This window comes from Methylorubrum podarium, from assembly GCF_040270385.1.
Taxonomy (GTDB): domain Bacteria; phylum Pseudomonadota; class Alphaproteobacteria; order Rhizobiales; family Beijerinckiaceae; genus Methylobacterium; species Methylobacterium podarium.
In genome coordinates, this window is the sequence record NZ_JBELQE010000010.1 from 1 (window position 1) to 53,729 (window position 53,729).

54 protein-coding genes are annotated in these 53,729 nt (G+C 70.9%); 36 read left to right on the forward strand and 18 right to left on the reverse strand.

Going from position 1 to position 53,729, the window contains the following annotated elements:
* Positions 1-2,002 (forward strand): TonB-dependent receptor (locus ABS772_RS00945; protein ID WP_350391705.1); only part of this gene is annotated, 2,002 nt, incomplete at its 5' end.
* 10 nt (positions 2,003-2,012) lie between these two features.
* Here ABS772_RS00945 and ABS772_RS00950 read toward each other — a convergent pair.
* Both ABS772_RS00950 and ABS772_RS00955 read right to left on the reverse strand, forming a co-directional pair.
* Positions 2,013-2,468 carry a hypothetical protein gene (locus tag ABS772_RS00950; RefSeq protein WP_350391706.1) on the reverse strand — a complete coding sequence of 152 codons (456 nt, stop codon included), beginning with the start codon at positions 2,466-2,468 and terminating at the stop codon, positions 2,013-2,015.
* A 131-nt stretch (positions 2,469-2,599) separates the two neighbouring features.
* Entirely contained in the window at positions 2,600-3,106 is a 507-nt protein-coding gene (locus tag ABS772_RS00955; RefSeq protein WP_350391707.1) for a peptide deformylase, read from the reverse strand.
* Between the two features lie 330 nt (positions 3,107-3,436).
* Here ABS772_RS00955 and ABS772_RS00960 point away from each other — a divergent pair, with 330 nt between their 5' ends.
* The 27 genes from ABS772_RS00960 (at position 3,437) to ABS772_RS01090 (ending at position 27,363) form a co-directional block, all read left to right on the forward strand.
* A complete protein-coding gene (locus ABS772_RS00960; protein ID WP_238255078.1) occupies positions 3,437-3,694 on the forward strand; it encodes a hypothetical protein in 258 nt (85 codons plus the stop codon).
* A gap of 531 nt (positions 3,695-4,225) precedes the next feature.
* Positions 4,226-4,435 (forward strand): cold-shock protein, encoded by a 210-nt coding sequence (locus ABS772_RS00965; RefSeq protein WP_108941692.1) that lies wholly within the window; start codon positions 4,226-4,228, stop codon positions 4,433-4,435.
* Between the two features lie 220 nt (positions 4,436-4,655).
* Positions 4,656-5,036, forward strand: a complete 381-nt coding sequence (locus tag ABS772_RS00970; RefSeq protein ID WP_350391743.1) for a DUF6481 family protein — start codon at positions 4,656-4,658, stop codon at positions 5,034-5,036.
* Between the two features lie 382 nt (positions 5,037-5,418).
* Positions 5,419-5,745, forward strand: coding sequence for a hypothetical protein (locus tag ABS772_RS00975; RefSeq protein ID WP_238255077.1), 327 nt, complete (start codon positions 5,419-5,421; stop codon positions 5,743-5,745).
* 68 nt (positions 5,746-5,813) lie between these two features.
* Entirely contained in the window at positions 5,814-6,188 is a 375-nt protein-coding gene (locus tag ABS772_RS00980; protein WP_238255076.1) for a PH domain-containing protein, read from the forward strand.
* A gap of 10 nt (positions 6,189-6,198) precedes the next feature.
* On the forward strand, positions 6,199-6,729 hold the full coding sequence (locus tag ABS772_RS00985) for an AAC(3)-I family aminoglycoside N-acetyltransferase (RefSeq protein WP_350391708.1): 531 nt from the start codon (positions 6,199-6,201) through the stop codon (positions 6,727-6,729).
* Between the two features lie 223 nt (positions 6,730-6,952).
* On the forward strand, positions 6,953-7,396 hold the full coding sequence (gene rpsF / locus ABS772_RS00990; protein WP_238255074.1) for a 30S ribosomal protein S6: 444 nt from the start codon (positions 6,953-6,955) through the stop codon (positions 7,394-7,396).
* Positions 7,397-7,398: 2 nt separating this feature from the next.
* Complete coding sequence (rpsR, locus tag ABS772_RS00995; RefSeq protein WP_004446294.1) at positions 7,399-7,653, forward strand: 30S ribosomal protein S18; 255 nt, start codon at positions 7,399-7,401, stop codon at positions 7,651-7,653.
* Between the two features lie 140 nt (positions 7,654-7,793).
* Positions 7,794-8,909, forward strand: coding sequence for a DUF2232 domain-containing protein (locus tag ABS772_RS01000; RefSeq protein WP_350391709.1), 1,116 nt, complete (start codon positions 7,794-7,796; stop codon positions 8,907-8,909).
* 38 nt (positions 8,910-8,947) lie between these two features.
* The gene (gene rplI / locus ABS772_RS01005) at positions 8,948-9,520 is read left to right on the forward strand and encodes a 50S ribosomal protein L9 (protein ID WP_350391710.1); all 573 of its coding nucleotides are present in this window, start codon (positions 8,948-8,950) and stop codon (positions 9,518-9,520) included.
* 368 nt (positions 9,521-9,888) lie between these two features.
* Complete coding sequence (locus tag ABS772_RS01010; protein ID WP_350391711.1) at positions 9,889-11,376, forward strand: replicative DNA helicase; 1,488 nt, start codon at positions 9,889-9,891, stop codon at positions 11,374-11,376.
* Between the two features lie 25 nt (positions 11,377-11,401).
* A complete protein-coding gene (locus tag ABS772_RS01015) occupies positions 11,402-12,301 on the forward strand; it encodes an ATP-grasp domain-containing protein (RefSeq protein ID WP_350391712.1) in 900 nt (299 codons plus the stop codon).
* A 94-nt stretch (positions 12,302-12,395) separates the two neighbouring features.
* Complete coding sequence (locus ABS772_RS01020; RefSeq protein ID WP_350391713.1) at positions 12,396-13,208, forward strand: DUF29 family protein; 813 nt, start codon at positions 12,396-12,398, stop codon at positions 13,206-13,208.
* A 2-nt stretch (positions 13,209-13,210) separates the two neighbouring features.
* A complete protein-coding gene (alr, locus tag ABS772_RS01025) occupies positions 13,211-14,317 on the forward strand; it encodes an alanine racemase (RefSeq protein ID WP_350391744.1) in 1,107 nt (368 codons plus the stop codon).
* A 187-nt stretch (positions 14,318-14,504) separates the two neighbouring features.
* The gene (gene radA, locus ABS772_RS01030) at positions 14,505-15,932 is read left to right on the forward strand and encodes a DNA repair protein RadA (protein ID WP_350391714.1); all 1,428 of its coding nucleotides are present in this window, start codon (positions 14,505-14,507) and stop codon (positions 15,930-15,932) included.
* A gap of 305 nt (positions 15,933-16,237) precedes the next feature.
* Positions 16,238-16,987 (forward strand): hypothetical protein, encoded by a 750-nt coding sequence (locus ABS772_RS01035; protein WP_350391715.1) that lies wholly within the window; start codon positions 16,238-16,240, stop codon positions 16,985-16,987.
* Between the two features lie 364 nt (positions 16,988-17,351).
* On the forward strand, positions 17,352-17,948 hold the full coding sequence (locus ABS772_RS01040) for a CvpA family protein (RefSeq protein WP_012456115.1): 597 nt from the start codon (positions 17,352-17,354) through the stop codon (positions 17,946-17,948).
* A gap of 337 nt (positions 17,949-18,285) precedes the next feature.
* Complete coding sequence (gene purF / locus ABS772_RS01045) at positions 18,286-19,761, forward strand: amidophosphoribosyltransferase (protein WP_350391716.1); 1,476 nt, start codon at positions 18,286-18,288, stop codon at positions 19,759-19,761.
* A gap of 4 nt (positions 19,762-19,765) precedes the next feature.
* Positions 19,766-20,509: an SDR family NAD(P)-dependent oxidoreductase gene (locus tag ABS772_RS01050; protein WP_350391717.1), complete on the forward strand. Its 744-nt coding sequence runs from the start codon at positions 19,766-19,768 to the stop codon at positions 20,507-20,509.
* Positions 20,510-20,579: 70 nt separating this feature from the next.
* On the forward strand, positions 20,580-20,990 hold the full coding sequence (locus tag ABS772_RS01055; protein WP_238255064.1) for a dihydrofolate reductase: 411 nt from the start codon (positions 20,580-20,582) through the stop codon (positions 20,988-20,990).
* 46 nt (positions 20,991-21,036) lie between these two features.
* Positions 21,037-22,407: a glycosyltransferase family 61 protein gene (locus tag ABS772_RS01060; protein WP_350391718.1), complete on the forward strand. Its 1,371-nt coding sequence runs from the start codon at positions 21,037-21,039 to the stop codon at positions 22,405-22,407.
* A gap of 148 nt (positions 22,408-22,555) precedes the next feature.
* A complete protein-coding gene (gene ubiE, locus ABS772_RS01065) occupies positions 22,556-23,335 on the forward strand; it encodes a bifunctional demethylmenaquinone methyltransferase/2-methoxy-6-polyprenyl-1,4-benzoquinol methylase UbiE (RefSeq protein ID WP_350391719.1) in 780 nt (259 codons plus the stop codon).
* Between the two features lie 67 nt (positions 23,336-23,402).
* Positions 23,403-24,965, forward strand: a complete 1,563-nt coding sequence (gene ubiB / locus ABS772_RS01070) for a 2-polyprenylphenol 6-hydroxylase (RefSeq protein WP_350391720.1) — start codon at positions 23,403-23,405, stop codon at positions 24,963-24,965.
* 41 nt (positions 24,966-25,006) lie between these two features.
* The gene (locus ABS772_RS01075) at positions 25,007-25,234 is read left to right on the forward strand and encodes a hypothetical protein (RefSeq protein WP_238255433.1); all 228 of its coding nucleotides are present in this window, start codon (positions 25,007-25,009) and stop codon (positions 25,232-25,234) included.
* 12 nt (positions 25,235-25,246) lie between these two features.
* Positions 25,247-25,525, forward strand: a complete 279-nt coding sequence (locus ABS772_RS01080; RefSeq protein WP_350391721.1) for a type II toxin-antitoxin system RelE/ParE family toxin — start codon at positions 25,247-25,249, stop codon at positions 25,523-25,525.
* A gap of 61 nt (positions 25,526-25,586) precedes the next feature.
* A complete protein-coding gene (coaBC, locus tag ABS772_RS01085) occupies positions 25,587-26,879 on the forward strand; it encodes a bifunctional phosphopantothenoylcysteine decarboxylase/phosphopantothenate--cysteine ligase CoaBC (protein WP_350391722.1) in 1,293 nt (430 codons plus the stop codon).
* Between the two features lie 169 nt (positions 26,880-27,048).
* A complete protein-coding gene (locus ABS772_RS01090) occupies positions 27,049-27,363 on the forward strand; it encodes a hypothetical protein (protein WP_350391723.1) in 315 nt (104 codons plus the stop codon).
* Between the two features lie 48 nt (positions 27,364-27,411).
* On the opposite strand, the gene ABS772_RS01095 is transcribed toward ABS772_RS01090, so the two are convergent.
* Positions 27,412-28,416 carry a lipid II:glycine glycyltransferase FemX gene (locus tag ABS772_RS01095; protein WP_350391724.1) on the reverse strand — a complete coding sequence of 335 codons (1,005 nt, stop codon included), beginning with the start codon at positions 28,414-28,416 and terminating at the stop codon, positions 27,412-27,414.
* A 328-nt stretch (positions 28,417-28,744) separates the two neighbouring features.
* Here ABS772_RS01095 and speB point away from each other — a divergent pair, with 328 nt between their 5' ends.
* On the forward strand, positions 28,745-29,752 hold the full coding sequence (speB, locus tag ABS772_RS01100; protein WP_350391725.1) for an agmatinase: 1,008 nt from the start codon (positions 28,745-28,747) through the stop codon (positions 29,750-29,752).
* A gap of 97 nt (positions 29,753-29,849) precedes the next feature.
* Here the strand turns inward: speB and ABS772_RS01105 are convergent, their stop codons facing one another.
* The 3 genes from ABS772_RS01105 to ABS772_RS01115 form a co-directional block, all read right to left on the reverse strand.
* Positions 29,850-31,034 (reverse strand): HD-GYP domain-containing protein, encoded by a 1,185-nt coding sequence (locus tag ABS772_RS01105; RefSeq protein ID WP_350391726.1) that lies wholly within the window; start codon positions 31,032-31,034, stop codon positions 29,850-29,852.
* A 359-nt stretch (positions 31,035-31,393) separates the two neighbouring features.
* Positions 31,394-34,537, reverse strand: a complete 3,144-nt coding sequence (locus ABS772_RS01110) for an efflux RND transporter permease subunit (protein ID WP_350391727.1) — start codon at positions 34,535-34,537, stop codon at positions 31,394-31,396.
* Positions 34,538-34,549: 12 nt separating this feature from the next.
* A complete protein-coding gene (locus ABS772_RS01115) occupies positions 34,550-35,767 on the reverse strand; it encodes an efflux RND transporter periplasmic adaptor subunit (RefSeq protein ID WP_350391728.1) in 1,218 nt (405 codons plus the stop codon).
* 281 nt (positions 35,768-36,048) lie between these two features.
* On the opposite strand from ABS772_RS01115, the gene ABS772_RS01120 reads away from it, so the two are divergent.
* Entirely contained in the window at positions 36,049-36,231 is a 183-nt protein-coding gene (locus ABS772_RS01120) for a hypothetical protein (RefSeq protein WP_350391729.1), read from the forward strand.
* Between the two features lie 111 nt (positions 36,232-36,342).
* Here ABS772_RS01120 and ABS772_RS01125 read toward each other — a convergent pair whose 3' ends face one another.
* The 3 genes from ABS772_RS01125 to ABS772_RS01135 form a co-directional block, all read right to left on the reverse strand.
* Complete coding sequence (locus tag ABS772_RS01125; RefSeq protein ID WP_350391730.1) at positions 36,343-37,572, reverse strand: GGDEF domain-containing protein; 1,230 nt, start codon at positions 37,570-37,572, stop codon at positions 36,343-36,345.
* Between the two features lie 281 nt (positions 37,573-37,853).
* The gene (gene hspQ, locus ABS772_RS01130; protein ID WP_231344020.1) at positions 37,854-38,192 is read right to left on the reverse strand and encodes a heat shock protein HspQ; all 339 of its coding nucleotides are present in this window, start codon (positions 38,190-38,192) and stop codon (positions 37,854-37,856) included.
* A 59-nt stretch (positions 38,193-38,251) separates the two neighbouring features.
* Positions 38,252-39,301 carry an HpcH/HpaI aldolase/citrate lyase family protein gene (locus tag ABS772_RS01135; RefSeq protein WP_238255114.1) on the reverse strand — a complete coding sequence of 350 codons (1,050 nt, stop codon included), beginning with the start codon at positions 39,299-39,301 and terminating at the stop codon, positions 38,252-38,254.
* Between the two features lie 516 nt (positions 39,302-39,817).
* On the opposite strand from ABS772_RS01135, the gene ABS772_RS01140 reads away from it, so the two are divergent.
* The gene (locus ABS772_RS01140) at positions 39,818-41,107 is read left to right on the forward strand and encodes a patatin-like phospholipase family protein (RefSeq protein ID WP_350391731.1); all 1,290 of its coding nucleotides are present in this window, start codon (positions 39,818-39,820) and stop codon (positions 41,105-41,107) included.
* Positions 41,108-41,473: 366 nt separating this feature from the next.
* Here the strand turns inward: ABS772_RS01140 and ABS772_RS01145 are convergent, their stop codons facing one another.
* Positions 41,474-42,034 carry a winged helix-turn-helix domain-containing protein gene (locus tag ABS772_RS01145; protein WP_350391732.1) on the reverse strand — a complete coding sequence of 187 codons (561 nt, stop codon included), beginning with the start codon at positions 42,032-42,034 and terminating at the stop codon, positions 41,474-41,476.
* A gap of 298 nt (positions 42,035-42,332) precedes the next feature.
* Positions 42,333-43,421, reverse strand: coding sequence for a replication protein RepA (locus tag ABS772_RS01150; protein WP_238255117.1), 1,089 nt, complete (start codon positions 43,419-43,421; stop codon positions 42,333-42,335).
* Positions 43,422-44,187: 766 nt separating this feature from the next.
* Between ABS772_RS01150 and mazG the strand changes: the two genes are divergently transcribed.
* Positions 44,188-45,018, forward strand: coding sequence for a nucleoside triphosphate pyrophosphohydrolase (gene mazG, locus ABS772_RS01155; protein WP_350391733.1), 831 nt, complete (start codon positions 44,188-44,190; stop codon positions 45,016-45,018).
* Between the two features lie 146 nt (positions 45,019-45,164).
* On the opposite strand, the gene ABS772_RS01160 is transcribed toward mazG, so the two are convergent.
* The 4 genes from ABS772_RS01160 to rimO form a co-directional block, all read right to left on the reverse strand.
* Positions 45,165-45,332, reverse strand: a complete 168-nt coding sequence (locus tag ABS772_RS01160) for a hypothetical protein (protein ID WP_238255119.1) — start codon at positions 45,330-45,332, stop codon at positions 45,165-45,167.
* Positions 45,333-45,443: 111 nt separating this feature from the next.
* Positions 45,444-45,881, reverse strand: coding sequence for a DoxX family protein (locus ABS772_RS01165; protein WP_350391734.1), 438 nt, complete (start codon positions 45,879-45,881; stop codon positions 45,444-45,446).
* Positions 45,882-45,891: 10 nt separating this feature from the next.
* Positions 45,892-46,074 carry a hypothetical protein gene (locus ABS772_RS01170; RefSeq protein ID WP_350391735.1) on the reverse strand — a complete coding sequence of 61 codons (183 nt, stop codon included), beginning with the start codon at positions 46,072-46,074 and terminating at the stop codon, positions 45,892-45,894.
* Positions 46,075-46,134: 60 nt separating this feature from the next.
* Positions 46,135-47,481 (reverse strand): 30S ribosomal protein S12 methylthiotransferase RimO, encoded by a 1,347-nt coding sequence (gene rimO, locus ABS772_RS01175; RefSeq protein WP_350391736.1) that lies wholly within the window; start codon positions 47,479-47,481, stop codon positions 46,135-46,137.
* A 131-nt stretch (positions 47,482-47,612) separates the two neighbouring features.
* On the opposite strand from rimO, the gene ABS772_RS01180 reads away from it, so the two are divergent.
* From ABS772_RS01180 to ABS772_RS01195, 4 genes are all read left to right on the forward strand, one after another.
* Positions 47,613-48,035 carry a hypothetical protein gene (locus ABS772_RS01180; RefSeq protein ID WP_350391737.1) on the forward strand — a complete coding sequence of 141 codons (423 nt, stop codon included), beginning with the start codon at positions 47,613-47,615 and terminating at the stop codon, positions 48,033-48,035.
* A 187-nt stretch (positions 48,036-48,222) separates the two neighbouring features.
* Positions 48,223-49,647 (forward strand): aminodeoxychorismate synthase component I, encoded by a 1,425-nt coding sequence (gene pabB / locus ABS772_RS01185; protein WP_350391738.1) that lies wholly within the window; start codon positions 48,223-48,225, stop codon positions 49,645-49,647.
* Entirely contained in the window at positions 49,644-50,285 is a 642-nt protein-coding gene (locus ABS772_RS01190) for an anthranilate synthase component II (RefSeq protein WP_350391739.1), read from the forward strand. Before pabB ends, ABS772_RS01190 begins: the two co-directional genes overlap by 4 nt.
* Positions 50,272-51,129 (forward strand): aminotransferase class IV, encoded by an 858-nt coding sequence (locus ABS772_RS01195; RefSeq protein ID WP_350391740.1) that lies wholly within the window; start codon positions 50,272-50,274, stop codon positions 51,127-51,129. Before ABS772_RS01190 ends, ABS772_RS01195 begins: the two co-directional genes overlap by 14 nt.
* 18 nt (positions 51,130-51,147) lie before the next feature.
* Here the strand turns inward: ABS772_RS01195 and pncA are convergent, their stop codons facing one another.
* From pncA to ABS772_RS01210, 3 genes are all read right to left on the reverse strand, one after another.
* Positions 51,148-51,774, reverse strand: coding sequence for a bifunctional nicotinamidase/pyrazinamidase (pncA, locus tag ABS772_RS01200; protein WP_350391741.1), 627 nt, complete (start codon positions 51,772-51,774; stop codon positions 51,148-51,150).
* Positions 51,775-51,884: 110 nt separating this feature from the next.
* Positions 51,885-52,856 (reverse strand): quinone oxidoreductase family protein, encoded by a 972-nt coding sequence (locus ABS772_RS01205; protein WP_350391742.1) that lies wholly within the window; start codon positions 52,854-52,856, stop codon positions 51,885-51,887.
* A gap of 128 nt (positions 52,857-52,984) precedes the next feature.
* Positions 52,985-53,212, reverse strand: a complete 228-nt coding sequence (locus ABS772_RS01210; RefSeq protein WP_238257359.1) for a hypothetical protein — start codon at positions 53,210-53,212, stop codon at positions 52,985-52,987.
* Between the last annotated feature and the right edge of the window lie 517 nt (positions 53,213-53,729).

Below are 53,729 nucleotides of genomic sequence, written 5' to 3' on the forward strand. Positions count from 1 at the left end.
GCCCTCCGCCCAGCCCTCCGCGCCCGCCGCCGTCTCCGCGCGCACGACCGGTGTGCTGCCGGTGGTGACGAACACCTTCTCGCCGGTCACCGTGATCCCGCAGGAGCGGATCGCCCGCGACCAGCCGCGCACCCTCGGCGACGCGCTGTTCGACCAGCCCGGCATCTCGTCCTCGACCTACGCGCCGGGGGCGGCCTCGCGGCCGATCATCCGCGGCCTCGACAACGCCCGGGTGCGCATCCAGGAGAACGGCATCGTCAACGGCGGCGTGTCGGATCTCGGCGAGGACCACGCGGTGCCGGTCAACCCGCTCAATGCCGGCCGGATCGAGGTGATCCGCGGCCCCGCGACGCTGCGCTACGGCTCGGGCGCGATCGGCGGCGTGGTCTCGGCCGAGAACAACCAGGTGCCGACCTTCATCCCGGCCCGCGGCGTCACCGGCCAGGTCACCACCGGCTACACCACCGTCGACAACGGCCGGCTCGGGGCGGCCAGCGTCGATGCGGGTGCGGACGGCATCGCGGTCCACGCCGACGGCTTCAAGACCGCGACCGATTCCTACGCCATTCCCGGCGGGATCCAGCGCAACTCGGCCACCGAGTCGCAGGGCGGCTCGGTCGGCATCTCGGCGATCGGCGACCGCGGCTTCGTCGGCCTGTCCTTCAGCCATTACGACGCGATCTACCAGATTCCCGGCGGCGAGGCCGAGGAGGCGCGCACCCGGCTCACCCCGAACCAGGACCGCCTGCTCGCCCGCGGCGAATACCGGCCGCTGAACGGTCCGTTCGAGGTGCTGCGCTTCTGGGCCGGCGGCTCGGTCTACCGCCACGAGGAGATCGGCATCGGCGAGGACGGGATCGACGGGGTCCAGGCGATCTTCAAGAACCGCGAGGTCGAGGCCCGCTTCGAGGCGCAGCACGTCCCGGTCGTCACCGCGCTCGGCACGCTGACCGGCGCGGTCGGCGTCCAGGCGGGCCGGCGCGTGCTGAACTCGCAGCTCGAGAGCTTCCTGCCGCCGACCGAGTCGCGGATGCTGGCCGGCTACCTGTTCGAGGAGCTGGCGGTGGGGGGCGGCCTGCGCTTCCAGGCGGCGGGCCGGATCGAGGGCGACCGCCTCAACAGCATCGCGACGCAGTTTCCCGGCACCTACCTGCCCGACGACACCGATCCGGCGCGCTACGCCCTGACCCGCCGCTTCGCCCCGAAGAGCGCCAGCATCGGCGCCCTGCAGGATCTGCCCTACGGCTTCGTGGCGAGCCTCAACGGCTCCTATGTCGAGCGCGCGCCCACCGGCTACGAGCTGTTCTCGCAAGGGCCGCACGACGCCACCGCGACCTTCGAGATCGGCGACCCGACCCTGCGCCTGGAGCGCGCCCGCACGGTCGAGATCTCCCTGCGCCGGGCGGAAGGCCCCCTACGCCTCGACGCCACCGGCTACTACACGCGCTACACCGGCTTCATCTACAAGCGCGACACCGGCAACCGCTGCGACGACGACTTCGCCTCCTGCGGCAGCGGCGACGAGCTGCGCCAGGTCGTCTACTCGCAGGCCAACGCCACCTTCTACGGCGCCGAGATCGGGGCGCAGCTCGACCTCCTGCCCGTCGGCGACGGCTGGGCGGGGCTCGAGGCGCAGTACGATTTCGTCCGCGCCCAGTTCGACGACGGCTCCTACGTGCCGCGCATCCCGCCGCACCGGCTCGGCGGCGGCGCCTACCTCCGCGCCGACGGCTGGTTCGCGCGGATCAACCTCCTGCACGCCTTCGACCACACCGAGATCGCCCCGTTCGAGACGGTGACGCCGGGCTGGAACGACCTGCGCGCCGAACTCGCCTACACCCAGGCCCTCGACCCGGCGGTCTACGGCGCCACCGAGGTGACGCTCGGGCTGCAGGGCCGCAACCTGCTCGACGACGACATCCGCAACTCGGCCTCGTTCAAGAAGGACGAGATCCTGCTGCCGGGCCGCAATCTCCGCCTGTTCCTGACGGCGCGGTTCTGAAGGCGCCGTCCTACGGGCTGCCCGCGCCGCCGCCGGACTTGCGGGTCGGCTTCGCCGCCGGCCGCTCGGGCGGCGCGACGGCGCCCGCCACCGTCCAGTGGCACACCGCCGTGCCCTTGAGGGTGAGGCAGTCGTAGGCGCGGCCGTTGAGGCTGACGTGGTCGACGAGCCCCGTGACCGCGGCGCGATCCACGGGTCTGCAGCCGAGATCGGATTTCGGGTCGGTCGCGAGGGCGAGCGCGGCGGCCCTATCCTCCCCCGCGCTGCGCAGGACGCTGCGCAGATTGGCCAGCGAGGTGCACCCGATCACGGAAGCGGGGCGGGCCGCCGCCTTCGGATCGCCCGCCCTCGCCCCCGGCGCGGCGTCCGGCGCCGACCGGGCGGGGCCGGTGAGCGTCATGACGGCCAGGGCGAAGGCGGCCGGGACGGCGAGGGACCGGAGGACGAGGGGCGGCGGGCGGGACATGGATCGGCCTCGGATGTCGGAGCCTCGTCCCGAGCGGCCGGCTTCCGGGATGAGACGCCGGCTCCCGCATACCATGCCCGGCGCCGCGGACCGAGCACGGCTCCCTCCCGACCCCCTCCCCGCGCGAGACCTCACGCATCCGCGCGCGCCCGCAGCTTGGCGTAGCGCTTGAGGACCCGGTCGCGGCGCAGCCGGCTCAGCCGGTCGATCCAGAAGATGCCGTCGAGCTGGTCGATCTCGTGCTGCAGGCAGGCGGCGCGCAGGCCCTCGGCCGCCTCCTCCCGCTCGGCGCCGTCGAGGTCGCGGTAGCGCACCCGGATCCGGGCCGGCCGCTCCACCGGCTCGACCACGCCCGGCATCGAGACGCTCCCCTCCGGATGCGTGGCCCGCTCGGGCGAGGCCCAGGTGAGGACGGGATCGACGTAGACCGCGTGCGGCTCGTCCGGCTGGAGGCGGATCACCACCACCCGCTCCGGCTGCCCGATATGGATCGCGGTCAGCCCCATGGCCGAGACAGCGCCGAGGGTGTCGAGCACGTCCGCCGCGAGCGCGCGGAGCGTCTCGCCGGGGGCGGCGGCCGGACCGGCGGGCCGGTGCAGGCGCGCATCGGGATAGAGGATCAGCGGGCGGACGGTCATGCGAGCGGGTTCCGGCGTCGGACAGCAGGGCCGTGGCCCCGGGCGATGCACGCCCGAGGTCGCGCAATCGTGTCAAGCGGGAAGGCGCCGAGGCCGGGAGGCGTCATCCGCACCGCCTTTCGGGTGGCGCTCCCAATTCCCGATCCCCTGCCCTTCCCCTGCAAGGTGATGGGGGGCTTTGGGCGGTCTCCCGCGGCCCGAACATTGATGTTCCGCGGCCGTCACAGCCCGTCCGACCAGCAGAGCCGATCCCGATTCGCGATCTCAACGATCTTGGAACCGCTCCGGGGGCGATGCATTGTCGTCTCAACCTATGACGGAGCGATTTTTATGAAGACCATGACGACCCTGCTCGCCGGCGCCGTCGTCGCGGCGACGATGGCCGCCGCGGCACCGGCTTCCGCCCAGTCGATCACGATCGGCCCGAACGGCCCGGGCTTCGATCTGCGGTCCCGGGGCCAGCGTGAGCGCGACTACCGCCGCGAGATGCGTTCGCGCGACCGGGACGACTACTATCGCGAGCAGCGCTTCCGGGACCGCGACCGGTTCGACCGGGGCGGCTACAACCGTCGCGGCTACGATTACTGATCGAGGGCCGATCCCACATCATCGGGGGTGCGCCGCAATGGACTGCGGTCACTGCGCCGCCTCCGGACGACACGATGCGAAGGGCCGGGAAACCGGCCCTTCGCGCGTGGCGCCGGGCGCGGCCTCTCTGCCGCACGGGCGACGGCGGGCAGGCCGAGCGAATCGGACCGTGACCCCGGTCACCCCCGCAACAAATGTTGTGATCACGACAATGTTAGGTGAGCCAACCGGGTCGAAAGACCGACTCATCCAACGTACTCGTCCCGAATGGCCAAGTTTCTGCCACGAAATTTCATCTTGAATGACGAGCCGTGTCGGAGGGAAACCTTTGCGCCGCTTGCAGGGTTGCCTCACCGAACATAACTTTGCCTCGTCGATCGGTGGCCGTCCCTGACCAGGCCCTCGATGCCCCCGGAAGGGACGCGGCACCGGCTTGTTTCCTCGGTCGCTTTGACGAACGGGACGGCCTTTTCGGCCGATGGCGGGACGCATGTCACACGGGGTGCCGCGGCGCGCGCAGGAGGAACCCGCATGCATACTGGTACCGTGAAATGGTTCGATGAGATCAAGGGCTACGGGTTCATCCAGCCCGACACCGGTGGCAAGGACGTGTTCGTCCACATCTCCGCCGTCCAGCAGGCGGGCCTGCGCGGCCTCGTCGAGGGTCAGAAGGTGACCTTCGACGTCGAGAACGACCGCCGCAGCGGCAAGCCGGCCGCCGTCAACCTGCAAGCCTCCTGAGGCGCGATCCTCGGGACCGCCATCCCTCCCAGCTGCTTCCGTATCGCAACAGGCCCGAAAATGTTATCGGAGCCGCCGCGAACAGGGGCGACCTGTGTTGCGTGTTGCGGCGCACTCGTGCATCGACTGCGCCGGTCTATCTTACCCAGCGCCGAGTCCCGACCGTCCGGAGACAGGATTGATCCGGCAGTCGGCCGTGTCACCGCATGAGAAAGGTCATATGAGCGCATTCGACTTCAGGAACTTCGAAGACCGTCGTCAGAACTCCCAGGCCGCCAAGGCGGCATTGCTTGAGAAGTTCAAGGCCCGTCCGCCTCTCGACGACCCGGAAATGCGCGCCAAGGCCCAGGCCCGTGCCGAGGTCTCCCGCGCCCGCGACGAGCGCGCCCGCGAGCGTGAGCGCATCCGCATCGAGACCGAGCGCAAGGCCGCCGAGGAGAAGCGCCTGCGCGAGGAGGCGGAGCTCGCCGCCCAGATCGCCCGTGAGGCGGCCGAGGCTGCGGCCCTTGCCGAGCGCAAGGCCGCCGAAGCCGCGGAGAAGAAGGCGGCCCGCGACGCGCGCTACGCCGCCCGCAAGGCCAATGTGAAGATCCGCCGCTGAGCCTCCGGCGCCGCTCCCGGCTTCCGGGAACCGCGCCGAACGCTCACACCGAAGCGGGTCCGTTTCGAGAGCAATCCACGCGCCGGACGCTTCGAGCCCGGCGCGTTTTCTTTTGCCCGAAGCCTGGCCGAGAGAACCCATCGAGAGAAGCCTTCGAGAGAAGCCACCGAGACTTGCCGTGCGGCGGCGCAAGGTCCGGATGCGCGCGTGCGGCTACAGGTTCGGCCCGGCAGCGCATCCTGCGGCGATCTCTGTGGGCAGACTACGCAGTTCCTGGCCGGGACGGATCGGCACCGCTTGGCAAGCCCCGTCCCCCCGACGTTAGATCGCAGGACGCTTCGACGATGCGCGCCGCACCGGGGTGAACGGGGAGAGCCAGATCTTGCGTATCCTTGGCAACCATCGCGATCCGTCGGCCCGGCACCGCCGCGGCCTGACCGCGGCCGGCCTGTGTCTCGGCACGCTTCTCGGTCTTGGTCTCGGAGCCGGCCTCGGGCCGTCGCCGGCCGCGGCGCAGAGCGAGCCGCCGATCCGCAGCGCGGAGGATGCGTTCTGCCGCAGCGAGGCGCGGGCGCAGGTCTTCTCCGCCCCGGACCCGCTCAATCTGGGCCTGCGCGAGATCGGCCGCCGCATCTGGGCGAGCTGCATGGAGCGGACGCAGCGCAAGGGCAAGGCGCCGAAGAAGCCGCGCAAGCGCCGCCACCGCTGAGCGCCGGGCTCTCGCGCGCGAGCGGGACCGTCCCCACATCCCTGGCCGAGACAGGCAGGAGGCGACGGATGGGCTTTCTCGACGGACTGCTCGGGCATGGCAGCGACCTCTCCGCGGACGAGGTCGACCGGCAGCTCGCCGGGGTGCTGGCGCCGGGCGAGAGCGTGCGCGTCGCCTTCAAGGTAATCCGCGACCTGATGGTCTTCACCGACCGGCGCCTGATCCTGATCGATCGCCAGGGCATGACCGGCCGCAAGGTCGAGTACCTGACCGTGCCCTACCGGGCGATCACCTCGTTCTCGGTCGAGACCGCGGGCAGCTTCGACATGGATTCGGAGCTCAAGATCTGGATCTCGGGCCGGCCCGAGCCGATCCAGCGCACCCTCCGGCGCGGCGCCGACATCTTGGGAATTCAGCAGGCCATCGCCGGCTCGCTGAAATAGGGTTTTGGCCATGGCGCCGCAGGACAGGGCCGAGCCCGCCGTCACGGTCCGGCGGCTCGGACCCGGCGACATCCCGGCGATGCGGGCGCTCAACGCCCTGTTCGGGCGCGCCTTCGCCGAGCCCGAGACCTACGGCGCGGCCCCGCCCGGCGACGCCTATCTCGCCGACCTGCTGGCCAAGGCGCATGTCGCGGTGCTGGTGGCGGAGACGGGCGGCGAAGGCGGCGAAGACGGCGGCACCGTGCTCGGCGGGCTCGTCGCCTACGAACTCGACAAGGTCGAGCGCGCCCGGCGCGAGATCTACCTCTACGACCTCGCCGTCGAGGCCGGGCACCGCCGCCGCGGCATCGCTACGGCGCTGATCCGGCACCTGCAGGCGCATGCCGCGCAGCGGGGCGCCTGGGTGATCTTCGTTCAGGGCGATCCCGGCGACGGTCCGGCGCTGGCGCTCTACGACCGCCTCGGCAGCCGCGAAGCCGTGCTGCATTTCGACCTGCCGGTCGACATACCCACCCTTGCCATCGCGGGCGAATCCCTCTAAAGGCGCGGCCTTCGCGTTCGCTCCGGCCGGGGGCTGAACGGACGGTGCCGTCCGCGGCACAGGGTTCCTCAAAAAACCCGTCGTCCGGTGTCTCCGCCTTCGATCAACCGCTCGGGCCATCATCACGGCTCGAAGGGCTTGGCGCCGAGAGAATGCGAGAGAACCGGCCCGACGAACCCGCGCTCCGCGGGCGGGCTTCCTTATGGCAAGGAAAGGCCCAAAAATGCCTCTCTACGAGCACGTCTTCCTGGCGCGCCAGGACGTGACGTCGCAGCAGGTCGAGACCATGGTCGAGACCTACAAGGGCGTCATCGAGGCGGGCGGCGGCACGATCGAGAAGATCGAGTCCTGGGGCGTCAAGTCCCTCGCCTACCGCATCAAGAAGAACCGCAAGGCGCATTTCACGCTCCTCAACATCTCCGCCCCCCCGGCCGCCCTGGCCGAGATGGAGCGCCAGATGCAGATCTCCGAGGACGTGCTGCGCTTCATGACCATCCGCGTCGAGCAGCTGGAGGCCGAGCCTTCCGCGATGATGCAGAAGCGCGACCGCGACGACCGCAAGGATCGCGACCGCGGCGACCGTCCGCGCCGCCGCGACGACGATTTCGGTGGTGACCGCGGCGACCGCGGCGACCGTCCCGAGCGCAACTTCGGCGGGGAGAACTGATCATGGCCTTCGGTGCTGGTGGCGGCGGTGGTGGCCGTCGTCCGTTCTTCCGTCGTCGCAAGAGCTGCCCGTTCTCGGGCGAGAACGCTCCCAAGATCGACTACAAGGACGTGAAGCTGCTCTCCCGCTACGTCTCGGAGCGCGGCAAGATCGTTCCCTCCCGCATCACCGCGGTCTCGGCCAAGAAGCAGCGCGAACTCGCCCAGGCGATCAAGCGCTCCCGCTTCCTCGGCCTGCTGCCCTACGTCATCAAGTAGGACCTTCGGCCGGCCCGCGCGCGGGCCGGCCATCATCGCCAGGGCGGTTCTCTCGGAAAAAAGGAGCCGCCCGATCGTTGGGGCGTCGTCTTCGGCCCCTAACCCTGCCCTTCTCCGGGGACAGCGGGACAGCGGACTTCATGACCAAGGACATTCCTGTCGGCGCCGGTGCCGGCCTCGTGGCGGCGCTCCTGTTCGGGCTGCTGCTCAAGGCGACGGCGCTCTCGATCCTGCTCTACCTGCTCGCCCCGCTGCCGATCCTGATCGTCGGCCTGGGCTGGAGCCACCGCGCGGCGCTCGCCGCCGTCGTCTCGGGCGCCCTGGCGCTCGCCCTCTTCGTCTCGCCCTCCCTCGGCCTCGCCTTCGCGGCCTATCTCGCCATCCCCGCGTGGTGGCTCGCCTATCTCGCCCTGCTCGGGCGGCCCAAGGCGGACGGCAAGGCGGGCGACAAGGCGGCCGGCGCGGCGGACGGAACGATCGAGTGGTATCCCACGGGGCGCCTGCTCGCCTGGGTCGCGGGCACCGCGGCGCTCGCCTTCATCGCCATCGCCGTCATCGCCTCGCCCGACTACGACACCTTCCGCGCGCAGCTCACCGCGATGAGCCGCCGGGTCGTGCAGGTCCAGGTCCAGCGCGGCCGGATCCCCGCCCCGCCGCAGAGCGGCACCGCGAACGAGACCCCGGCCGGCAGCGCCGAGAAACCCGCCGTCCCGCCGCCGCAGGGCGATGCGCCGGCCAGGGACCAGTCCGCCCAGGCGGAGACGAAGCCGGAAACGAAGGCGGATCCGAAGAGCGACGACCTCGCCGGCGAGGTGGCCGACGCCCTGGCGACCGTCGCGCCCGCGATCGCCGCCCAGGGTCTGACGATCCTGTTCACCTTCTATCTCTGGGCCGCCGCCCGCATCGTGCAGGTCTCGGGGCGCCTGCTCCGGCCCTGGCCCGACCTGCCCTCGACCATGATGCCGCGCACCGCCCTGCTCGTCTTCGCCGCGGCGCTCACGCTGGCGATGGTGCCCGGCTATCCGGGGGCGCTCGGCATCGCCCTGATCGGCGCCTTCAGCGCGGCCTTCGCGCTCCAGGGACTCGCCGCCTTCCACGACCGCAGCCGCGGCCGGCCGGGGCGCTTCGCCCTGCTCGCCGGCCTCTACGTGCTGCTGTTCCTCACCCAGGGCGTGGCCATGCTCGCCCTGATCCTGTTCGGCATCGCCGACACCGCCCTCGACCGGCGCCGCCCGCAGACCCGCGGCGGCGCCTGATCGAACCCGCTTCCAAGAGAATCCGAAGGAGAAGTCAGATGGAAGTCATCCTGCTCGAACGCGTCGCCAAGCTCGGCCAGATGGGCGAGACCGTGAACGTGCGCCCCGGCTACGCCCGCAACTTCCTGCTCGCCCGCGGCAAGGCCCTGCGCGCGACGGAAGCCAACAAGAAGCACTTCGAGGCCCAGCGCGCCCAACTCGAGGCCCGCAACCTCGAGCGCCGCAGCGAGGCCCAGACGGTGGCCGAGAAGCTCGACGGCCAGAGCTTCGTGCTGATCCGCCAGTCCGGCGAGACCGGCGTGCTCTACGGCTCGGTCTCGACCCGCGACCTCGCCGAGGTCGTCACCAAGGACGGCTTCACGGTCGAGCGCGGCCAGTTCGTGCTCAACCAGCCGATCAAGACGCTGGGCCTGCACACCGTGCCGGTCCACCTCCACCCGGAGGTCGAGGTCAACATCACCGTCAACGTCGCCCGCTCGCCGGAAGAGGCCGAGCGTCAGGCCCGCGGCGAGTCGGTCACCGAGCGCGAGCAGTTCAACCTCGACGACCTCGGCCTCGAAGTCGGCCAGGCGCTGGCCGATGCCGGCGAGGGCGCCGACGACCGCGGCTAAGTCCGGGATCGCGAAGGGATCATCCCTTCGCCGGGGTGCCGGGGCAGAGCCCCGGCATTCTTCCAGGGCTCCGCCCTGGACCCGCGAAAGGACTCGTCCTTTCGAAACCCGTGACTTCGCGGTGGAGAACGGGGATGCGCCGGCCTTCGGCGTTGACTTGTTCTCAATCCGTTCCAGCATGACGCCCGCGATTCCCGATGCCGGGAGCCGCGGGCGTCTCGCGTTCCGGGGTCCGTGGCGCGGGCGTTGCAGCCGCCTCCGGTGGGGTCGGCTAAGGAAGGCTTCACCATCCCGAGGCAAGGTCCGGCGGGCATGAGACGGGGCGGCCGATGCGGGCCGCCCGCGAAACGGAGCGACGGACAAGCGCCATGGCCCTGCCCAACGCCCTCACGGCCAATCTCGAGACGGTGCAGCCGGAATACCGGGTGCCGCCGCACAACATCGACGCGGAGCAGGCCCTGCTCGGCGCGATCATGGTCAACAACGACGCCTATTACCGCGTCTCGGACTTCCTGCTGCCCGAGCACTTCATGGAGGCGGTCCACCGCCAGATTTTTGAAGTCGCGGTCTCGTTGATCAAGGCCGGCAAGCTCGCCACGCCGATCACGCTCAAGACCTATCTCGGCGACGCCGACCTCGGCGGCGTCACGCCGATGCAGTACCTCGCCCGCCTCGCCGCCGAGGCGACCACCGTCATCAATGCCGGCGAGTACGGCCGCACCATCTACGATCTGGCGATCCGCCGCCGCCTCATCACCATCGGCGAGGATCTGGTCAACGGAGCCTACGAGGCGCCGGTGGAGGCCGCGCCCCGCGACCAGATCGAGGCGACCGAGCGCCGGCTCTACGAGCTCGCCGAATCCGGCAAGTACGACGGCGGCTTCCAGAAGTTCTCCGACGCGCTGACCGCGGCCATCGACATGGCGGCGAAAGCCTACCAGCGCGACGGCAAGCTGTCGGGCATCGCCACGGGGCTGACCGACCTCGACGCCAAGATGGGCGGGCTGCAGCCCTCCGACCTGATCATCCTCGCGGGGCGCCCGGCCATGGGCAAGACCTCGCTCGTGACCAACATCGCCTTCAACATCGCCAAGGCCTATCGCGGCGAGAAGCAGGCCGACGGCACCATGCTGACGGTCAACGGCGGCATCGTCGGCTTCTTCTCGCTCGAAATGTCGGCCGAGCAGTTGGCGACCCGCATCATCGCCGAGCAGTCCGGCGTGCCCTCCTACAAGATCCGCCGCGGCGACATCCGCCCGGAGGATTTTTACAAGATCACCGATGCGGCCCGGGACATGCAGACGATCCCGTTCTACATCGACCAGACCGGCGGCATCTCCATCGCCCAGCTCGCCGCCCGCGCCCGGCGCCTCAAGCGCCAGAAGGGCCTCGACCTCCTCATCGTCGACTACCTCCAGCTGCTGTCGGGATCGGGCAAGCGCTCCGACAACCGCGTGCAGGAGATGACCGAGATCACCACCGGCATGAAGGCGCTGGCCAAGGAGCTGGCGGTGCCGATCATCGGCCTGTCGCAGCTCTCGCGTCAGGTCGAGAACCGCGACGACAAGCGGCCGCAGCTCGCGGATCTGCGCGAATCCGGCTCGATCGAGCAGGACGCCGACGTGGTGATGTTCGTGTTCCGCGAGGAGTACTACGTCGGCAACAAGAAGCCGCGCGAGGGCACGGAGGAGTTCTTCGCCTGGGAGGCGGAGATGCAGCGCGTCCACGGCAAGGCCGAGGTCATCCTCGGCAAGCAGCGCCACGGCCCGACCGGCACGGTGGAGCTGCAGTTCGACGCCAACATCACCCGGTTCTCGAACCTCGCGCAGAGCGACCGGATGCCCGAGCAGATGTGACCGGAGCCCCCGCCGAGACGACCCCATGCCGACGCCGACCCTTCTCACCTGCGCCGACCCGCTCGAGCCGCGGAAGGTGGAGCCCGCCTTCCGGGCGGAGGTGGAGGTGGCCCGCGCGGCGGGCTTCGCCCTCGCCCTGCTCGATCACGACGAGCTGGACCGGCGGGTCGATCCCGGTGCCGCCCTGCGCCGGGCGCGCCTCGACGGGGGCGGTCCGGCGGTCTACCGCGGCTGGATGCTGCGCGGCGACGCCTATGCGCGCCTGTTCGAGGCCCTGGCCGAGCGCGGCGTCGACCTGCTGACCACGCCCGCCGCCTACGCCGCCTGCCATCACGCGCCGGGCTCCTACCCGGCGCTCGCGCCCTGGATGCCGCGGACGGCGTGGCTGCCGCTCACCCGGATCGACGACGCGGCGGCGTTGCGCGCCGTCCTCGACCCGTTCGGAGCCGCGCCGGTCATCCTCAAGGACTGGGTCAAGTCGCAGGCTTCCGGCTACTGGGACGAGGCCTGCTTCATCCCCGACGCGTCCGACGCGGCGCATGTCGCCCGGGTGATCGGGCGGTTCCGCGCCTTGCAGGGCGAGAGCCTGGAGGGCGGCCTCGTGTTCAAGGCCTACGTGCCGCTCAGGCCCGTCGGCGGGCCCGCGCACGAGCACCGCGCCTTCGTCGTGCGCGGTGCCGTCGTGGGGTGCTGGCCGCGCGGGGAGGGTCCCTCCCCGTCGCCGCCCCCCGACCTGCTCGCCGCCATCGCCGCGGCGGTGCCGAGCCCCTTCGCCTCGGCCGATCTCGCGCAGGACCGGGACGGGCGCTGGTGGCTGCTGGAGGTCGGCGACGGCGGGGTCTCCGGACTGCCGGACCCGGACGCGGCCGTCCCGCTCTTCGCGGCGCTCGCCGCGGCGTTGGCGGAGCGGGGCGTGTCACGCTGATCGGCCCCCGTGCACGGCTCGACCATCGCCGCCGGCAGCGCCGCAGCACTCCTTGTGGTAAGCTCTGCGCCTACCGTCAGATCGGAGAGGCGACGTGGCTCTCGCACCGAAGGCGCGGCCGCCCGCGCCTCCTACGCTGAACGAGGTTTTCGAGGCCGAGCAGCAGCTCGTCGGCTTGATGCTGACCGATCCAGCGACCCATGGACGGATCGCCGCGATTCTGCGCGACGAGGATTGGACCCAGAACCTTCATCGCGGCGTGTTCGAGGTTGTAGGCCGCTTCGTTGCAGAGGGGCGACCCGTCTCGCCCGTGTCGGTCTTGCCGAAGGTCAGTGACGTGGCGCCAGACGGTGGGCCAGCCAATCGCTATCTCATCGCACTCGTCGCGGGCGCCCCCTCTTCGGCTTTCGCCGAACCTCTTGCGCGTCGGCTCGCCGAGGCCGCCCACGCACGCTCGGGTCCCAATCACCTCGACCGGGACCTCTACGCCTGGGCCTATGAGCAGGCCCTCGCTCTTCGGCGCGGGCAGTTCTCCGCTCTCGACGCACTCAATCTGGCCGAAGAGATCGAGGACTTGGGCGGCGCGATCTACAACCAAATGGAGAGCGCGCTGCGGCTCACGCTGATGCATCTTCTGAAGTGGGATCATCAGCCGGAGAAACGGACACGGAGCTGGCATCTGTCGATCCGCAACGGCCGACTTGATGTCGAAGCACTGCTGGAACGCCATCCGAGCCTGAAGCACAGGCTTCCCGGCGCCATCGCTTGCGCCTATCGCCGCGCCCGCATCGAGGCCGCTGGCGAGACCGACCTCGACGACGACGTGTTTCCCGCCGAGTGCCCCTATACGTTCGAAGACATCATGACCCGGCCGGTGCCCTGGCTGCCGGAGGGCGGGGAGTCCTGATCATCTCCGGAGACAATCCCGTACCCACGGGCCACGGCGCCCGCCTGACGGTCGATCTCGCGGCTCTGGTCGCCAACTGGCGGACCCTCGCGGCCCACGCCCCGAGGGCCGAGTGCGGCGCCGTGGTGAAGGCCGACGCCTATGGCTGCGGATTGTCCGCGGTCGCACCCGCCCTCTGGCGGGCGGGCTGCCGGACGTTCTTCGTGGCCCACCTCTCCGAGGGCATCGCCGCGCGCCGCCTCCTGCCGGAGGCGGCGATCTACGTGCTCAACGGCCTGCCGCCGGACAGCGTCGAGGCATTCCGGGCTCACGGCCTACGGCCCGTCCTCGGCGACCGCAACGAACTCTTCGAATGGGCCGCCGCCGCGGACGGCGCGGTGCCGGCCGCGCCCCATCCGGCCGCGCTTCACGTCGATACCGGCATGAACCGGCTCGGCCTGCCGGTGGCCGAGGCGCTGGCGCTGGCGGGCGATCCGGTGATCGCGCGGGCCGGGATCGACCTCGTGATGAGCCACCTCGTCAGCGCGGAGCAGCCGGACGATCCGCTCAACGCGCGGCAGGCCGCCGATTTTCGGCGCGTTCGGGCCGCCTTCCCCGGCCTGCGCGCCTCGCTCGCCAACTCCTCGGGCACCTGCCTCGCGGATGCCGCGCGCCACGACCTGCTGCGGCCGGGCTATGCCCTGTTCGGCGGCAACCCGGAGCCGGGCCGACCCAACCCGATGCGGCCGGTGGTGCGGCTAGAGGCCACCATCCTGCAGGTCCGTACCGTCGCGGCCGGCGAGAGCTGCGGCTACAACGCCCGCTGGCAGGCCCCCGCCCCGCGGCGGCTCGCCACGCTCTCGCTCGGCTACGCCGACGGCTATCCCCGCTCGGCGAGCAATTCCGGCCACGCGCTGGTCGGCGGCGTGCCCTGCCCGATCGTCGGCCTGATCTCGATGGACCTCATCATCCTCGACGTCACCGAAGCGCCCGACGCCCGCCGCGGCGGCACCGCCACGCTGATCGGCGACAGCCTCGATATCGACAGCGTGGGCCGCGCCGCGGGCACGATCGGCTACGAGATCCTGACGGGGCTGGGTTCCCGTTATGTTCGCACTTATGTAGAGTAATCCTTCGAACGGGTGCCCCCCATCCACGTCCTCGTCCTGATGTGCCGGAGCGAAGCGCAGGCCTCGAAGCATCCTCCAGATCCCGCGCGGTGACTGGACGATCCTTCGAGGCCGCTGTCGCGGCACCTCAGGATGAGGGTGCGGGTTGGACGTCCCGAAAACGCTCGGCCCGAAGACATCCTGCCCCATGGCCAAGATCCAACAGACATTCGTCTGCCAGTCCTGCGGGGCGGTCTACAACCGCTGGCGCGGGCGCTGCGAGGCCTGCAACGGATGGAACACGATCCAGGAGGAGGTGCCCAGCGCGGGTCCGCAATCCGGCCCGGCGGCGACGCGTCCGTCGCGGGCGCGGGGCCGCGTCTTCGCCCTCGAAGGCCTGACCGGCGAGGCCAAGGAGGCGCCGCGCACGGCCTCCGGCATCGACGAGCTCGACCGCGTCACCGGCGGCGGCTTCGTCCGCGGCTCGGTGATCCTGCTCGGCGGCGATCCCGGCATCGGCAAGTCGACCCTGCTGATGCAGGCCTCCGCCGCCATGGCCAAACGCGGCGAGCGCGTCGCCTACATCTCCGGCGAGGAGGCGGTGGGGCAGGTGCGCCTGCGCGCCGAGCGCCTGGGGCTCGCGGGGCACCCGGTGGAACTCGCCGCGCAGACCAACGTCGAGGACATCGTCGAGACGCTCTCGCAGGGCCATCCGCCGGCGCTCACCATCATCGACTCGATCCAGACCATGTGGACCGAGACGGTGGAATCGGCGCCGGGCACCGTCACCCAGGTGCGAAGCTCGGCTCAAAGTTTGATCCGCTTCGCCAAGACCACGGGCACGGCCGTTATCCTCGTCGGCCACGTCACCAAGGACGGGCAGATCGCGGGCCCCCGCGTCGTCGAGCACATGGTCGATGCCGTCGCCTCGTTCGAGGGCGACCAGGGCCATCACTTCCGCATCCTGCGCGCCGTAAAGAACCGCTTCGGGCCGACCGACGAGATCGGCGTGTTCGAGATGACCGATGCGGGCCTCGCCGAGGTGCCGAACCCCTCCGCGCTGTTCCTCGCCGGCCGCGACCACGCCGCGCCGGGCACGGCGGTCTTCGCCGGGATGGAGGGCACGCGGCCGCTGCTGGTCGAGATCCAGGCGCTCGTCGCCCCCTCCTCGCTCGGCATGCCGCGCCGGGCGGTGGTCGGCTGGGACCCCAACCGCCTGTCGATGGTGCTCGCCGTGCTGGAGGCCCATGGCGGCATCCGGCTCGGGGGCCACGACGTCTATCTCAACGTCGCGGGGGGCCTGCGCATCTCCGAGCCCGCCGCCGACCTCGCGGTCGCCGCCGCGCTGGTCTCCTCGCTCTCGGGGGCGGCGCTTCCCTCCGACTCGGTCTATTTCGGCGAACTCGGCCTGTCGGGGGCGGTGCGGCCGGTCTCGCAGGCGCCCGCCCGCCTGAAGGAGGCGCTCAAGCTCGGCTTCGGCAAGGCGATCACCCCGCAGGGGCGCGGCGAGACCGGCGAGCGGGCCCTGCCGACCGAGGCCCTGCGCCACATCGCCGACCTCGTCGCCGGCATCGCCTCGGGGGCGCCGCGGCGGGGCGGGCGGCAAAGGGCCGTCAGCTACGACGAGGACGTCTGACGGTCCGTCGAGCCGGCCCCTCGGTCGCTCGGTTTCGGATCACCTCTCCGAGAGCGCGGCAGAGTCGACAACCGGCATCGAGGCCAATGGCGCCGGCATGGCCAGCAGACAGATCGCATTCCACCTGCCGCTGCTGAGTCGGCGAAATTCATGCCGGAATTCCGACCCGATACCATCGTAGATGAATACAGCCGAATACGATCAATCTTCGGCAGCAATACCGTGGCAATTGCATTTCTCACACAGCGAAAATATCATTCCCGAAGCTGGAGGCCGGAACCTGTTTCGAATCAGGGGGAATGCATATGGCGTATGATCAGGCCAAGCATGATCGAAGCACATCTGTTTCACTTCCATCCGCCAGAGAAATTCTTCCGTATCTGATCGAAACATTCAATCCCGATAGCTTCGTCGATGTCGGAGCCGGCTACTGCAACTGGGCGCACACGGCATCCGAACTCGGCGTACAGGACGTTGCCGCGGTCGACGGACCCTGGACCGATCTGAGCAGGATCAAGATCCCGCGCGACCGTTTCCACGTGCACGAATTGGATCGGCCCCTCGATCTGGGGCGCCGGTTCGACATGGCGCTGTCGCTCGAAGTGGGCGAACACATCCGAACCGATGCGTCCCGGACCTTCGTCCAGTCGCTCTGCCGCGCCAGCGATCTGGTCATCTTCGGCGCGGCAACACCGCTCCAGGGCGGGTTCATGCACATCAACGAGCAATGGCAGAGCTACTGGCAGACGATCTTCGCCGATGAGGGCTACATCCTCTTCGATCTCATCAGGCCGAAGTTCTGGAACAACGATCACGTGATCTACTATTACCGGCAGAACGCCTTCGTCTATGTGAAACAAGACCGATCCGATCTGATCGGGATCTGCCGCGCGGAGATTGCCGCGGCGCCGTCCAATCCCCTGATCGACGCGATCCACCCCGCGAAGTACCTCGAGATGGCGGGATACGACGTGGTCCTCATGAAGCATCTGGTGCGCAAGCTGCCCGGCCACGTCCTGCGCACCGCCGGCCGCAAGCTGGGATTGTCGCGGTGAACCCGCGCGTCGGCTGACCGGGCCCCGCGTCGTTCCGGCGATGGATCGAATATGACGGCCGGCGCCGGCCCATGGCGGGGCGTCCGGAGCGTTCTCCGCCGAAGTGGAACCCGGTTCGGCGCAAGAAGGTGCGTCAAGACGGGAACTGAGAGCCGTGTCCGATGGCAACGTGATCGGGAACGGCTCCGAGCGGGCGTGTCGATGACCCGATCAGCTCCGATCGACGCAGGTCCGCCGCCCCGAAGGTGACGGCCGAGGTTCGGCGGGGTATATGGTTAAAGACCAGAGCGGATGCGCGGCCCGGGGGAGCCGTCGTCGTCCGGGCAAGGCTGCCCCGTCCCGCCCCAGCGAACCATATCCTGCGATGCCGTTTTCCGTCCTCGACCTCGTGGTGCTCGGCATCGTGCTCGTCTCGGCGCTGCTCGCCGCCGTGCGCGGCGTGACCCGCGAGGTGCTCGCGATCATCGCCTGGGTGGCCGCCGCCGCGGTGGCGTGGTCGCTCCACCCGCTGCTCCTGCCCACCGTCAAGCAGCACATCTCCAGCGACACGGTGGCGCTCGTCGCCTCCATCGCCGCGATCTTCCTCGCCACCCTGATCGTGGTCTCGCTGGTGACGGTGAAGATCTCCGACCTCGTGCTCGATTCGCGCATCGGCGCCGTCGACCGCTCGCTCGGCTTCCTGTTCGGGGCGGGCCGCGGCTTCCTGATCTGCGTGATCGGCTGGGTGTTCCTGGCCTGGCTCGTCCAGGGCAAGGTTCCGGACTGGGCGGCGCAGGCCAAGAGCCGGTCGCTGCTCGAGAGTTCGGGCGAGGCGCTGGTGGCGCAACTGCCCGACAACCCGGAGGGCTTCCTCAAGCAGTTCCGCAAGCCGAAGGGCGACGGGCCGGCCGAGGAGCCGCCGCCGGAGACCGACCTCCCGGCCCAGCGCCGCAGCGAGGCCGGCCCCGAGCCGAAGCGCTAGAGCATCGTCCCGAAAGGCGGCCGCCGGCTTTCGGAAAAACACGATGCGAGATCAAAGACCTGGAGCATCGTCCCGGATCCGACATCCAGGACGATGCTCTGAGGCGAAGGGCCGATCCCCGAATCTCCGGCCTGCGCGAGCGATGCGCGCGGAGGGCGAAGGATATGCTGGAATCGGTCTTGGTTGCGACGCGATCCGCGCCTAGGTAACGGTTTCACGACGGTCCCGGCGTCACCCCTCGCGGCAGAGATCGCGGGCGGCGGCGCCTTCGGCCGTTTCCCGCCGTGCCGGATGCGAGGCCCGCGAGACCCGCGCGCCCCCAGGATTCGAGATCGACATGTCAGCTGTCAGCGCGAGCGCCGACGTCCGGGATCCGGACATCGACGGGGACACGCTTCGCGAGGAATGCGGCGTCTTCGGCATCTACGGGCACGACGACGCCTCGGCCATCGTGGCGCTCGGGCTGCACGCCCTGCAGCATCGCGGCCAGGAGGCGGCGGGCATCGTCTCCTACGACGACGGCGTGTTCCACTCCGAGCGCCGCCAGGGTCTCGTGGGCGATTCCTTCTCCGACCGCGCCACGATCGAGCGGCTCGCCGGGCGCTCGGCCATCGGCCACGTGCGCTACTCGACCACCGGCGGCACCATCCTGCGCAACGTGCAGCCGCTGTTCGCCGAACTCGCCGGCGGCGGGCTGGCGGTCGCGCATAACGGCAACCTCACCAACGCGCTCTCGATCCGCCGCGACCTCGTGCGCGACGGCGCCATCACCCAATCGACCTCGGACACCGAGGTGATCCTCCACCTGGTCGCCCGCTCGCGCAAACCCCGCATCGTCGAGCGCTTCATCGACGCGCTGCAGCAGATCGAGGGCGCCTACGCCATCGTCGCGCTGACCAACAAGAAGCTCATCGGCGCCCGCGATCCCCTCGGCATCCGCCCGCTGGTGCTCGGCGAGCTCGACGGGCGCTACATCCTCGCCTCCGAGACCTGCGCGCTCGACATCATCGGCGCCCGCTTCGTCCGCGACGTCGAGAACGGCGAGGTGGTCGTGATCTCGGAAGAGGGGGTCGAGTCGATCCGCTTCGCCGACGCGCGGCCGATGCGCCCCTGCATCTTCGAGTACATCTACTTCGCCCGCCCCGATTCGGTGGTGAACGGCAAGAGCGTCTACGCCGTGCGGAAAAGCATCGGCGAGGAGCTCGCCCGCGAGGCCCTGCCCGAGGCCGACGTGGTGATCCCGGTGCCGGATTCCGGCGTGCCCGCGGCCCTCGGCTTCGCGCAGGCGGCCGGCCTGCCCTTCGAGATGGGCATCATCCGCAACCACTATGTCGGGCGCACCTTCATCCAGCCGACCCAGACCGTGCGCGAACTTGGGGTGCGGATGAAGCACTCGGCCAACCGCGCCGCGGTCGAGGGCAAGCGCATCGTGCTCGTGGACGACAGCCTCGTGCGCGGTACCACCTCCGTGAAGATCGTGCGGATGATGCGCGATGCCGGCGCCCGCGAGGTGCATTTCCGCATCGCCTCGCCGCCGATCACCTATCCCGATTTCTACGGCATCGACACGCCCGAGCGCGAGAAGCTCTTGGCCGCCACCCACGACCTCGAAGGGATGCGGAAATATATCGGCGCGGATTCGCTGGCCTTCCTGTCGATCCCCGGTCTGTACCGGGCGATGGGGGAGGAGGAGCGCAACGCGGCCTGCCCGCAATACACCGACCATTGCTTCACCGGCGACTACCCGACCGGCCTGACCGACCTGGCGATCGCCGGGCCGAAGCGCTTCGCGATGCTGGCCGAGGCGGACTGAGCGCATGGCCGACAGGATCCTCGACGGCCGCGTCGCCGTCGTCACCGGCGCCTCCCGCGGCATCGGCCGGGCCGCGGCGCTGGCGCTGGGGCAAGCCGGCGCCCACGTGGTCGCCGTCGCCCGGACCCAGGGCGGCCTGGAAGAGCTCGACGACGCGATCCGGCGGGTCGGCGGCAACGCGACGCTGGTGCCCCTCGACCTCACCGATTTCGATGCCATCGACCGCCTCGGCGCGGCGCTCGACGCGCGCTGGGGCCGGCTCGACATCGTCGTCGGCAATGCGGGCATCCTCGGCAACCTGATGCCGGTCAGCCACGTCACGCCGAAGGTCTGGGACCAGGTGATGGCGATCAACGTCACCGCCAACTGGCGCCTGATCCGGTCGTTCGACCCGCTGCTGCAGCGCTCGGATGCGGGCCGGGCGATCTTCGTCTCCTCCGGCGCCGCCGCGAAGTGCCGGGCCTATTGGGGGCCCTATTCCGTCTCGAAGGCGGCGCTGGAGGCGATGGTGCGCACCTACGCCGCCGAGAACGCGAGCACGCGGGTGCGCGCCATGCTGCTCAACCCCGGCCCGCTGCGCACCCGCATGCGCGCGGCGGCGATGCCGGGCGAGGATCCGGCGACGCTCCGGACCCCGGAGGATCTGAGCCCGCATTTCGTGCGCCTCGCCTCGCCCGAATGGAACGAGACGGGCAAACTCTACGATTTCCCGAGCGACCGGGTTCTCGCGTTCTCCGCACCCCAGTAAGGGGGTCCGGGGCCAAGGCCCCGGCGGGTGACGGGCGGAGCCCGTCTTCTTGGGCTTGTAGGGTTCTTCCATGATCGACGTCCGCTGCATCTGCGCCATCGGCCAGCGGGGCCAGCTCGGCCTCAACGGGCATCTCCCCTGGGAGGGCAACACCGATCCGCTCTTCGTCGAGGACGTGACGCGCTTCTTCGCGCTCACCATGGGCCACGTGCTGATCGCCGGGCCGAAGACCGTGGCCTCGGTGCCGGAATTCGCGTTCAAGGACCGCACCATCGACGTAATCCGCTCGCACGAGGATCCGGAAGAGGTGCTGAAGCGCTATCCCGGCCGGCGCATCTTCGTCGGCGGCGGCATCGCGGTGTGGAACGTCTACGCGAAGTACATCCAGCACTGGGACATCACCCGCCTGCCCTACGACGGCGAGGCCGACCGCTGGTTCGACCCCGCCTGGCTCGTCGGCGGGGCGCTGCGGGCGGGCTGACGCCCCTGCTGTCACGCGAGGGCGCCCCGCCACCAGGGTCGTGACCATGGTCTTTCGCAAGCGCCGGACGATCGAGCCGCCGCCCGTCGTCATCGGCAGCCTCGATGGCTTCGCGAACGGACGCCTGCACGGCTGGATCTGCGACTTCCTGCATCAGGGCGAGAGCGCCTATGTCGAGGTGCATTGGCGCGGGACCATGCTGATGCGCCTGCGGGCGAACCTCGCCCGGCACGACGTCAACGCGATCGGCGTCGCCGGCGACCACGGCTATTGCTTCCGGCTCCCAGCCCTGCCGCCTCTCGGCCGCGGCGACCTGACCCTGGTGGCCGAGATCAGGGGGACGTTCCATCCCATCGCCCTCAGCGCCTTGGAAGACCAGATCCTCGCCTTCTTCTCTCCCAGCCCCGAGGTCGCCTCCCTCGACCGCTGCCGGCAGCTGTGGGGCGCGAACCAGACGCGTGAGACCGTCTCATCGAAGACGTACCACGACGTGATCTACCTCCCGTTCACCGCGGGAAAGCTGCTCGACCACGATCCCCGCTGGGGCCTCTACACCGCCGACGGGCATCTCATCCCGGAAGCGGCGTTTCGGCGGGGCGTCGACCTTACCCTTGTCGGCCAGAGCGAGCGGATCGCCATCGACGGCGAGGCCCTCGACACCGCCCCCTTCGACACGATGGTCTACGGCGGGCCTCTGCTGGCGCATTACGGCCACTTCCTGCTCACGACCCTGGCCCGCTGCTGGGCCATCGACGGCTCGGCCCCGGTGCTGTTTCACTCCGTGCCCGCGGTTCAGGACCACGGGGCCCGCTACATCCTCGAACTTCTGCGCTGCGCCGGGCTGGAGAACCGCAGCTTCTCCTTCGATCGGCCGACCCGCATCAGGCGGGTCGTCGTTCCCGAACCGTCCTTCTACGAGCAGCACAGCGTCTGGACGCATCACGCGACCGCCCTGTCGGCGATCGGGCGCAACGTCGCGCCGGTCGCGACCTCGGTGCCGAAGAAGGTCTATCTCTCGAAATCCCGCCTGCATTCCGGCGTGACCGGGTTGGACAGCGAGGCCTTCATCGACCTCAGGATGAGGCAGGCCGGCTTCGCCGTCGTCCACCCGGAAAGCCTCGGCCTCGCCGAGCAGGTCAACCTCTTCCGCAGGGCCGAACTCATCGTGGGGACGGCCGGATCGGCGTTCCACACCCTCGCGCTGGTGCCGCATACCTCCGCGAGACGGGTCGTTCTGACGCTGAACGAATTCCTGAACAGCAATTTCCTGCTGCTCGACCGCGTCAGCGGCGGACAAGCGGAGTATTTCTCGCTCAAGGACGACCTGATCCTGGCCGAGTCCGAGAACTTCTCCACGATGTACGCCATCAGGAACGCCAACCATCTGGCCGACAGGATCATCGCCGTCGCCTCGTGACGCCCTCCCCCGTCGCCCCCCGCGCGGACAACGCGCCCTCGTCGGCCCCTCCCCATCCCCGCTGCCGCATGGCGGTTCCAGCCGGCATTCGCTAAGGAGGCTCGGCCGAAGCCGCGGACGGCTGCGGGCGAGCGCAGGGTGTGATCGGATGAGCGGAACGGACGCGGGAGCCGGCGACACGGAAGCCACCGCCGATTTCGGCTACGAGCGCGTGCGCCTCTCCGAGAAGCAGGCCCGCGTCGACGACGTGTTCCGCTCGGTCGCGCGCCGCTACGACCTGATGAACGACCTGATGTCGGGCGGGCTGCACCGGGCCTGGAAGTCGCACCTGATCTCGATGCTGCGCCCGTCGCGCACGCGGCCCCACCGCCATCTCGACGTCGCCGGCGGCACCGGCGACATCGCCTTCCGCACCCTGGAGGCGGGCGGGCCCGAGACCCACGTCACCGTGCTCGACATCAACGAGGCGATGCTGCGGGTCGGCGCCGAGCGGGCGGGCCATCGCTACGACGGCCGCATCGACTTCGTGACCGGCAATGCCGAGACGCTGCCGCTGCCGGCGAACCATTTCGACAGCTACACCATCGCCTTCGGCATCCGGAACGTGCCGCGCATCGACGTGGCGCTCCGGGAAGCGCACCGGGTGCTCAAGCCCGGCGGGCGCTTCCTGTGTCTGGAATTCTCGCGGGTCGACCTGCCGGTTCTCGAAAAGATCTACGACGCCTACTCCTTCCACGTGATCCCGCGCATCGGCGAGCGGGTGGCGGGCGACCGCGAGTCCTACCAGTACCTCGTCGAGTCGATCCGCAAGTTCCCCTCCCCCGAGGCCTTCGCCCGGATGATCGAGGCGGCGGGCTTTGCGCATGTCAGCCACCGCCGGCTCTCGGGCGGCATCGTCGCGATCCATTCCGGCTGGAAGATTTCTTGACTTTTTCTCAGCCTCAGACGCCGCCGGTGCCCTCGCTCTTCGAGCGACTGCCGCAGAGGTGGCGATAATGCTCGGCGCGGTCTTCCACCTCGCCCGCGGCGCCCATGTCGGCTTCGTGCTCGCCCGCGAGGGCGGGCTCGCCCTGATCGACGCGGCGCAATTGCCGCCGCACCTGCGGCTCGCGCTGAAAGTCGGCCGCCTCCTGGAGCGGCGCGGCATCGCCGCGGCGCCGGGTGCCAGCCCGCTGGAGCGGGCGCTGACCCGGCTCGGCCCCTCCTACGTCAAGTTCGGCCAGTTCCTGGCGACCCGCCCCGACATCGTCGGCATGGCCGCCGCCCGCGACCTCGAGCGGCTCCAGGACCGGGTGCCGCCCTTCCCCCAGGGCGTGGCGATGCGGGTCGTCGAGGCGGAACTCGGCAAGCCGGTCTCGGTCCTGTTCACCGCCTTCAGCGAGCCGGTGGCGGCGGCCTCGATCGCCCAGGTCCACAAGGCGACCGTGCTCGACGCCGACGGCACCCAGCGCACGCTGGCCGTGAAGGTGATGCGGCCCGGCGTGCGCGAGCGCTTCGCCAAGGACCTGCAGGCGATGCGGTTCATGGCGCGCGTCGTCAACGCGCTGCTGCCGGATGCCGAGCGCCTGCGCCCGCGCGAGGTCGTCGAGATCCTGGCCCGCTCCGTCACCATGGAGATGGATTTCCGGCTCGAAGCGGCGGCGATGTCGGAACTCGCCCAGAACACCAAGGGCGACGAGGACTTTCGCACGCCGCGGCCGGAATGGGCGCTCACCGCCCGCGACGTGCTGACCTCCGAGTGGATCGACGGCGTGCGCCTCAACGACCGCGCCGGCATCGTCGCGGCGGGCCACGACCCCAGGGCGCTCGGCCGGGTGGTGATCCAGTCCTTCCTGCGCCAGGCGATCCGCGACGGCTTCTTCCACGCGGACATGCATCCCGGAAACCTGTTCGTGGACGCGCAGAGCCGGCTGGTGGCGGTCGATTTCGGCATCATGGGCCGGCTGGGCCATGCCGAGCGGCGCTTCCTCGCCGAGATCCTTCTCGGCTTCATCACCCGCGACTACCGCCGGGTGGCGCAGGTGCATTTCGAGGCCGGCTACGTGCCGCGCCACCACTCGGTGGACGACTTCGCGCAGGCGATCCGGGCGATCGGCGAGCCGATCCACCAGCGCCGGGCCGACGAGATCTCCATGGCCAAGGTGCTGACCCTCCTGTTCGACGTGACCGCCCTGTTCGACATGAGCACCCGCACCGAACTGGTGATGCTGCAGAAGACCATGGTGGTGGTGGAGGGCGTCGCCCGCTCGCTCGATCCGCAGCTCGACATGTGGACCGGCGCCGAGCCGGTGGTGCGCGCGTGGATCACCCGCCATCTCGGCCCCGTCGGCCGGCTGGAGGGCGCGGGCCGCGCGGCGCTGACCCTGTCCGAGGTCGTCTCCGACATCCCCGACATCGCCCAGCGCATCCGCCGCATCATGATCCGCCTCGACGAGGAGGGCTCGCGCGACACCAAGGCGATCGAGCGGCTGGTCAAGCTGGAGCGGCGCCACGCGATCCTGACCACCCTGGCCCTATGGGGGATCGCGGTGGGGGCGCTGGTGCTGGCGTTCCGGTGAGGATCTTCTCAACCGCCGGATTTCCCCTACACTCCCCTCCCATGACCGACCTTCTCGACAAGGCGATCACCGCCGCCCGCAAGCTGCCGCCCGAGGTGCAGGACGCGATCGCACGCATGGTGCTGAGCTACGCGAGCGAGGAGCAGGCCGTCTACCGCTTCACCCCGGAGGAGGAGGCGGAGTTGGACGAGTCGGAGGCGGCCGCGGCGCGCGGCGATTTCGCGACCGACGAGGACGTGCGCGCCATCTGGGCCAAGCACGGTCTGTGAGACGTTTGGCCGGTGAGACTGCGCCTTTCCCGACCGGCCGCCCGTCAGCTCGACAAGGTACTGACCTATATCGCCGCGCATAATCCGCAGGGCGCACGGCATGTTCAGGAACGGTTGCAGGCGGTGATGGACCTTCTGCTGCTGCATCCTTTCGCGGGGCACATCACGGCACGACGCGGGATCCGACGCATCCTCGCCAACCCCTATCCCTATGCGGTGACCTACAGCGTCGGTCAAAACGAAGTCATCGTCCTCGGCATACGCCATACCGCACGGCGCCCTCTGTCCTAAGTCGCCGTTCGCCCAGCGTCCTCCCCTTGACGCGCGCCTCGCGATTCCCCGTTCTGCGCCCATGTCGTCTCCGTCCGCAAAATCCCTCGCCGGCCGCCGCGTCCTGCTGATCGTCGGCGGCGGGATTGCCGCCTACAAGGCGCTCGACCTGATCCGGCGCCTGCGCGAGCGCGGGGCGCAGGTGCGCCCGCTGCTCACCGACTCGGCCCAGGAATTCGTCACGCCCCTGGCGGCGGCGGCGCTCGCGGGGGAGCGGACGCATACCGACCTGTTCGACCGGGAGAGCGAGGCCGATATCGGCCACATCCGGCTCGCGCGGGACGCCGACGCGATCGTGGTGGCGCCGGCCACTGCCAACCTGATGGCGCGGATGGCGACCGGCCACGCGCCGGACCTCGCCTCGACGGTGCTGCTCGCCACCACCCTGCCGATCCTGATCGCCCCGGCCATGAACGTGCGGATGTGGCTGCATCCGGCGACGCAGCGCAACCTCGCCACCCTGAAGGCCGACGGCGTCGCCGTGGTCGGCCCCGACGAGGGCGCCATGGCCGAGGCCGAATTCGGCCCCGGACGCTTGGCCGAGCCGCACGCGATCGCCGACGCCCTCGAAACCCTGCTGGCGCAGCGCGCCGAGAGCCCCGGCCTCGGCTTCCTGGCGGGACGCGAGACGGTCAAAAAACCGCTGGCGGGGCGGCACGTGCTCGTCACCTCGGGGCCGACCCACGAGGCGATCGATCCCGTGCGCTACCTCGCCAACCGCTCCTCGGGGCGGCAGGGCCACGCGGTCGCCGCCGCCGCCGCCGAGGCCGGGGCGCGGGTCACCCTGGTCTCGGGGCCGGTGGCGATCCCCGATCCGGCGGGCGTCACCGTGGTGCGGGTCGAGAGCGCCCGCGAGATGCTCGCCGCGGTCGAGGCGGCCCTGCCGGCCGACCTCGCGATCTTCGCCGCCGCGGTCGGCGACTGGCGCCCGGCCGAGACGCGGGCGGGCAAGATCAAGAAGGACGGCAGCCTCCCCGCCCCGCTGCAGCTGGTCGAGAATCCGGACATCCTCGCCACCATCGCCGGCCGCAGCGAGGGACGCCCGCCGCTGGTCGTCGGCTTCGCCGCCGAGACCGACGACGTGATCGGCAACGCCCGGAGAAAGATCGCGCGAAAAGGCTGCGACTGGATCGTGGCCAACGACGTCTCGGCGGGGGGCGGGGTGATGGGCGGCACCGAGAACACGGTGCACCTCGTGGCGCGCGAGGGCGGCGTCGGAAAAGATGTCGAAACCTGGCCGAAGCTCGGCAAGGAGGAGGTCGGGCGGCGGCTGGTGGCGCGCTTCGCGGAGTTGCTGGCGGCGACGTCGCGCTGAGCCTCGCGCCTCAGCCGCAAGAAAGGCAAGACAAGAACGCGCCGATCGCCCGAGGAACGAGAATGTTCCTCGGCGGAAGACCTTTGAGTTTTCCCCTGCTCAGCTTGCTCTCTTCGACCCCGTGCCCAGATCCCTCCTCCACGCCACTCACAGCGACAGGAGCGACATCATGGCCAAGGCCGACCGGCACAGCATGGGTCCCGGTGCGCAGGGCAAGGGCGACGGCAGCGGCGCCATGACCGAGCTGCCCGAGGGCATCCTCGGCGAGAACGAGGTGCTGAGCAACCGCGACAAGTCCCGGCACTCCGACGAGCGCGGCCTCGACAGCCGCCACGTCCAGACCGAGCAGTACCACGACCATGTCGGCGCCCGCCGAAGCGGAGGGCGCACGGGCGAGGAGGAGGCCAATTCGAGCGGCCCAGCCGGGCCGATGACGAACACGTCGGGCGACGCCGGCAGCCTGCGCGCGAAGCAGCGCGGCTGAACCCGCGGCGTCGAGGGGGCGGTGCCCCCGGCCCCTCGACGCCCGCGGTCAGATCTGGCGCAGGAACAGGGCGGTCGCGGCGGCGCGGCGGACGACGGCGTTGCGCGCGTAGATCCAGGTCGGGCCACCCTGGATCACGTTGCGGCTCAGGGCCCGCTTGAAGTCGAAGACGCCGCGGTTGCCGGCCGGGTCGACGCCGCCGAAATCGAAGCGGCGGGCGCCCTCCTGCCGGGCGCGCTCGATGATCCGCCAGACGGCGAAGCTGGCCGCGCCGGTCGCCCGGGCGCGCTCGTTGGAGGCCGTGAAGAAATCGGTCCAGCGCTCCCGCGCGGTGTGGACGATGCGCACCAGGATCGGCTCCCCGCCCTCGCGGATCTCGAGGAAGAGCAGGTGCGGGTCGGACGCGGCGAGGTCGCGATAGGCGGCCGTGTCGAGGTCGCCGGAGAAGCCCTTGCGCTGCTGCAGGGCGGCGTACATCCGCACGAAGGTGTCGTAGGCCCGCAGGCGCTCGTCCCGGTCCGTCAGGAAGACCGCCGCGAGATCGGGCTGACCCTCCGCCTTCTTGACCTCCCGCCGCCAGCGCCGGTCGGCGGCGGCCAGGATCGCGTCGGTGCCCGGCGTCAGGTCGAGCTCGATCGTGTGATCCTTGCCCCCGATGACGGGCACGAAGGCGTGCGCGAGCAGGGCGGTGACCCCCTCCGGATCCTGCGGCCGGTAGCTCTTGACCGCGAGCACGTCCACCGGGCGCAGGGCGAGATGGTCGAGGAAGGCGGCGAGCACCGCCTCCGCCCGCGACTGCCCGCGCAGGGTGAGGACCGGCCCGCCCTGCACGAGGATCCGGCGCAAGGGACCCGACCGGCGCTCCTGATACTGGATGTAGGCGAGATCCTCGCCGTTGTCGCACAGGGCGACCCGCCGGACGGTCCAGCCGAGCCGGCTCTTGTAAGTGCCCCAGCTTCGCGCCGCGTAGATGGTGGCTTCAGGCTGCTGCCAGAGCGCCTCGTCCCAATCCGCGGCCTCCGAACGGTCGATGACCGCGACCTGAGCTGCCATGAACCGTCATCCCTTGTCCGCTCGCCCCGTGCGCTTGCTCTCTGCGCGCATCGGGCCGGCCGCTCCCGAGCCGCCGCCTCCGACGCCGATCCGCCCTCGAGAAGGCTTGGCCGTATCACGGGCCCGGATCCCCAACGTCATCGAAAGCGAATGTATCCACTCTCCCGGTTGCATCTGCGTAGTCTGCGCCGGGCCGGTCCTCCGGCGCCCAGGTTCGCGCCCAGGTCCGGCGGTGCCGGCGGGAGAGGCTTGCGGGCGAAGGCTCCGGACGGCTTGATGCGGATCGCGACGGACGCCGCCCGGGGGCGGATCATGATGGAGGATCGTCATGGCGGATGAGGGGACGGAGACGCGGGCGCAACGCCTGGCGCGGTTCCGGCCGGCCTCGGGGATGGTGACGCCGCGCTTCTCGGGGATCGCGAGCTTCATGCGGCTTCCGGTGCTCGATCCGGCCGAGGCGGCGGGCGAAGGCGCCGACCGGGTCGAGATCGGCCTGATCGGCATCCCCTTCGACGGCGCCACGACCAACCGGCCCGGCGCGCGGCTCGGGCCGCGGGCGGTGCGCGAGGCCTCTACCGGGACGCGGGCGCTCAACCCCGTCACCGGCGTGGCGCCCTACGCCCTGGCGGCCTGCGCCGACCTCGGCGACGTGCCGGTCAACCCGGTGGACGCCGCCGAGACGGCCCGGCGCATCGAGGCGTTCTACCGGCCGATCGCCGAGGCCGGGATCGTGCCGCTCACGGTCGGCGGCGACCATTTCGTCACCTATCCGGTGCTGCGGGCGCTCGGGGCGGCGCGGCCGCTCGGCCTGATCCATATCGACGCCCACAGCGACACCGACGATGCGCAGTATGACGGGTCGCGGCTGACCCACGGCACGCCGTTCCGGCGCGCGGTCGAGGCCGGGGTGCTCGATCCGCGCCGCTGCATCCAGATCGGCCTGCGCGGCAGCATGGACGCGGCCGACGAGCACGACTGGGCGCTGGCGCAGGGCATGCGCATCATCGCCATGGAGGAGGTCTGCGCCCGCGGCCTGCCGGAGGTGGCCGCCGAGGCCCGCGCGGTGACCGGCGAGGGCCCGACCTATCTCAGCTTCGACATCGACGCCCTCGACCCCGCCTTCGCGCCCGGCACCGGTACGCCGGAGGTCGGCGGCTTCACCACGCGGGAGGTGTTGCACCTGCTGCGGGCCCTGCGCGGCCTCGATCTCGTCGGCGCGGACGTGGTGGAGGTCGCCCCCTCCCTCGATCCCGCCGGCATCACGGCGCTGGCGGGCGCCGGCATCGCCTTCGAGATCCTGTGCCTGCTGGCGGAGCGGGTGGCAGCCCGTATCTGATCGCGCTGCGAAGAATTCGGATTTCGAAAAGGCGGGCCTTTTCGCGGGTCCAGGGCGGAGCCCTGGTTGAAGGGATGATCCCTCCGGGATCCCGGGATCAGTCGAGCACGGACGGGCCGCCCGCGGCGGTGCCGGCGCGGGCGATGATCGGGCGGTAGACCCGGAGCAGGTCGGGATCGAGCTGGCCGGCCTGGGCCTCCATGATCGCGGCGGCCTCGGCGGCGGGAAGCGGCGGCCGGTAGACCCGGCGCTCGGTCAGGGCCGAATGCACGTCGCAGATCGCCACGAGCCGCACGAGATCGCCGATCCGTGGCCCCGTCAGGCCCTCCGGATAGCCGGACCCGTCGAGGCGCTCGTGATGGTAGCGCACCACGTCGAGGATGTCGGGACCGAAGGCGGTCTCCTTGGCCAGGAGGTCGGCGCCGAGGGCGGCGTGGGTGCGCATCACCGCCATCTCTTCGGCCGTGAGGGCGCCCGGCTTGTTGAGGATGGCGTGGGGGATCAGGGCCTTGCCGACGTCGTGCAGGAGCGCGGCCTTGGCCAGACGCTGCCGGTCGCCCCGGGAGAAGCCGAGTTCGGCGGCGAAGGCCGCGGCGAAGCCCGCCACGCTCAAGGAGTGCTGGTAGACCTGGATGTCGTGGCGCCAGACGAGGTCGAGCCAGGGGCGGATGCCGATCTCGGACACCGTGTCGAGCACGATCTGCGTGCCCTCCTCGGCCTCCGCCGGGCTGGGCGGACGTCCGGCGGCGGCGTTGTCGAACAGATGGGTGACGAGGGCGGTGGCCCGCTCCACCCGCATCTCGGGGGGTGCGCCGCCGGTTGCGGGACCGCCCCGCGCCGTTCTCGCCTTCCCCTCCGCGACGAGGCGTTGGAGCGTCGGGACGATGCCGGCGGATTGGCGCGGGTCGACCACCGTCGGCGTGCCGAGCAGGGTCACGGCCGCGGCGTCCTGGGCCGCGTTGCCGCGGGCGAGATAGAGGCAGGGCAGCCCGCTCTCGCGGATCTTCGCGGTGAGCCAAGTGACCCAGGCATGCCCCCGGTCGGCGCCTCGGTCGGCGGCCAGGTCGGTGGCGAGATCGACGACGAAGGCGATGAGCCGGCCGGCCGGCAAGCCTGCGCCGGGCTCGATCACGCGGCAGGGCAGGACGAGGGCGATGCCGCGGGCCAGACGCTCCGCCCGCTCGCGGCGGTCCGAGACGAGGACGACGACATCCTCGGAGCGCCCGTCCCGGCGTCGCTCATGGGCGTCTTGACGTCCCTGTCGGTCGCGAGCTTCCCGCATCGATCATCCATCGGCCGCAAGGCCCGTGGTGGACGCGAAGCGGTATCCTGCCCGGATACATCAAAAGTGTTGCGAAAAGCTTCGCGTGGGCTCGATGATGCAACCCTGGCGTATTCGCGCAATGCAGAGCCTCGCGGCCGGCGCGGCTGTAGCCTCTCCGAAAGATGCCGTGCGCCCCGGCCCGGGGACGGAGCCCGGGACGATACTCTAGATCATTGAATTCGCGAGGGATTCTCCTAAGGTTTCGGCTCTCGTCCTCCGCGCCGGGCCGGATCCTCCCTCCCCCAGCCCAGCCGGTCCGTCGATCCGTTCGATATGTCGGGAGAGCCGGTTCCGGTCCGGTCCGGGCAGGAACCGGATCACTCGGCGGCGGTCGGATGCCGGTCGAAACCGGCGGCGTTGGCGGGCACGCCCGGACGATAGGCCTCGTCCTCACCCTCGTCCGGCTCGTCCGGATCGCCGATGAAGCGGCCGAACAGGCGCACGAACAGCCGCGACAGGTCGTCGACCAGCAGGAAGATCGCCGGCACGAAGACGAGCGAGAGCCCCGTCGAGACGATCAGCCCGCCGATCACCGCCACCGCCATCGGCGCGCGGAACTCGCCACCGATACCGAGGGCCATGGCGGAAGGCACCATGCCGGCGGCCATGGCGATGGTGGTCATCACGATCGGCCGCGCCCGCTTGCGCCCGGCATCGACGATCGCCGTGACGCGATCGACGCCGCGGGCCATCTCCTCGATGGCGAAATCGACCAGCATGATCGCGTTCTTGGTCACCACGCCCATCAGCATCAGGATGCCGATGACGACGGGCATCGAGATCGGCATGTGGAAGACGAGCAGCCCGAGGATCGCCCCGCCGATGGAGAGCGGCAGCGAGAACAGGATGGTCAGCGGCTGCAGGAAGTTGCCGAACAGCAGCACGAGGACGCCGAACACCATCATCAGCCCGGCGCCCATGGCGAGGGCGAAGCCCTCGAACACCTCGCCCATGATCTCGGCGTCGCCGGTCTGGCGGATGGTGACGCCCTCGGGCAGGTTCGTCGCAGCGGGGAGCGCCATCACCTGCTCGATGATCGAGCCGAGCGCGTCCGAGCCCTGGAGGTCGCCCTCCACGGCGACGCGCACGGTGCGGTCGTAGCGGTCGATGGCGGTGGGGCCGCGCCCGAGCGTCAGGTCGGCCACGGTGGCGAGCGGCACCGCCGCGCCGGCCTTCACCGGCACCTTGAGGCTGGCGATCTCGGGCAATTGCCCGCGCAGGCGTTCCGGCAGCATCACCCGGATCGGGATCTGGCGATCCTTGGCGTTGAACTTGGCGAGGTTGGCCGCGATGTCGCCGATGGTGCCGACGCGCACCGTCTCGGCGATGACGTCGGTCGAGACGCCGAGATCGGCGGCGACGCCGGCTTTCGGGGTGATGCGCAGCTCGGTGCGATCGAGCGGCGCAGTCGAGATCACGTTGACGAGGTGGGGCACGCCGGCCGCCTCGCGCTGGAGCCGGGCGGCGACGTCGGCCACCACCGCCTTGTCGGGCCCCGACACGATCAGCGCGAATTCCCGCTGCCCGCCCTCCTGCAGCGACCAGAAGCGGATGTCGGGCACCTGCCGCAGGGCATTCGAGATCTTGAGATCGACCTGCTTCTGGGTCAGCGCCCGCGCGTTCTTCGGCACGAGGTTCACGGTGAGGCTCGCCAGCCGCACCTCCTTCTTGCCCGGAAGCTGGCGCCCGCCATCGACGAAGATGCTCTTGACCTCGGGCATCGTCCGCAGGGTCTCGACGATCCCGTCCGACACCCGCTGGGTGTCGTCGAGCCGCGCGCCGGGGGGCAGTTCGACCACGAACATCGTGCGCGCGGCGTCCTCCGCAGGGATGAAGCCCGCGGGCAGGAGCCGGGTCGAGGCGATCGAGCCGGCAAAGCAGGCGAGCCCGAGGATCAGCGTCAGGACTTTGTGGCGCACCGACCAGGCGACGAGGCGGGTATAGGCCCGCATCACCGGCCCCTCGCGCGCGTGGTCGGGGCCGTGGTCGCGCAGGAAGTAGGCGGCGAGCAGCGGCGTGATCAGGCGGGCGACCAGCAGCGACACGAACACCGCGGCCGCGATGGTGAGCCCGAACTGCTTGAAGTACTGGCCGGCGATGCCGGGCATGAAGGAGACGGGGGCGAAGATCGCGATGATGGTCGCGGTGATGGCGATGACCGCGAGCCCGATCTCGTCGGCGGCTTCGAGCGCCGCGCGGTAGGCGGATTTGCCCATGCGCATGTGGCGGACGATGTTCTCGATCTCGACGATGGCGTCGTCGACGAGGATGCCGGTCACCAGGGTGATGGCGAGCAGGCTGACCGCGTTCAACGAGAAGCCGAGCGCGCTCATCACCCAGAAGGTCGGCAGCACCGAGAGCGGCAGCGCCACCGCGGCGATCAGGGTGGCGCGCCAGTCCCTTAAGAAAAGGAACACCACGATCACGGCGAGCGCGGCGCCCTCCATGAGGCCCATCATCGCCGAGTGGTAGTTGCCGATGGTGTTGACGACGCTGGTGTCGATCAGGTCGAAGCGCACGCCCGGATTCTCGGCGTGCAGCGTCTCGATGCGCTTGGCCACGGCGACCGCGACCTCGGCGTCGCTCGCCCCCATCGCCCGGGAGATGGCGAAGCCCACCACCGGCTCGCCGTTGAAGCGGGCGAAGGTGCGCGGCTCCTCGGCCGAATCCATCAGGCTCGCCAACTCGTCGAGACGCACCTTGCGTCCGCCCGGCACGACGATGGAGGTCGCCCCCAGCGTCTCCAGGCTCGACGAGGCGCCCAGCGTCCGGATCGACTGCTCGCCGCCCGCGAGCTCGCCGCGCCCGCCCGCCATGTCGGCGGAGGTGAGGCGCAGCTGCCGGTTCACGTCCGCCGCGGTGATGCCGAGGGCGAGCAGCCGGTCGGGCTTGAGGGTCACGCGGATCTCGCGGGCGACGCCGCCCAGCCGCTCGACGCCGCCGACCCCCTTCACCCCCTGGAGCTGGCGGGCGACCACGTCGTCGACGAACCACGACAGGTCTTCGGGCGTCATCGCCGGCGCCGAGGCGCCGTAGATCATGATCGGCAGGCCGGCGATCTCGACGCGGCTGATGATCGGCTCGTCGATGGTGCGCGGCAGGTTGATGCGGATCTTCGAGATCGCGTCCTTCACGTCGTTGACGGCGCGGTCCTGGTTCACCTCCAGGCGGAACTCGATCGTGGTGATCGACGACCCCTCCGAGATGGTCGAGAGGACGTGCTTGACCCCCTTCACCCCGGACACCGAATCCTCGACCCATTTCGTGACCTGGGTCTGCAATTCGGACGGGGCGGCGCCGGACTGCGTGATCGTCACCGAGACGATCGGGATGTCGATGTTGGGAAAGCGGGTGATCGGCAGGCTGCGGAAGCTGACGAGGCCGAGCACCATCAGCACGAGGAACAGCACGAGCGAGGGGATCGGCTTGCGGATCGCCCAGGCCGAGACGTTGAGGCGCATCGTGTGTGATCCTCAGCGGGTTCCGGCCGCGGCCTGGGCTGCGGCGGGAAGCACGGGCCGCACCCGGTCGCCGTCGCGCAGGAACGAGCCGGCGCGGGCGACCACGGCCTCCCCCGCCGCGAGGCCGGAGCGCAGTTCCGTGAACCCCTCGGCCGAGAGGCCGGTCTCGACCTTTCGGGCGGAGACGCGGCCGTCGGAGACGGCGAGCACGCTGGCCGAGCCGTCGGCGGCGTAGAGCACGGCGGCGAGCGGCACCGCCACGCCCTCGCGCCGGGCGACCTCGACCCGGCCGCGGGCGAAGGCGCCGATATGCAGCGCCGGGTCGGCGTCGAGGCGGATGCGGACCCGGCCGAGGCGGGTCGCCCGCTCGACCTCGGGATAGACCCGCCGCACGGCGCCCCGCGTCACCCGCCCGTCCTCCCATTCGAGGCGGGCCGGGGCATCGACCTTCAGCCGCGGCAGGGCGAATTCGGGCACCTCGCCCTCCAGCTCGATCTCGCCGCGGGCGATCAGGCGGAACAGCGGCTCGCCGACCGCGCTCGCGGTGGCGCCGACCCGCGCCGTGCGGCGGCTGACGATGCCGGCTTCCGGGGCGCGAATCTCGGTGCGGGCCCGGCGCAGGGCGATCTCGCGGCCTTGCGCCCGCGCCGCGGCGAGATCCGCCTCGGCGAGTGCCAGCCCGGCCCGCGCCGCGTCGAGCCGGCCGTCGGCGGCCTGGGACGCGGAGACTCGCTGCTCCAGGGTGACCGCGGTGGCGTTGCCGGACTTCACCAGCGCCTGCGCCCGCTCCAGGGCCTGGCGCGCCTCGGTCTGGACGGCCTGCGCCTGGACGATCTGGCTCCGCGCCTGGACGATGGCGGCCTCGGCCTTCGCAGTGGCGGCGAGATTAGCGGCCTCCTGCGTCTCGATCATCTCCAGCGAGAGTCTTGCCAGCACCGCGCCGCGCTCGACCCGGTCGCCCTCCTCGACGAGGAGCGCGACGATGCGCAGGCCCTCGACCTCGGGGGCGACGAGGATCTCGTCGCGGGGCACCAGCGTCCCGGTCACGACCGCCCGCTCGACGATCTCCCGCCGCTCGGCCGGGACCACGCTCACCGCGGGCAGGAGCGCGGTCGCGTCGGGCACGCCGGCCGCGGGCGGTTCCTCGGCGGCGCGGGCCGGGGAGCCCGCGGAAAGCACGAGGGCGGCGAGACACGCCGCGGTGGGACGGAGAAACAAGCGGGCCAGCATCGCGAATCGCCTCACGGGGCGCGCCGATGCGCCGCGGCCTGCTTCCGCGCCGGAACCGGCGATTTCGTGGCGGGTGCCACCGCTGGTCCCGTCCCGGCCGAACGTTCGTCCGAGATGTTGCGGACCGACACCATCGGCGGCCTGCCCCGATGATAGACCTTTTCGAGACCCGCGCGAGGACTCTTCGCTCCGCCCAAGGTTTCGCGCGAGGTTTCGCGTGCAACCGGGCCGGCCCCGCCGGGTTATTCCGTCACGAGATTTCCGACGACGGACGGTTCACGATGAGCATCTTCCAGATCCGGCAGAAGACGAGCGGCGCGATCCTCTGGACCGGCAGCGCCGAGGACGAGCGCACCGCCCTCGACGCCATGGCCCGCGAGGCCGGCTATCCCGATTCCGCCGCCCTCCCCGACACCCTGCGGGCGGCGGGCTTCGAGACGGCCAAGCTCGACCTGATCTCCTGAGATCCGGCCGGGTTTTCCCGACAGAGCAATCTCGACGGGGGCGTCCGCCGCGCGGGCGCCCCTCGCCGTTTCGACTCCTCGATCCGACGGTCGCGCGCCTCGGATGCCGTCTCAGGCGCAGCAGCCCCCCTCCGGCGACATCCGGGTCTTCGCCGCCTCCGGCACGGACCGCTCGGGCGAACGCTCCGCGGTCCGCTCCAGGCGGCGGGCGTGCAGCCGGTCGCGGCCATGGGCCTTGGCCTCGTAGAGCGCCGTGTCGGCGAGCGCCATCAGGGCGTCGAGCCCGGCCGGGCCGCCGTCGAACAGGGCGGCGCCGAGGCTGATCGTGGCGCCGTCGGGAAGGTCCCGGCCGCTCGCGCGGGCGAGGCGGGCGCGGATCGCCGCGCCGAGCGCGATCACCGCCGCCTCGTCGAGGCCCGGCGCCAGGATCACGAACTCGTCCCCGCCGAGCCGGGCCGGGATCGCGGTCCGCGGCAGGCAGGCATCGAGCACGCCGGTGAGCGCCACGAGGATGCGGTCGCCGGCGGCGTGGCCGAAGCCGTCGTTGATCGCCTTGAACCGGTCGACATCGAGCAGCAGCAGGGCGCCGGGCTGGCGCCGGGCGGCCGTCTCGCGCAGCGCCGCCGCGGCGCGGCTCTCGAAGGCGCGGCGGTTGAAGGCGCCGGTGAGGGGATCGCGCTCGGCGAGCGCCGCCATCGCCTCCTCGCGGCGGCGGCGCACGGCGGCGGCCATCAGCAGGGCGAGCAGCATCTCGACCAGGATGCCCTCGAACAGGGAGACCTGGATCATGATCCCCTTGAAGCCGACGAGGCTGACGAAGGCGCCGGGCAGGGGCACGAGCAGCGCCTTGAGGCCGTAGAAGGCACCGTGGACGAGGAAGACGGCGCCGAGCCCGTCCGAGGCGGCCGTGCGCTCGGAAAACGGCGCCCCGCCCCGGGCCAGGAGGAGATGGGCCGCCTTGACCGCCGCGACGGCGACGAGCGCGCTGTTCGTCATGGCGAAGGCCGGCGTCGGGTCGAGGCCGGGCGGCAGGAGCAGCAACCCGGCCCAGGGCAGGAGCAGCCCCCACCAGAGCGGCCCGATCCGGCGCCCGGTGAAGCGCGCCGTGCCGTACAGGAAGGCGAGGTGGGCGACGACCAGGAGGCCGTTCGCGAACCAGACGCCGAGGAGGAAGGAGGCGGAGCGCAGCGGCGAGAGCCCGCAGCCGACGACGATCGTGGAAAATCCCGCGCTCCACAGGAGCAGCGCGCCGCTGCGAAGGATGCGCCACTCGAACAGGAGAAAGCCCGCGGCCGCCGCGGCCGCCGCGAGGCTCATGAGCAGCATGGTGACCACATCCATGGTGATCCGGGCCCCGCGCAACGGTGAGGTGACGCGATCCGATAGCATCGGCGGTTGAACAAAGCGTTCCGCGGCCCGGCTCCGCGGTCCCTCACCCCGGCCGCACCGTTGCCGGCGACACGCTCGAGCCTCGTTCCGGCATCGTCTTCTGCCGGGAGCCGAACCTCAACGGTCGAGGCGACGCGTCGATCTTGACGTCGATCTTGGACGTCGATCTCGGGCAACGAACACCCGCCCCACGCCCGGCCCGGCCGCGGGGAGGGTGCGCCCTGCGGGACCGGTCAGTTCGCGTGGCCGATCCGCATGCGGTAGGCGCCGTCGGCGCTGCGCTCGAACACCTCGGGGATGCCGGCATGGCGCAGGGCCTCGCCGGAAGTGTCGGGCACGAGGTTCTGCTCGGAGACGTAGGCGACGTACTCGCTGTCCGCGTTCTCGGCGAGCAGGTGGTAGAAGGGCTGGTCCTTGCGCGGCCGGACCTCCTCCGGAATCGCGAGCCACCATTCCTCGGTGTTGGCGAATTCCGGATCGACGTCGAACACCACGCCTCGGAACGGGTAGATCCGGTGCCGGACCACCGCCCCGAGGCCGAACTTGGCGGTTCTCATGCTGGTCTGGGTCATGACCGATAGATAGGCCTCGCGCCCCTTCCGTTCCAACGCGCGGCCACTCTGCGCGACGATCAGGGCAGATTGTAGACCTTGGCGAGATCCGGATCCTTCTCCGCCACGAGGCGGGCGAGGTCGACGATGACCTTGGCCTGCTTCCAGGTGGCGTCGTCCTGCATCTTGCCGTCGATCATCACCGCGCCGGTGCCGTCGGGCATCGCCTCGACGATGCGGGCGGCGAAGTTCACCTCCGCCGGGTCGGGGGCGAACACGGTCTTGGCGAGCGCGACCTGGCTCGGATGCAGGGTCCAGGCGCCGGCGCAGCCCATCAGGAAGGCGTTGCGGAACTGCACCTCGCAGGCGGCCGAATCGGAGAAGTCGCCGAACGGGCCGTAGAACGCCTTGATGCCGTTGGCCATGCAGGCATCGACCATCCGGGCGATCGTGTAGTGCCACAGGTCCTGCTGGGCGGAGGACCGCTCGGCGTCCCCCTTCGGATCGGAGAGCACGCGGTAATCCGGGTGGCCGCCGCCGACGCGGGTGGTCTTCATGCCGCGCGAGGCCGCGAGGTCGGCGGGGCCGAGGCTCATGCCGTGCATGCGGGGCGAGGCGCAGGCGATGGCATCGACGTTGGCCACGCCCTCCGCCGTCTCGAGGATGGCGTGGACGAGGATCGGCTTCCTGACGTGATGGCGCGCCTCGAGCTGGGCGAGCAGCTGGTCGATGTAGTGGATGTCCCAGGGCCCCTCGACCTTGGGCACCATCACCACGTCGAGCTTGTCGCCGACCTCGGCGACGAGGGTGAACAGGTCGTCGAGGATCCAGGGCGAGTTCAGGGCATTGATGCGGGTCCACAGGCCGGTGCCCGAGGCGGCGAAGTCGGTGGCCTTGGCCATCGCGACGAAGCCGTTGCGCGCCGCCTCCTTCTGGTCGGCGGGGACCGCGTCCTCCAGGTTGCCGAGCACCACGTCGACCGTCTTGGCGAGGTCGGGCACGCGGGCGCGGACCTTCTCGTTGTGGGGCGGCACGAAGTGGATCATCCGTTCGAGCTTGATCGGCACTTCGCGGAACGGCTCGGGCGCACCCGCGGCGAGCGGCTGGAAGAAGCGGCGCGGCAGTTTCATCGGCTCTCGGTCTCCGGCGTCGTACAGGGACTCGGCGAAGGGATCGGCGAAGGGACTCGCCATGTGCCCTCAGCTTACGCTTGTGCCCTTGCTTGTGCCTTCGGGGTTAGAGCACGCCGCCCCCCGGCGTAAAGCCGACCTTGGTCCTGCCCCTCGCCGCCGGTCCGCGCCCCCCTCGCGGCCCGCCGGCTCGTGCGCCCGCGCACGGCTCGCGCATGTCTCCGTCGGTGGAGTATCCGAAAGCGGCGATTGCGCCGCGATCCGAATCGGACGACGATTCCCGAGGATTCGGGCGTATTCATCGAGATTTTCGGCGTCTTCGCGTCTCCTGTCCGGGTGCCGAGACATGATCAGGGCCCTTCCAGGGCCTTTCGCGGCGTGATCGCGGGTCGCGCGGAACGGCAAAGCTTGCCCGGCGAAGCATTCGGCGCCGGGCCGGCAGGACGGAACGGACCGCCGCGGCCCGTGTTTTTTGGCCGAGGCGGGCTGTCGAACACCGTCGGGAGACGTGCGTCGATGCCGAAACTGTTCAACGAACCGATCCTGCGCGAGCGTCCGTCGCCCGGGACGCGGACCGCTCGGCCGCTGGCCCTCGCGCTGGTCGCCCTCGCCCTGTCGCAGGGGGCCATGGCCGGACCGGCGGCGAAGAAGGCCGCCGACGAGCGGCCGGACTACACCGCCGCCCAGGCCGCGACCGCGCGTCCCGAGGGCCTGCCGGCCTCGGTGCGGATCGCGGGCGACGACGTGAGCGCGTTCCAGGCCCTGATCGACGGGGCGCCGCGCGCCTCCGACCCCTGGCTGGTGCTCTCCGGCGGCGGCGAGAACGGCGCCTTCGCCGCCGGGCTGCTGTCCGGCTGGTCCGAGCGCGGCGACCGCCCCGCCTTCGGCGTGATCACCGGCGTCTCGACCGGCGCGCTGATCGCACCCTTCGCCTTCGCGGCGCCGACCCTCGGCCCCAGGGCCGACGCGGCGCTGCGCGAGAACTACACCGAGATCTCGGCGGCCGACGTGTTCGAGTTCGGGGGAACCCAGGATTCGCTGACCGATACCTGGCCGCTCAAGGAGCGGATCGGGCGGGCGGTGACGCCGGCCCTGCTCAAGGCCGTGGCGGCCGAGCACGCCAAGGGCCGCCGCCTGTTGATCGCCACGACCCAGATCGACAGCGAGCGGCCGGTGCTGTGGGACATGGGCGCCATCGCCCAGCGCAACGCCGAGACGGGCGATCCGCGGGCGCTCGCCCTGTTCCGTCAGATCGTGCTCGCCTCGACGGCGGTGCCCGGCGTCTTCCCGCCGGTGGCGATCCCCGCCGAAGCGAAGGACGGGACGAAGACCAAATCCTTCGCGGAGCTGCACGACGACGGCGGGGCGATGGCCCCGTTCTACCTCGCGCCGGCCGCCGCCCTGGACGGGGAGGCGCGGCTGCGCCTGCCGACGAACCGGGTCTACCTCGTCGTCAACAACCGGCTCGAACCGGAATTCCAGATGGCCTCGCGCACCACGCTCTCGGTGCTCGGCCGCACGATGTCGGCGGCGATCAAGGCGCAGACCCGCGCGGCGCTCGCGCTCTCCAAGGCCTATGCCGCGCGCACCGGTCTCGACCTGCGGATCGCCCTGATCGACGGGCGCTTCGCCAAGACCTCGGAGAAGCCCTTCGACCAGCCCTACATGAAGGCGCTGTTCGCCCACGGCGAGGCCCTGGCGCGCGACGGCAGCGCCTTCACCCAGGCCCATCCGCCCGGCACGGCGCTGGGCCTGGACCGGCGCGACATCCCGGAATCGACCGGCTCCGTCACCGCCTCGCGCTGAGGGAAAAGAAGCGACGAGCCAATTGTCGCTGGTCGTCGCTAACGCTATCTTTCGCGTTGGGAACCGGACGAGGTTTGGACCCCCGCCCGGTCCCCTGCGGGCTAGAAGGTGATGGCGAGGATCAGTCGCAATCCCTCCACCGCAGAGTGACCGAGATGATGATCATCTCGTCCTCCTCTGTGGTATCCGGTGGCCATCGCCGGACAAGGCATTTACAATCGGAGGCTGCACAACGGTCAAGCGATCGCTGTGCAGCTTCCTCCTTCGTCTCATGGGCCAAGTCGAACCGATCCGGAGCTTCGCCAGCCCGGCCAGGTCGCGCGCCGAATCGGCCATGCAATGCCCTCTCAATAACGGCGAGGGCGCCTATCCCTCCTCCGCGTCGGCCGGGGCGTAGACAGCCTCGCCCAGGCGCTTGAGCGGGCCGCCGGGGCCGGAGCGCTTCCAGAGCCGGGTGTTGAGCGCCGCCACCGGATCCTGCCCCGGCAGGGAAAACCCCTGCTCGGTGATCCGCGCCAGGATCTCGCCGGCATGCAGCGGGCGGCCCGCCTCCTCCAGGACGGCGAGCGCCGCCTCGATCACAGCGCGGCCGTAGCGGCGGGCGAGCACCGTCTCCGACAGGCCGGCATCGCCCTCGACCGGCGCGGCGGCGGCCGGCGCGGGCGGCCTCTCGCGCCCAGGGGCGGGGGGAGCCGGAGGCGTGGCGGCCGGCACCCGAACCGGCTGCGGCACGGGTTGCGGATCGGGGGTGGGCACGGGCGCCGCCGCGCGCTCGGCCTCGGCCGGCCCGGCGGAAGGGGCCGGGCCGCCGAGGCGGCGGCCGAGATCGAGGTAGAGGAGAAGATCGGCGATCTGCCGCTCGATCGCGTCACGCTGCCGCCGCAGCGCCTCCAGCCGCGCCAGGGCCTCGGCTTCCGACAGGACCATGCGAGAAATTCCGGTCGCTCATTCCCAAGAGGGAAAAGGGTTCGGAACGGAGGATGGCACGGAATGGAAGAGCTGGCGAGCCTTTTCTATTCCATCCGTATATTCCATTCCGGAACACGTCTCGCACGGATGGAGGGAAGGCCGAAGCCTCCGTCGGCGTCTCTCCTGAAATGCCATCAGATGAGGAGCCGGAGGAAGACCAGTCCATTCCCTAAGGTGGAATATTCCATATCGCTCCGGTCAGGCTATCGTCGCCAATGGAATATTCCGTACACCAAAACGCCGAGGGAAAATTCGGTCAGGCGCGGGCCGCCGCGCGCGCGGTGCGGGCGGCTTTGGGGGGCACCAGCAGGCTGCCGGGATCGGCCGGGTGGAGCAGCATCCCGCCCTCGTCGAGGTCGATCCGCAGCCGCGGGAACACCTCCAGCAGGCCGGCGAGATCCGCCTTGAAGGCCTGGCGGAAGCTGCGCAGGCTGGCGTTCTCGGCGCCGAACTGGCGGTGCAGGTTGTCCCAGGTGAGGCGCAGGGGCCGCTGCAGGGCGCGCAGGCGATAGCCGGTCCAGAACAGGAGATCGAGCTTGCGCGCCGAGCCGGAGAAGGCCCGCGCCGCGCGGATATCGACCGGCAGGGCGTGGCGGATCAGGCTGTCGTAGAAGTCCTGGTGGAACGAGACGGTGCGCTGCCAGACGAGGCCGTCCTCGCCCCGCCGCCAGAGTTCGAGCTGGCGGAAGGGGGGTACGTTGAGGGTCGAGGCCTGCCCCTCCCCGTCCCACAGGCCGATCTGCATCGAGCAGGCGGCGAGCCGGTTGAGCTGTTCCTTGAACGCGCCGATGGTGCCGCGCTCGCCCCCGGTGACGGCGAATCCCATCGCCTTCATGAAGCCCGAGAGGCTGTCGGCGACCTCGATGGTCGGGCTCCTCTGGCGCACCGCCTCGGTGCAGAGATGCAGGAGCACCAGCCGGGCCTTGGGGCCGTAGGGCAGGCCCTGCAGCTCCATCTCGCCGGTGACCGGGTTCTTGAGGCGCCCCGCCGAGAGGCTGAGCGAGTTGCGGCCGTATTCCCGCACGAAGTCGCGGGCGTCACCGGGATCGCGGTAGGGCAGGCCGCACAGCGCCAGCACGGAATGCAGGTGCTGGAGGTTTTCGGGACCGGTCGGCTCGTTCTCGATCACCGCGCGCACGGCGTCGCGGCGGCGGCGGTCGCGGCCCATGGCCTCGCGGGCGCGCGCCGCCTCCCCCGCCTGCGCCCGGGCGGTGTCGCGCTCGCGCTGGCGAAACACCAGGTGCTCGACGATCGGCGCGAACAGGAACCCGCCCCGCGCCGCCTCGAGCTCCGCCAGCAGATCCGGGTCGCGGATCGCGGCGATCTTGGCCTCCAGCCCCGACATGGCGTGCCCTCAAGACCTCCCGCTGCGTGTCACGTCGTCCGCCTCTCGCGCCCTCGGGTCCCGGCCGGAATCGCCGGGGACCTCATGGCCGCAACCGATCTGTCACGATTCGGCTCCGCGGAGTCCCGTGGCCTTTCGGAGTTTTCCCGGGAATCCACGCTTGGGCTCGTGAGTCCTGCACAGGCGCGTCGCTCGCGGCCGGAGGAGGGGCGGCCCCGCGCACGCAGAGCTCCATACGCCCCCCGGCCGGCCCGAATCCGCCCGCGCAGAGTTCGATACGCCCCCCCACACGCCCTTTGCCGACCCTCGGCCCCGGACTTGTCCCCGCTCTCCCCCGCCCGGACCGGTTTTGCACGCCGAATCCGGTACGGACCCGCGCAGAATCCGATGCGCCAGCCCCCGCCTCCCACGCAGAATTCGATGCATCATCGCGCAGAGTCCGATGCGTCCCCGCGCAGAGTTCGATGCGCGAAGGGGTCTCAAGCCACGGGCGGATCAGGGCTTTCTCGCCTGCCCTATAACCTGCTGAACTGACTCCCTGAGAATCCTTAACAGATAGCTTTCCTAGGAAGAGTCGCGGTGCGTTCGCCAAACCGAACGGCGCCTTTCTCTCGTCTTTTCAAAAGGAATAATCGGAATTTTGCACAGGCTTTACCCCTCCCCGCTCCGCTCGAGAGCGCGTGGACCGACGCTGCGCGCGGGCGGCGGACGGTCTATGAGCGGTGGCTCGGCTGAGACCGGGCGAGGGATGCGGGACGGACGAGCGATGAACGAGGCGCCGATCGACAGGCTGCTGACGCTGATGGCGCGCTTGCGCGATCCGGACCGGGGCTGCGCCTGGGACGTGGAGCAGACCGCTGCCAGCATCGTCCCCTACACGATCGAGGAGGCCTACGAGGTCGCCGACGCGGTCGAGCGCGGCGACCGGGCGGACCTGCGCGACGAACTCGGCGACCTCCTGCTCCAGGTCGTGTTCCAGGCGCGGATCGCCGAGGAGGAGGGCGCCTTCCGCTTCGACGACGTGGCCGAGGCGATCTGCGCCAAGCTGATCCGGCGCCATCCCCACGTCTTCGACGCGTCGGGCGCGTTCCTGCCGCCCGAGCGGCGGCCGACCGATCCGGCGGCGATCAAGGCGGCCTGGGACCGGATCAAGGCGCGGGAGCGTGCGGAGAAGGCGATAACGGGCAAGGCCGAGGCGGCGGGTCCGCTCGCCGGCGTCTCCCGCGCCCTCCCCGCCCTCGCCCGGGCCGACCGGATCTCGAAGCGCGCCGCCGCCGTCGGCTTCGACTGGCCGGACGCGGCCGAGGTCCTGGCCAAGGTGCGCGAGGAGGTCGACGAGGTCGAGGAGAGCCTGGGCGCGGGCGAGCCGGAGGCGGTGTTCGAGGAGATCGGCGACCTGCTGTTCTCGGTCGCCAACCTCGCCCGTCACGCGGGCGTCGATCCGGAAGAGGCCCTGCGCCGCGGCACCGCGAAGTTCGAGCGTCGCTTCACCGCCATGGCCGCCCGGCTCGCCGCCGAGGGGCACGCCCTGGAGGGCACCCCCCTCCCCGCCATGGAGGCGGCCTGGCAGGCGGTCAAGCGCGACGAGAAAGTCTGAGGCTCACGGATCCGGGGATCCCAAAGGGCCTCGGGCCCTTCGGCGGGTTCCGAGGGCGGAGCCCTCGGAGCGGCGGAGCCGATTGGCAGGGCTCTGCCCTGCACCTTTGACAAGGACTCGTCCTTTCGAAACCTCTGATCAGGGCCTCACTTCTCGGTCCGCGGTCCGCCCTTTCGCGGCGGCTTCGGCTCCGGTGCCTTCGGCTTCAGGCGCTCCACGACTTGCTCCAGGGCGCGCTCGACTGCCGCCTGCTCCGGCGGTGCGGCACCGTCCTGCGGGCGATTCGTCCGGTTCGAGTCGCGGCTCTTCGGCATGGACGCGAGCCTAGACAGGATTGTGAGCCGAAGACCACCGGTTGAGCCCGGTCGGATACGCTGTCGGGGGCGTTGTCCTCAGCGAAAGGCCCTGCTGGTCGCAGGTTAATCTTAACGCTTTGCCGCGCCAGGGCTCTTTCGTCTTACCGCGAAAGGCCAGTCGATGGCGTGGACGGCGTAGAGCGCCCACCACACCATCACCGGCTGAAGCGCGAGACGGGGGCCGTGATACCACCACGTGTCGGGGATCGGCGGCACGGCGATGCCTTCGACCGCCTGCTTGATGTTGGCCGGGACCACGCAGACCGCGTAGAGCGCGAGCATGAGGCCGGCGAGCCGCCGCAGCCGCGGCACGAACAGCGCCAGGGCGCCCGCGATCTCGCACAGGCCGGTGCCGATCACCACGAGGCGCGGCGCGGGCACCCAGTCCGGCATGATCGGCAGGAACCGGTCTGTGGCCGCGAGATGGACGATGCCGATGACACCGTAGAGGCCGATCAGGCCGTAGCGCGGCCAGCGGCGGTCGTCGCGCCCCCCAGAATCGCGCATCCCGGATCCGTCAGGCGGACCGGTCGTCCTTGTCCGTCTTGCTCTTCCCCGAGGCCGTGTTGCCGCGGGCGGCTTCCTCGGCCTCGGTGCCGGCGCGCTCCATCGGGCCGGCCTGCGCCTTCACCTTGCCCGTCGCCGGGTCCCTGGGCGAGATCGCGGCCCCGTCGCCCTGGTCGCGCTGCTCGTCCGCCATCTTTTCCTCGCTGTCCCTGTGGTGACGGGGCAACGCGTCGCGCGGGCGGCGGTTCGCGCCCTACACGGCGATGCCGTGCAGGTCGTAGGCGTCGGCCCGCTCGATCTTCACGGTGACGATGTCGCCCGGCCGCACCGGACGGCGCGAGGCGACGTGGACGCTGCCGTCGATCTCCGGCGCGTCGGCCTTGGAGCGGCCCCGCGCCACGCTCGGCCCCGCCTCGTCGATGATGACCTGCACGCGCTTGCCCACCTTCGCCCGCTGCAGCTTGAGCGAGACGAGGCCCTGCGCCTCCATGAAGCGGCGCTTGCGCTCGGCCTTCACCTCCGGCGGCACCAGGGCCGCGAGATCGTTGGCGGGCGCGCCCTTGACCGGCTCGTACTCGAAGCAGCCGACCCGCTCCAGCCGGGCCTCGCGGATCCAGTCGAGCAGCTCCTCGAACTCGGCCTCGGTCTCGCCGGGGAAGCCGACGATGAAGGTCGAGCGGATGGCGAGATCCGGGCAGATCTCGCGCCAGCGCCGGATGCGCTCCAGTTGGCGTTCTTGGTTGCCGGGCCGGCGCATCCGCTTGAGCACCGAGGGGCTCGCGTGCTGGAGCGGCATGTCGAGATAGGGAAGGATCTTGCCCTCGGCCATCAGCGGGATGACCTCGTCGACATGCGGATAGGGGTAGACGTAGTGCAGCCGCACCCAGGCCCCGAGCTCACCGAGTTCCTTGGCCAGGTCGTAGAAGCGGGCGCGCACCTCCCGGTCGCGCCACGGGCTCGTGGCGTAGCGGGTGTCGATGCCGTAGGCGCTCGTGTCCTGCGAGACGACGAGCAGCTCCTTCACGCCGGCCTTCACCAGCTTCTCCGCCTCGCGCAGCACGTCGCCCGCCGGGCGGCTGACGAGATCGCCGCGCAGAGAGGGGATGATGCAGAAGGTGCAGCGGTTGTTGCAGCCCTCGGAAATCTTCAGGTAGGCGTAGTGGCGCGGGGTGAGCTTGACCCCCTGCGGCGGGATCAGGTCGAGGAACGGGTCGTGGGCGGGCGGCACCGCCTCGTGCACCGCGGCGACCACCGACTCGTAGGCCTGGGGGCCGGTGACGGCCAACAGGTTCGGGTATTTTTCGCGGATCTCGTCGGGCTGCGCGCCCATGCAGCCGGTGACGATCACCCGGCCGTTCTCGGCCATGGCTTCGCCGATGGCCTGGAGCGACTCGGCCTTGGCCGAATCGAGGAAGCCGCAGGTGTTGACGATGACCACGTCGGCCCCGTCGTGGCGGCGCGACAGCTCGTAGCCCTCCGCCCGCAGATGGGTGAGGATGCGCTCGGAATCGACGAGCGCCTTGGGACAGCCCAGCGACACGAAGGAGATCCGCGGCGCGGCGGCGCCCTTGGTGTCCGAGGGGGAGGCGGTTGCGGTCATGACGGCTCGTCGGGGGCGGCCCTCCCGAACGGAGGCCCGCGCGTCCTGCATCGATGGCGGTGGATGGGCCGATATAACCGCATTGGGGCGCGGTTGCGAGCGTGGCCGGAAACAGGAGCGACCGGAAACCGATGGAGCGCGACCGCACCCGGATCAGCCTGCGCATCCGGCACCCGAGCCGGCCGGCGGCCGAACTCTGCGAGGCCCTGCCCTTCGCGCCGGGACGGACCTGGGACGTCGGCGCCCCGCGCACCAGTCCCAAGGGCACGCCGCTGCCCGGATGCAACGCGGACACCTACGCCACCTTCCCCCTGAGCGAGGGCACCGGCTGGCCCGCCGAGGCGGTTGCCGCCGCCGCCGAGCGGGTGGCGCCGCACGGCGCGCGGTTCCTGGCGTGGCGGGCGGAGGGCGGCACGGTCGCGTTCTTCGTCGGCTGGTTCATGGCGGGCGGCAATTCCGGCGACCTGTTCGAACCCGGACTCCTGGCCCGGCTCGGCGCGCTGGGCGTCGGCCTGTCGCTCGACATCTACGCCGGAGCGGATGAGGAGCAGTGATGTCTATCAAAAATACCGATGAGACAATGGCTTGCGATCGCATCCTGAAGCGGTTTGTCAAGCGACTGCCGGATGCGGCGCATACCTCTCCCGCGGGGCCGGAACGTGAGGGCGATTGACGGAAGGCTGCCATGCGCCCTTGGGTAGGTCGGAAAAGAGCGCCGCACGAGGCACGGCAACCGAACCCATGGTCTGGACCCGCGAGATCCCCTTCATCGACCCGGTCGCGGCCGCCGCGCGGCTCGCCCGGCTGCCCGGGCTCGCCTTCCTCGACAGCGCCATGCGGCACGACACGCTCGGCCGCGTCTCGGTGCTGGCCGCCGACCCGTTCGGGCGGTTCCGCTACCGCGACGGCCGCGCGACGCTCGACGGGCGCGCGGTGCCGGGCTCGCCCATCGCGGCGCTGCGGGCCTGCCTCGCGCCCTACCGTCTGGCGCCGCGGGCCGACCTGCCGGCCTTTCCGGGGGCGGCGATCGGCTACTTCGCCTACGATCTCGGCGCGAGCCTGGAGCGGGTCGCGGCCCCGGCGCGCCGGGCGGGGCTCACCGACGACAGCGCCTTCAACCTCTACGACACGCTGCTCGCCGTCGATCACGGCCGGCGCACCTGCCTCCTGATCGCCACCGGCTTTCCCGAGACCGATCCCCGCGCCCGGGAAGCGCGCGCGCAAGACCGGCTCGACAGCTTCGCGGCTCTCCTCGAAGCCGCGTCCGAACCCCTGCCGACATGGAGCGGCGCCAAGCTCTCATGGCGCTCGAACTTCTCCCGCGAAGGCTATGAGATTGCAGTCGAAAAGGTCCGCGACTACATCCGCGCCGGCGACATCTATCAGGCCAACATCGCCCAGCGCTTCGCCGCCGACCTGCCGCCCGGTTTCGACGCCTTCGCCTTCTACCGGCGGCTTCGCGAGACCAATCCGGCGACCTTCGGCGCCTATCTCGATTTCGAGGGACTCACCGTCGCCTCCTCCTCGCCGGAGCGCTTCCTCAAGCTCGAGGGGCGGGCGGTCGAGACCCGGCCGATCAAGGGCACCGTGGCCCGCGACCCCGATCCCGCCCGCGACGCCGCGATCGCCGCCGCGCTTGCACGCAACCCGAAGGAGCGGGCCGAGAACATCATGATCGTGGATCTGCTGCGCAACGACCTGTCGCGGGTGTGCGAGCCGGGCAGCGTGCGGGTGCCGACCCTGTGCGGGCTGGAATCCTATGCCGGCATCCACCATCTCGTCTCGGTGGTGACGGGCACGCTCCGGGAGGGGGCGGACGCCCTCGACCTCATCGAGAAGACCTTTCCCGGCGGCTCGATCACCGGCGCGCCGAAGCTCAGGGCCATGGACATCATCACCGAGATCGAGGGCGACGCGCGCGAGCTCTATTGCGGGGCGATCGGTGCGCTCGGCTTCGACGGCTCGCTCGACACCTCGATCGCGATCCGCACCGTGTTCATGGACGAGCGGCAGGCCGTGCTCCAGGCCGGCGGCGGCGTGACGCTGCTGTCCGAGCCCGGTCCCGAATACGAGGAGACGCTGACCAAGGCGGCCCGCGTCTTCGCGGCGTTCGAGCCGACTTGCGAGCCGACTTGCGAGACGGCCTGCGAGGAGACGGGCGCATGATCCTCGTCGTCGACAACTACGATTCCTTCGTCTTCAACGTGGTGCGCTACTTCGAGGAGCTGGGCGAGACGGTCGAGGTCGTGCGCAACGACGCGCTGGACGTGGCCGGCATCCGCGCCCGGAACCCGGAGGCGGTGGTGATCTCGCCGGGCCCCTGCACGCCGCAGGAGGCCGGCGTCAGCCTGCCCGCGATCCGCGAACTCTCCGGCGCGGTGCCGATCCTCGGCGTCTGCCTCGGGCATCAGGCGATCGGCGCGGCCTTCGGCGGCCGGGTCGAGCGGGCGGGCCGCCCGCTGCACGGCCACGCCACCCCGATCCGGCACGGGGGCGAGCGGCTGTTCGAGGGGCTGCCGCAGCCGATGCAGGTCGGGCGCTACCACTCGCTGATCGTGGCGCCGACGCCGGAGATGGAGCGCCACCTCACGGTCGACGCCGCCTCGGGGGAGGGCGAGGTCATGGCGCTCTCGCATCGCAGCCACCCGACCTGGGGCATCCAGTTCCACCCGGAATCGGTGCTGACCGAGAACGGCCACGCGCTGTTCGCCAACTTCCTGAAGGGCGCCCGCGCGTGGCGGGAGGCGGGCGCGCCGAAGCGGACGGACGGGCGGACGGACAGGCTCGCCGATGCTGTGGTCTGACGGGCGGCTGGTCGAGGGCGGCACCCTCCCCTTCGCCATGGGCGACCGCGGCCTGCTGCTCGGCGACGGGGTGTTCGACACGGCGCTCGGACTTCAGGGCCAGGTCGCGTTCGAGGCCGCCCATGTCGCTCGCCTCGCCGCCGCCGCGGAGGCGCTCGGCATCCCCGTCGAGCGGGCGCGGATCGTCGAGGCGATGCGCGCGCTCGCCGCCACCGCGCCGCTCGCGGCGGTCCGCACCACCCTGACCCGCGGCCCCGGCCCGCGCGGGCTCGCGCCGCCCCCCGAGCCGGCGCCGTTCCTGTTCGGCAGCGCCGCGCCGGCCCGCGCCGCCCTGTTCTTCGCGCCCCTGCGGCTGACCTTCACGCCGATCGCCCGCAACGACAGCTCGCCGGCCGCGCGCCTGAAGACGCTCGGCTATCTCGACGCGGTGCTCGCCGCCCGGGACGCGCAGGCGCAAGGGTTCGACGAGGCCCTGTTCCGCAACACGAAGGGCCGCGTGGCCTGCGCCGGCACCGGCAATGTTTTCGGAGTTTTCGGAAGCACACTCGTCACGCCGCCGCTGGATGACGGCGTCCTGCCCGGCATCGTCCGGGCCGAGATTCTTCTGCGGGTTGCCCCTGCCCTCGGGCTGGCGGTCGAGGAGCGCCCTCTCCTGCCGTCCGACCTTGAGGCCGCCGAGGCGCTGTTCGTCACCAACTCCCTGCGCCTGCTCGCGCCCGTGACGGCGCTCGGTGCGCAGGCCTACGACAGCGCCGGGCACGAGACCGTCCGACGCCTCTGCGCCGCCCTGCGGGCGGCGGTGGCCGCGGATTGCGGAGTCGGGCCGGAGGCGCTCGACCCGTGATCCGGTGATCCCGGGATCTCAGACGAGCGCGCTGCTCGCGACCCGCCCGACCCCTGCCCGCTCCATCTCGGCCCAGGCCCGGCTCAGCGAGCCGTCGAGGTCGATGCCCCGCACGGCGTCCTCGACCACGGTCACGGCGAACCCGGCCCGGCGGGCGTCGAGGGCGGTCCAGAGCACGCAGAAATCGGTGGCGAGGCCGGCGAGGAACAGGCGGGTCAGGCCGCGCTCGGCGAGGTAGCCGGCGAGACCGGTGCGGGTCCGGCGGTCGGCCTCGAGGAAGGCCGAGTAGCTGTCGATGCCGGGGTGACACCCTTTGCGGATCACGAGTTCGGCCCGCTCCGCCCGCAGCTCCGCGGCCAGCTCGGCGCCGCGGGTGCCCTGCACGCAGTGTTCCGGCCAGAGCACCTGTTCGCCGTAGGGCAGGGATGCGGTGTCGAAGGGCGCCCTGCCCGGATGGCTTCCGTGGAAGGAGGCGTGGCCGGGCGGGTGCCAGTCCTGGGTTAGGATCACGTGGGGCGCACGCGCCGCCAGCCGGTTGATCGGGGCGATCACCGCATCGCCGTCGGGCACGGCGAGCGCCCCGCCGGGCAGGAAATCGTTCTGCACGTCGATGACGAGCAGAACGTCGGTCTCCGTCAGTCTCATCGCCAAAGTCTTATCGCCAAAGTCTCATCGCCAGGTCCCGGGATCCAAGGGACAAGTCCCCTGGTGGGTCCGGGCAAGGCCCGGAATCCTTGTATCCGGTGATCCTGCGATCACGGCGTCATCACCGTCGTGCCGGTCGTCTGCCGCCCGGCGAGGTCGCGGTGAACCTGGGCCGCGTCGGCGAGCTTGGCCCGGGAATGGATCGGGATCGTCACCGCCCCGCTCGCGACCACCTCGAACAGCTCGGCGGCGTTGGCGTCGAGGCTCTCGCGGGTGGCGATGTGGGTGAACAGGGTCGGGCGGGTGGCGAAGAGCGAGCCCTTGGCGGCGAGGATGCCGATGTCGAAGGCGTCGATCGGCCCGGAGGACGAGCCGAAGCTCGCGAAGATGCCGAAGGGCCGCAGGCAGTCGAGGGAGGCGGGGAAGGTCGCCTTGCCGACGCCGTCATAGACCACCGGCACGCCCTTGCCGCCCGTGATCTCGCGCACGCGTGCGGAAAAGTCTTCGTCGCGGTAGAGGATGACGTGGTCGCAGCCGTGTTCCTTCGCGAGCGCCGCCTTCTCCTGCGAGCCGACGGTGCCGATCACCGTGGCGCCGAGATGCTTGGCCCATTGCGTGGCGATGAGGCCGACGCCGCCCGCGGCGGCGTGGAACAGGATCGTGTCGCCGGGCTGCACCCGGTAGGTCCGGCGCAGCAGGTACTGCGCGGTGAGGCCTTTCAGCATCATCGCCGCGGCGGTCTCGTCGGAGATCGAATCCGGCACGTGGACGACGCCCTTGGTATCGACCACGACCTCCTCGGCATAGGTGCCGGTGGCACCCGCATAGGCGACGCGCTCGCCGACCCGGAAATCGGTCACGCCCTCGCCGAGCGCGTCGACCACGCCCGCGCCCTCCTTGCCGAGGGTGAAGGGAAGCGAGGGCGCCTTGTAGGCGCCGGAGCGGAAGTAGATGTCGATGAAGTTGACGCCGATGGCGGTCTGGCGGACGCGGATCTGGCCCGGCCCCGGTTCGGGCGAGGGCACGTCCTCGTAGACCATCGCCTCCGGCCCACCGTAGGCGTGCACCCGGATCGCCTTCATCGCGCTCTCCCACCCGTTTCCATCTCGAATGACGGGCGAGATATCGGTTCCGCGGGGCGAGGCAAGGGTTCCGGAGCGCTTATGCCCGGAGCACACCGGCTCGACGCGCGTCCGGCGCGGCGTCCCCGCTACGCCTCCCGGACCGCGACCTGCATGCCCATGCCCGACAGACAGCGCTCGATGCGCTGCGTGAGCTCGGGCGTCAGCTCGCGCACGTGGACGTGCAGGGTCCCGGTATCCTCCGGGCGCACGGTGACCCGGTAGCGCAGCCCCTCATCCTCCATCTGGCGCAGCAGGTTGCCGCTCGCCGTGGTCATCGCGGTGATATGCTGCTCGACGAGTTCGGGCTTCATCATCCGCGACCACTCCGCCCGCTGCCCGTGTCGCTTCGCCGGGACGCGGCGGGGCCGTCCTCGCGCGGCGTCCGGACGTTCTGGACCGGCGGGAACAGCCGCGCGAGCCCGCGCGCCACGCCCGAGAGCACGGGGTCGAAGGCGGAGTCGAGCCGTGTCCGTTCGGACTCCGGCTGCGAGGTGATGAATGGCTTCATGGAACGCCCCCCTCGGACGTCAATGATCGTTCGGACCCTTCGAGAGTGCGGCGAGAGCGCGCAGTTCTCTCAACATAAGTTGGCAATGCGGCGGGCGGGATTTGGTTTCATTTCCGTCCGATCCGCCCCGCCCGGAGTCCCGGCCACCGCGCCGGCGCTCGCTGCACGTCGCCCACCGCCGCTGCGCCACCGACTTTGCGCCGCACTTGACCCCGCGCCGGCCGCACCTCTGTAGGAAGTCGGCCCCCGATCTTCGCGTCGCGGGCGGTTCTGAAGGAGTCTCCCGTCGTGACGGTCCCGGTGCAGACCTCCCCCGCCGGCCC

What these genes read in the sequence shown, in the direction of transcription:
- ABS772_RS01145 (WP_350391732.1), bottom strand. Translation starts at nt 42,034, where the DNA reads ATGGTCCTGTCGGAAGCCGAGGCCCTGGCGCGGCTGGAGGCGCTGCGG.
- ABS772_RS01160 (WP_238255119.1), bottom strand. Translation starts at nt 45,332, where the DNA reads ATGCCGAAGAGCCGCGACTCGAACCGGACGAATCGCCCGCAGGACGGT.
- ABS772_RS00985 (WP_350391708.1), top strand. Translation starts at nt 6,199, where the DNA reads ATGGCGCCGCAGGACAGGGCCGAGCCCGCCGTCACGGTCCGGCGGCTC.
- rpsF (WP_238255074.1), top strand. Translation starts at nt 6,953, where the DNA reads ATGCCTCTCTACGAGCACGTCTTCCTGGCGCGCCAGGACGTGACGTCG.
- pncA (WP_350391741.1), bottom strand. Translation starts at nt 51,774, where the DNA reads ATGAGACTGACGGAGACCGACGTTCTGCTCGTCATCGACGTGCAGAAC.
- radA (WP_350391714.1), top strand. Translation starts at nt 14,505, where the DNA reads ATGGCCAAGATCCAACAGACATTCGTCTGCCAGTCCTGCGGGGCGGTC.
- ABS772_RS01165 (WP_350391734.1), bottom strand. Translation starts at nt 45,881, where the DNA reads ATGCGCGATTCTGGGGGGCGCGACGACCGCCGCTGGCCGCGCTACGGC.
- ABS772_RS01015 (WP_350391712.1), top strand. Translation starts at nt 11,402, where the DNA reads ATGCCGACGCCGACCCTTCTCACCTGCGCCGACCCGCTCGAGCCGCGG.
- ABS772_RS00960 (WP_238255078.1), top strand. Translation starts at nt 3,437, where the DNA reads ATGAAGACCATGACGACCCTGCTCGCCGGCGCCGTCGTCGCGGCGACG.
- ABS772_RS01075 (WP_238255433.1), top strand. Translation starts at nt 25,007, where the DNA reads ATGACCGACCTTCTCGACAAGGCGATCACCGCCGCCCGCAAGCTGCCG.
- ABS772_RS01135 (WP_238255114.1), bottom strand. Translation starts at nt 39,301, where the DNA reads ATGAAACTGCCGCGCCGCTTCTTCCAGCCGCTCGCCGCGGGTGCGCCC.
- ABS772_RS01205 (WP_350391742.1), bottom strand. Translation starts at nt 52,856, where the DNA reads ATGAAGGCGATCCGGGTGCACGCCTACGGTGGGCCGGAGGCGATGGTC.
- ubiE (WP_350391719.1), top strand. Translation starts at nt 22,556, where the DNA reads ATGAGCGGAACGGACGCGGGAGCCGGCGACACGGAAGCCACCGCCGAT.
- ABS772_RS01050 (WP_350391717.1), top strand. Translation starts at nt 19,766, where the DNA reads ATGGCCGACAGGATCCTCGACGGCCGCGTCGCCGTCGTCACCGGCGCC.
- ABS772_RS00980 (WP_238255076.1), top strand. Translation starts at nt 5,814, where the DNA reads ATGGGCTTTCTCGACGGACTGCTCGGGCATGGCAGCGACCTCTCCGCG.
- purF (WP_350391716.1), top strand. Translation starts at nt 18,286, where the DNA reads ATGTCAGCTGTCAGCGCGAGCGCCGACGTCCGGGATCCGGACATCGAC.
- speB (WP_350391725.1), top strand. Translation starts at nt 28,745, where the DNA reads ATGGCGGATGAGGGGACGGAGACGCGGGCGCAACGCCTGGCGCGGTTC.
- ABS772_RS01120 (WP_350391729.1), top strand. Translation starts at nt 36,049, where the DNA reads ATGAGCATCTTCCAGATCCGGCAGAAGACGAGCGGCGCGATCCTCTGG.
- mazG (WP_350391733.1), top strand. Translation starts at nt 44,188, where the DNA reads ATGAACGAGGCGCCGATCGACAGGCTGCTGACGCTGATGGCGCGCTTG.
- ABS772_RS01090 (WP_350391723.1), top strand. Translation starts at nt 27,049, where the DNA reads ATGGCCAAGGCCGACCGGCACAGCATGGGTCCCGGTGCGCAGGGCAAG.
- ABS772_RS01110 (WP_350391727.1), bottom strand. Translation starts at nt 34,537, where the DNA reads ATGCGCCTCAACGTCTCGGCCTGGGCGATCCGCAAGCCGATCCCCTCG.
- ABS772_RS01140 (WP_350391731.1), top strand. Translation starts at nt 39,818, where the DNA reads ATGCCGAAACTGTTCAACGAACCGATCCTGCGCGAGCGTCCGTCGCCC.
- ABS772_RS01150 (WP_238255117.1), bottom strand. Translation starts at nt 43,421, where the DNA reads ATGTCGGGGCTGGAGGCCAAGATCGCCGCGATCCGCGACCCGGATCTG.
- ubiB (WP_350391720.1), top strand. Translation starts at nt 23,403, where the DNA reads ATGCTCGGCGCGGTCTTCCACCTCGCCCGCGGCGCCCATGTCGGCTTC.
- hspQ (WP_231344020.1), bottom strand. Translation starts at nt 38,192, where the DNA reads ATGACCCAGACCAGCATGAGAACCGCCAAGTTCGGCCTCGGGGCGGTG.
- ABS772_RS01040 (WP_012456115.1), top strand. Translation starts at nt 17,352, where the DNA reads ATGCCGTTTTCCGTCCTCGACCTCGTGGTGCTCGGCATCGTGCTCGTC.
- coaBC (WP_350391722.1), top strand. Translation starts at nt 25,587, where the DNA reads ATGTCGTCTCCGTCCGCAAAATCCCTCGCCGGCCGCCGCGTCCTGCTG.
- ABS772_RS01055 (WP_238255064.1), top strand. Translation starts at nt 20,580, where the DNA reads ATGATCGACGTCCGCTGCATCTGCGCCATCGGCCAGCGGGGCCAGCTC.
- ABS772_RS01000 (WP_350391709.1), top strand. Translation starts at nt 7,794, where the DNA reads ATGACCAAGGACATTCCTGTCGGCGCCGGTGCCGGCCTCGTGGCGGCG.
- ABS772_RS01170 (WP_350391735.1), bottom strand. Translation starts at nt 46,074, where the DNA reads ATGGCGGACGAGCAGCGCGACCAGGGCGACGGGGCCGCGATCTCGCCC.
- ABS772_RS01105 (WP_350391726.1), bottom strand. Translation starts at nt 31,034, where the DNA reads ATGCGGGAAGCTCGCGACCGACAGGGACGTCAAGACGCCCATGAGCGA.
- ABS772_RS00955 (WP_350391707.1), bottom strand. Translation starts at nt 3,106, where the DNA reads ATGACCGTCCGCCCGCTGATCCTCTATCCCGATGCGCGCCTGCACCGG.
- rplI (WP_350391710.1), top strand. Translation starts at nt 8,948, where the DNA reads ATGGAAGTCATCCTGCTCGAACGCGTCGCCAAGCTCGGCCAGATGGGC.
- ABS772_RS01195 (WP_350391740.1), top strand. Translation starts at nt 50,272, where the DNA reads ATGCTGTGGTCTGACGGGCGGCTGGTCGAGGGCGGCACCCTCCCCTTC.
- ABS772_RS00950 (WP_350391706.1), bottom strand. Translation starts at nt 2,468, where the DNA reads ATGTCCCGCCCGCCGCCCCTCGTCCTCCGGTCCCTCGCCGTCCCGGCC.
- ABS772_RS01125 (WP_350391730.1), bottom strand. Translation starts at nt 37,572, where the DNA reads ATGGATGTGGTCACCATGCTGCTCATGAGCCTCGCGGCGGCCGCGGCG.
- rimO (WP_350391736.1), bottom strand. Translation starts at nt 47,481, where the DNA reads ATGACCGCAACCGCCTCCCCCTCGGACACCAAGGGCGCCGCCGCGCCG.
- ABS772_RS00970 (WP_350391743.1), top strand. Translation starts at nt 4,656, where the DNA reads ATGAGCGCATTCGACTTCAGGAACTTCGAAGACCGTCGTCAGAACTCC.
- ABS772_RS01010 (WP_350391711.1), top strand. Translation starts at nt 9,889, where the DNA reads ATGGCCCTGCCCAACGCCCTCACGGCCAATCTCGAGACGGTGCAGCCG.
- ABS772_RS00965 (WP_108941692.1), top strand. Translation starts at nt 4,226, where the DNA reads ATGCATACTGGTACCGTGAAATGGTTCGATGAGATCAAGGGCTACGGG.
- ABS772_RS01180 (WP_350391737.1), top strand. Translation starts at nt 47,613, where the DNA reads ATGGAGCGCGACCGCACCCGGATCAGCCTGCGCATCCGGCACCCGAGC.
- ABS772_RS01115 (WP_350391728.1), bottom strand. Translation starts at nt 35,767, where the DNA reads ATGCTGGCCCGCTTGTTTCTCCGTCCCACCGCGGCGTGTCTCGCCGCC.
- ABS772_RS01035 (WP_350391715.1), top strand. Translation starts at nt 16,238, where the DNA reads ATGGCGTATGATCAGGCCAAGCATGATCGAAGCACATCTGTTTCACTT.
- pabB (WP_350391738.1), top strand. Translation starts at nt 48,223, where the DNA reads ATGGTCTGGACCCGCGAGATCCCCTTCATCGACCCGGTCGCGGCCGCC.
- rpsR (WP_004446294.1), top strand. Translation starts at nt 7,399, where the DNA reads ATGGCCTTCGGTGCTGGTGGCGGCGGTGGTGGCCGTCGTCCGTTCTTC.
- ABS772_RS01210 (WP_238257359.1), bottom strand. Translation starts at nt 53,212, where the DNA reads ATGATGAAGCCCGAACTCGTCGAGCAGCATATCACCGCGATGACCACG.
- ABS772_RS01095 (WP_350391724.1), bottom strand. Translation starts at nt 28,416, where the DNA reads ATGGCAGCTCAGGTCGCGGTCATCGACCGTTCGGAGGCCGCGGATTGG.
- ABS772_RS01060 (WP_350391718.1), top strand. Translation starts at nt 21,037, where the DNA reads ATGGTCTTTCGCAAGCGCCGGACGATCGAGCCGCCGCCCGTCGTCATC.
- ABS772_RS01190 (WP_350391739.1), top strand. Translation starts at nt 49,644, where the DNA reads ATGATCCTCGTCGTCGACAACTACGATTCCTTCGTCTTCAACGTGGTG.